The sequence below is a fragment of the Phenylobacterium sp. genome, assembly GCF_035569475.1.
GTDB lineage: Bacteria > Pseudomonadota > Alphaproteobacteria > Caulobacterales > Caulobacteraceae > Phenylobacterium.
Genome location: NZ_DATMNA010000088.1, coordinates 1 through 41916 on the forward strand (window position 1 = coordinate 1; position 41916 = coordinate 41916).

Annotated in this window: 38 protein-coding genes; 24 read left to right on the forward strand and 14 right to left on the reverse strand. The window is 69.7% G+C overall.

The annotated features are described in order from the left end of the window. From VNW53_RS13495 to VNW53_RS13515, 5 genes are all read left to right on the forward strand, one after another. On the forward strand, positions 1-452 hold a 452-nt coding region (locus VNW53_RS13495), incomplete at its 5' end, for a DUF2497 domain-containing protein (protein ID WP_325556195.1). A 169-nt stretch (positions 453-621) separates the two neighbouring features. Then, entirely contained in the window at positions 622-3303 is a 2682-nt protein-coding gene (locus tag VNW53_RS13500) for a valine--tRNA ligase (RefSeq protein WP_325556197.1), read from the forward strand. 61 nt (positions 3304-3364) lie between these two features. Next, positions 3365-3595, forward strand: coding sequence for a colicin E3/pyocin S6 family cytotoxin (locus VNW53_RS19900; RefSeq protein WP_325556198.1), 231 nt, complete (start codon positions 3365-3367; stop codon positions 3593-3595). Continuing rightward, positions 3588-3920, forward strand: a complete 333-nt coding sequence (locus VNW53_RS13510) for a hypothetical protein (protein ID WP_325556199.1) — start codon at positions 3588-3590, stop codon at positions 3918-3920. The genes VNW53_RS19900 and VNW53_RS13510 overlap by 8 nt, the downstream gene beginning before the upstream one ends. Beyond that, positions 3862-4875: an ImmA/IrrE family metallo-endopeptidase gene (locus VNW53_RS13515; protein WP_325556200.1), complete on the forward strand. Its 1014-nt coding sequence runs from the start codon at positions 3862-3864 to the stop codon at positions 4873-4875. Before VNW53_RS13510 ends, VNW53_RS13515 begins: the two co-directional genes overlap by 59 nt. A 56-nt stretch (positions 4876-4931) precedes the next feature. Here VNW53_RS13515 and VNW53_RS13520 read toward each other — a convergent pair whose 3' ends face one another. Further along, positions 4932-5564 carry a glutathione S-transferase family protein gene (locus VNW53_RS13520; RefSeq protein ID WP_325556201.1) on the reverse strand — a complete coding sequence of 211 codons (633 nt, stop codon included), beginning with the start codon at positions 5562-5564 and terminating at the stop codon, positions 4932-4934. 233 nt (positions 5565-5797) lie between these two features. Between VNW53_RS13520 and VNW53_RS13525 the strand changes: the two genes are divergently transcribed. From VNW53_RS13525 to VNW53_RS13540, 4 genes are all read left to right on the forward strand, one after another. Further along, positions 5798-6679 (forward strand): hypothetical protein, encoded by an 882-nt coding sequence (locus VNW53_RS13525; protein ID WP_325556203.1) that lies wholly within the window; start codon positions 5798-5800, stop codon positions 6677-6679. Positions 6680-6748: 69 nt separating this feature from the next. Further along, positions 6749-8272, forward strand: coding sequence for a S10 family peptidase (locus VNW53_RS13530; RefSeq protein WP_325556204.1), 1524 nt, complete (start codon positions 6749-6751; stop codon positions 8270-8272). Between the two features lie 137 nt (positions 8273-8409). Then, positions 8410-10170, forward strand: a complete 1761-nt coding sequence (locus tag VNW53_RS13535; protein WP_325556205.1) for a class I adenylate-forming enzyme family protein — start codon at positions 8410-8412, stop codon at positions 10168-10170. 8 nt (positions 10171-10178) lie between these two features. Beyond that, positions 10179-10946, forward strand: a complete 768-nt coding sequence (locus VNW53_RS13540) for a TlyA family RNA methyltransferase (RefSeq protein WP_325556206.1) — start codon at positions 10179-10181, stop codon at positions 10944-10946. A gap of 27 nt (positions 10947-10973) precedes the next feature. Here VNW53_RS13540 and VNW53_RS13545 read toward each other — a convergent pair whose 3' ends face one another. After that, positions 10974-11585: a glycine zipper 2TM domain-containing protein gene (locus VNW53_RS13545; protein WP_325556207.1), complete on the reverse strand. Its 612-nt coding sequence runs from the start codon at positions 11583-11585 to the stop codon at positions 10974-10976. 252 nt (positions 11586-11837) lie between these two features. Between VNW53_RS13545 and VNW53_RS13550 the strand changes: the two genes are divergently transcribed. Together VNW53_RS13550 and VNW53_RS13555 are read left to right on the forward strand one after the other, a co-directional pair. Next, positions 11838-13025 (forward strand): RNA methyltransferase, encoded by a 1188-nt coding sequence (locus VNW53_RS13550; protein WP_325556243.1) that lies wholly within the window; start codon positions 11838-11840, stop codon positions 13023-13025. Beyond that, positions 13022-14050 (forward strand): LLM class flavin-dependent oxidoreductase, encoded by a 1029-nt coding sequence (locus tag VNW53_RS13555; RefSeq protein WP_325556209.1) that lies wholly within the window; start codon positions 13022-13024, stop codon positions 14048-14050. The genes VNW53_RS13550 and VNW53_RS13555 overlap by 4 nt, the downstream gene beginning before the upstream one ends. 142 nt (positions 14051-14192) lie before the next feature. On the opposite strand, the gene VNW53_RS13560 is transcribed toward VNW53_RS13555, so the two are convergent. From VNW53_RS13560 to VNW53_RS13570, 3 genes are all read right to left on the reverse strand, one after another. After that, positions 14193-14474 (reverse strand): endonuclease domain-containing protein, encoded by a 282-nt coding sequence (locus VNW53_RS13560; protein WP_325556211.1) that lies wholly within the window; start codon positions 14472-14474, stop codon positions 14193-14195. Positions 14475-14563: 89 nt separating this feature from the next. Further along, positions 14564-15649, reverse strand: coding sequence for a PA0069 family radical SAM protein (locus tag VNW53_RS13565; RefSeq protein ID WP_325556212.1), 1086 nt, complete (start codon positions 15647-15649; stop codon positions 14564-14566). A gap of 41 nt (positions 15650-15690) precedes the next feature. Next, the gene (locus VNW53_RS13570; RefSeq protein WP_325556214.1) at positions 15691-16716 is read right to left on the reverse strand and encodes an SMP-30/gluconolactonase/LRE family protein; all 1026 of its coding nucleotides are present in this window, start codon (positions 16714-16716) and stop codon (positions 15691-15693) included. 98 nt (positions 16717-16814) lie between these two features. Here VNW53_RS13570 and VNW53_RS13575 point away from each other — a divergent pair, with 98 nt between their 5' ends. Beyond that, positions 16815-17255 (forward strand): cell wall biosynthesis glycosyltransferase, encoded by a 441-nt coding sequence (locus VNW53_RS13575; protein ID WP_325556216.1) that lies wholly within the window; start codon positions 16815-16817, stop codon positions 17253-17255. Here VNW53_RS13575 and VNW53_RS13580 read toward each other — a convergent pair. The 3 genes from VNW53_RS13580 to VNW53_RS13590 all read right to left on the reverse strand — a co-directional run bounded on the left by VNW53_RS13580 (position 17190) and on the right by VNW53_RS13590 (position 20901). Beyond that, the gene (locus VNW53_RS13580; RefSeq protein WP_325556218.1) at positions 17190-18812 is read right to left on the reverse strand and encodes a lytic transglycosylase domain-containing protein; all 1623 of its coding nucleotides are present in this window, start codon (positions 18810-18812) and stop codon (positions 17190-17192) included. The two genes, VNW53_RS13575 and VNW53_RS13580, sit on opposite strands and share 66 nt — an antisense overlap. 75 nt (positions 18813-18887) lie before the next feature. After that, positions 18888-19706 carry a uracil-DNA glycosylase gene (locus tag VNW53_RS13585; RefSeq protein ID WP_325556220.1) on the reverse strand — a complete coding sequence of 273 codons (819 nt, stop codon included), beginning with the start codon at positions 19704-19706 and terminating at the stop codon, positions 18888-18890. 58 nt (positions 19707-19764) lie between these two features. After that, a complete protein-coding gene (locus tag VNW53_RS13590) occupies positions 19765-20901 on the reverse strand; it encodes a zinc-binding dehydrogenase (protein ID WP_325556221.1) in 1137 nt (378 codons plus the stop codon). 123 nt (positions 20902-21024) lie between these two features. On the opposite strand from VNW53_RS13590, the gene VNW53_RS13595 reads away from it, so the two are divergent. Continuing rightward, positions 21025-21642, forward strand: a complete 618-nt coding sequence (locus tag VNW53_RS13595) for a DUF938 domain-containing protein (protein ID WP_325556222.1) — start codon at positions 21025-21027, stop codon at positions 21640-21642. Here VNW53_RS13595 and VNW53_RS13600 read toward each other — a convergent pair. Both VNW53_RS13600 and VNW53_RS13605 read right to left on the reverse strand, forming a co-directional pair. Then, the gene (locus VNW53_RS13600) at positions 21639-21803 is read right to left on the reverse strand and encodes a hypothetical protein (protein ID WP_325556223.1); all 165 of its coding nucleotides are present in this window, start codon (positions 21801-21803) and stop codon (positions 21639-21641) included. The genes VNW53_RS13595 and VNW53_RS13600 overlap by 4 nt on opposite strands. 14 nt (positions 21804-21817) lie before the next feature. After that, positions 21818-22246, reverse strand: a complete 429-nt coding sequence (locus VNW53_RS13605) for a hypothetical protein (protein ID WP_325556224.1) — start codon at positions 22244-22246, stop codon at positions 21818-21820. A 112-nt stretch (positions 22247-22358) separates the two neighbouring features. On the opposite strand from VNW53_RS13605, the gene VNW53_RS13610 reads away from it, so the two are divergent. The 4 genes from VNW53_RS13610 (at position 22359) to VNW53_RS13625 (ending at position 27466) form a co-directional block, all read left to right on the forward strand. Beyond that, positions 22359-22841 carry a VOC family protein gene (locus VNW53_RS13610; protein ID WP_325556225.1) on the forward strand — a complete coding sequence of 161 codons (483 nt, stop codon included), beginning with the start codon at positions 22359-22361 and terminating at the stop codon, positions 22839-22841. A gap of 273 nt (positions 22842-23114) precedes the next feature. Continuing rightward, on the forward strand, positions 23115-24788 hold the full coding sequence (locus VNW53_RS13615; protein ID WP_325556227.1) for an electron transfer flavoprotein-ubiquinone oxidoreductase: 1674 nt from the start codon (positions 23115-23117) through the stop codon (positions 24786-24788). 66 nt (positions 24789-24854) lie between these two features. After that, complete coding sequence (locus VNW53_RS13620; RefSeq protein WP_325556229.1) at positions 24855-26576, forward strand: tetratricopeptide repeat protein; 1722 nt, start codon at positions 24855-24857, stop codon at positions 26574-26576. 2 nt (positions 26577-26578) lie between these two features. Continuing rightward, a complete protein-coding gene (locus VNW53_RS13625; protein WP_325556231.1) occupies positions 26579-27466 on the forward strand; it encodes a 4-(cytidine 5'-diphospho)-2-C-methyl-D-erythritol kinase in 888 nt (295 codons plus the stop codon). A 263-nt stretch (positions 27467-27729) separates the two neighbouring features. On the opposite strand, the gene VNW53_RS13630 is transcribed toward VNW53_RS13625, so the two are convergent. Both VNW53_RS13630 and VNW53_RS13635 read right to left on the reverse strand, forming a co-directional pair. Continuing rightward, complete coding sequence (locus tag VNW53_RS13630) at positions 27730-29196, reverse strand: ammonium transporter (RefSeq protein WP_325556232.1); 1467 nt, start codon at positions 29194-29196, stop codon at positions 27730-27732. Between the two features lie 30 nt (positions 29197-29226). After that, positions 29227-29565, reverse strand: coding sequence for a P-II family nitrogen regulator (locus VNW53_RS13635; RefSeq protein ID WP_293372711.1), 339 nt, complete (start codon positions 29563-29565; stop codon positions 29227-29229). 368 nt (positions 29566-29933) lie between these two features. Here VNW53_RS13635 and VNW53_RS13640 point away from each other — a divergent pair, with 368 nt between their 5' ends. The 7 genes from VNW53_RS13640 (at position 29934) to VNW53_RS13670 (ending at position 38075) form a co-directional block, all read left to right on the forward strand. Next, positions 29934-30557, forward strand: a complete 624-nt coding sequence (locus VNW53_RS13640; RefSeq protein ID WP_325556234.1) for a fasciclin domain-containing protein — start codon at positions 29934-29936, stop codon at positions 30555-30557. A 56-nt stretch (positions 30558-30613) separates the two neighbouring features. Next, entirely contained in the window at positions 30614-30928 is a 315-nt protein-coding gene (locus VNW53_RS13645; RefSeq protein ID WP_325556235.1) for a hypothetical protein, read from the forward strand. Positions 30929-31070: 142 nt separating this feature from the next. Beyond that, the gene (locus VNW53_RS13650) at positions 31071-31952 is read left to right on the forward strand and encodes a glycine--tRNA ligase subunit alpha (RefSeq protein ID WP_325556236.1); all 882 of its coding nucleotides are present in this window, start codon (positions 31071-31073) and stop codon (positions 31950-31952) included. Further along, positions 31952-32452 carry an endonuclease domain-containing protein gene (locus VNW53_RS13655; protein ID WP_325556237.1) on the forward strand — a complete coding sequence of 167 codons (501 nt, stop codon included), beginning with the start codon at positions 31952-31954 and terminating at the stop codon, positions 32450-32452. The genes VNW53_RS13650 and VNW53_RS13655 overlap by 1 nt, the downstream gene beginning before the upstream one ends. A 2-nt stretch (positions 32453-32454) precedes the next feature. Then, positions 32455-34587, forward strand: a complete 2133-nt coding sequence (glyS, locus tag VNW53_RS13660; protein WP_325556238.1) for a glycine--tRNA ligase subunit beta — start codon at positions 32455-32457, stop codon at positions 34585-34587. A gap of 25 nt (positions 34588-34612) precedes the next feature. After that, on the forward strand, positions 34613-37309 hold the full coding sequence (gene ppdK, locus VNW53_RS13665) for a pyruvate, phosphate dikinase (protein WP_325556239.1): 2697 nt from the start codon (positions 34613-34615) through the stop codon (positions 37307-37309). Between the two features lie 73 nt (positions 37310-37382). Then, positions 37383-38075, forward strand: a complete 693-nt coding sequence (locus VNW53_RS13670; protein WP_325556240.1) for a DUF899 family protein — start codon at positions 37383-37385, stop codon at positions 38073-38075. Here the strand turns inward: VNW53_RS13670 and VNW53_RS13675 are convergent. After that, complete coding sequence (locus VNW53_RS13675) at positions 38063-40672, reverse strand: M1 family metallopeptidase (protein ID WP_325556241.1); 2610 nt, start codon at positions 40670-40672, stop codon at positions 38063-38065. The two genes, VNW53_RS13670 and VNW53_RS13675, sit on opposite strands and share 13 nt — an antisense overlap. 5 nt (positions 40673-40677) lie before the next feature. Next, positions 40678-41916, reverse strand: a 1239-nt coding sequence (locus tag VNW53_RS13680; protein ID WP_325556242.1) for an N-acyl-D-amino-acid deacylase family protein, incomplete at its 5' end; no start/stop codon positions are given.

Consider the following 41916-nt stretch of genomic DNA (forward strand, 5'->3'; position numbering starts at 1 on the left):
CCGTTCCGGAAGCCGAGGCGCCTGTGGCCGCCGCCCAGCCGGAGCCCGAGCCCCTGCCTGAACCCGCCGCACCCGAGCCGGAACCTGTCGCCGCCGCGGAGCCCGAGCCGCAACCGCCGGTCGAGGAGGAGGAGGAGGCCCTGGAATTGACCGAGAAGGTGGAGACCCACGGCGATCTCGACGTGTTCACCGCGCCCGCCGCCGAGCCCGTCGCCGCGGCGCCCGCCGTCGAGAACCTGGTCAGCGATCACGCCGCCAGCGCCGCCGCCTCGGCCTTCGGCCAGCTTTCGGCGGCCATCGGCATGCCTCGCAGCGACCGCACCCTGGAGGACGTGGTCCGCGAACTGCTGCGTCCGCTCCTCCAGCAATGGCTCGACGACAACCTGCCGGCCATCGTCCAGCAGTCCGTCGAAGCGGAAGTCGAGCGCATCGCCCGCGGGCGAGCACGCTAGCAAAACGCCGCTCATTCCCGCGAAAGCGGGGACCCGGGTGTTTTTGTGTTAGCTGAGTCCTTAGCTCGCCGCCGGCGCCAGTCCGATCGCTGAAACGGAAAAAGCCTGGGTCCCCGCTTTCGCGGGGATGAGCGGACCTATAATTGAACCCGCCAGCCAGAATTCCGAGATGCTTGAAAAGACCTTCGACCCCAAATCCGCCGAGCCGCGCCTCTATGCCGCCTGGGAGGCCTCGGGCGACTTCGCGCCGACCGATGATCCGGCCGCCGAGCCGTTCTCCATCGTCATCCCGCCGCCCAACGTCACCGGCTCGCTGCATATCGGGCACGCGCTCAACAACACCCTGCAGGACGTGCTGATCCGCTTCGAACGGATGCGGGGCAAGGCCGCGCTCTGGCTGCCCGGCACCGACCACGCCGGCATCGCCACCCAGATGGTGGTGGAGCGCCAGCTCGCCGAGGCCGGCAATCAGAGCCGCCGGGACCTGGGCCGCGAAGAGTTCGTCGCCAAGGTCTGGGAGTGGAAAGCCAAGTCCGGCGGGACGATCACCAACCAACTCAAGCGCCTGGGCGCGAGCTGCGACTGGAGCCGCGAGCGGTTCACCCTGGACGAGGGCCTGTCGGCGGCGGTCCGCAAGGTCTTTGTGGCCCTTTACAAGGAAAAGCTCATCTACCGCGACAAGCGGCTGGTGAACTGGGACCCGCACTTCCAGACCGCCATCTCCGACCTGGAGGTCGAGCAGCGCGAGGTCGACGGCCACTACTGGCACTTCGCCTATCCGCTGGAGGACGGCTCCGGGGAGATCGTGGTCGCCACCACGCGGCCGGAGACCATGCTGGGCGACACCGCCGTCGCCGTGCACCCGGGCGACGAACGCTACAGGGCCCTGATCGGCCGCGCCGTGCGCCTGCCGATTGTGAACCGCCCCGTGCCGATCATCGCCGACGACTACGCCGATCCGGAAAAGGGCTCCGGCGCGGTGAAGATCACCCCGGCGCACGACTTCAACGACTTCATGGTCGGCAAGCGCAACAACCTGCCGATGATCAACATTTTCGACGACTTCGCGAGGATCAGCGACAACGCGCCCGCCGAGTACCGCGGCCTCGACCGCTTCGCGGCGCGCAAGAAGGTGGTCGAGGCGTTTGAGGCGCTGGGCCTGCTGCGCGGGGTCGAAAAGACCCGCCACATGGTGCCGCACGGCGACCGCTCCGGCGTGGTCGTCGAGCCCTATCTGACCGACCAGTGGTACGTGAACGCCGAGGTGCTGGCGAAGCCCGCGATCAGGGCCATCGAGCAGGGCGACACCGTCTTCGTCCCCAAGGCCTGGGAGAAGACCTACTTCGAGTGGATGCGGAACATCCAGCCCTGGTGCATCTCGCGTCAGCTCTGGTGGGGCCACCGCATCCCGGCCTGGTTCGGCCCAGGTGGGAAGATCTTCGTCGCCGAGACCGAGGCCGAGGCCAAGGCGCAGGCGCTGGAGCACTACGGACGCGAAGAGCCGCTGCGCCAGGACGAGGACGTGCTCGACACCTGGTTCTCCTCGGCGTTGTGGCCGTTCTCGACCCTGGGCTGGCCGGAGAAGACCGAGGACCTCGCCCGGTTCTACCCGACCCACACCCTGATCACCGGCTTCGACATCATCTTCTTCTGGGTCGCCCGGATGATGATGCAGGGCCTGCACTTCATGGACGAGGTCCCCTTCAAGCGCATCTTCATCAACGCCCTGGTCCGCGACGCCGAAGGCAAGAAGATGAGCAAGTCCAAGGGGAACGTCATGGATCCCCTGGAGCTGGTCGACGACTATGGCGCCGACGCGCTGCGCTTCACGCTCACCGCGATGTCGGGGCAGGCGAGGGACATCAAGCTCTCCCGCGAGCGGATCGAAGGCTACCGCAACTTCGGCACCAAGCTCTGGAACGCCACGCGCTTTACCCAGATGAACGGCGCCGCCCGCGCCGAAGGCTTCGATCCCGCGAAGGTCACGCTCCCTCTGAACCGCTGGATCGTCGGCGAGACCACGCGGACGGCCAAGGCGGTGACCGCAGCGCTCGACACCTGCGGCTTCGACGCCGCCGCCGACGGCCTCTACCGCTTCGTCTGGCGCCAGTACTGCGACTGGTACGTGGAGCTGGCCAAGCCGGTGTTGGGCAAGCCCGACGAGCCATCCGCCGACGAGGCCGCCCGCGACGAGACCCGCGCGACCGCCGCCTGGGTGCTGGACGTGATCCTGAAGCTGCTGCACCCGGTCATGCCGTTTCTGACCGAGGAGCTATGGGCGCAGACGCAAACCCTCGGCGCGCCCCGCGACCACAAGGGCTTCCTGATGACCGCGCCCTGGCCGCAGCTTCCGGACAGCCTGATCGACCCGGCCGCCGACGCCGTCATCGGCCTGATCGTCGAGACCATCGCCGAGGGCCGCTCGGTCCGCGCCGAGCTGAACGTGCCCAACTCTGCGCGTCCGCCGCTGCTGGTGGTCGACGCCACGTCGGCGCAGCGAAGCGTGCTGCAGGACGCCGCCCCGCTGATCCGGCAGATGTTGCGGGTGGCCGACGTGCAGATCGTCGATGCGCCGCCCGTGGGCGCGATCCCCTACGTGGTGGAAGGTGCGACGCTGGCCCTGCCGGTCGCGGAGTTCATCGACGTGGCCGCCGAGCGCGCCCGCCTGGGCAAGGAGGTCGGCGCGCTCACGGCCGACATCGACCGCACCGCCAAGAAGCTGGCCAACGCCGACTTCGTCGCCCGCGCGCCGGAGGAGGTGGTCGAGGAGAACCGCGAACGCCTGGCCGACGCGGAAGCCGCGAAGGCCAAGCTGGAGGCGGCGCTCAGCCGCCTCACCGCGGTGGTCTGACGACCGTTTGCGCGAATCGCGCCTTGTGAGGCACTTTCTGACGTCAAGTTAGGATCGAGGTGTGCCCAAATCTATACCGACCCCGTCGATCCTCGACGAGTTGGAATCCCTGGGTGCGCCATATGGGCGACGGCGATGGCGTAGCCATGGCGGTAGGCGATTGTACGAATGGGACAGCCTCCATGGAGAGGTCGAAGTGTACAATGGGCGAGGAGAGCATCTCGGTGCGCTTGATCCGGTAACTGGTGATCCGGTGAAGAATGCTGTGCCGGGGAGGACGATAGATGTCTGAACGACACGAAGCGCCGTTTCTACGGTTGGCAACGCTGGGCGAGGTGCTTCTAGAAGAGATCGATGACTTTGTTAGCGCGTGGCATCGGGAACGACCCGACACTACGTTAGCCGCCTATCTTGGCATGACAGATGACGAGTACGCGCTTTGGCTAGTTGAGCCGGATATGCTCTCTCATATCGTTCGCGCTCGACATCTCGGCGAACCATTGCCTGAGATGGTCAACGACAATTACGCCGAACTCCGTATCGCCGCGAGGTCCGCGGATGCAGCACAAACTGCACGCCTGGGACGCTGGCTTCGACAGCGCGGCTATATTGATTGAGCAGCGACCCGAGGTCGCCCTCGCAAGGCGGCTCATAGCGCTTCGAGGCCTATCTCCGCCAATCGACGTCGAGGCATTGGTGAGAGAATACGCCGAGCTTCACATAATTGATATCCCCTTTGATTTCGATGGATTCTGCATAAACCTAAAAGTTCCCAAGCGAATACCTAAGGTCATAGTCAATTCGCGACGTAGCGCGCTGCGTCTACGTTTCACACTCGCCCACGAGTTGGGACATCTACTTATTCCGTGGCACGTCGGAACGGTCGTCGACGAGATCGATATCGGCGGTTACGAGGCCGATTACGAATACGTCCTGTGGGAAGCAGAGGCGAATAGGTTTGCTTCCGAGCTTCTCATGCCTGCTGATTGGGTCGCATCAATCACTCACAGCTCGGCAAGTCCACCCCAGGCTCTCGATCAGATATGTTCGACGGCGCGCGTATCCCGGGCAGCCGGGATATTGAAGCTAATGCAGTTTCTCTCCCCGGGGTATGTATTTGCTCGTGTCGAAGCTGGGGTTTTTGTTGAGTCGAGTAGGTCTCAGGGTACGATTTCCGACACCGTTAGAAGCGGCACACCTGCGATCGAAGATCCTTATCCTTACGCCACTGATCGCTGGTCACTTGGGGCCTACAGGTGGTGGCGGTTCGGCTCGATCTCGATGCCGAGGGCGTCGGACCCTACCCGCAAGTGGCAGGAAGTCCTGAGTGAGATTCTGCATGACGTTGAGCCCGATCCAATCGCTGCGAAGAAGCTTCAAGGCAGCATCAACGGCATCGTTTCGTCGGCCAATAGCGCTGCGCGCTTTGACAGAGACGCGGATAGAATCTACGGCCATGCGCTCCAACGGTTCCACGCGCATGCTAGAACTAACGCGGCGATGGCTGCTGTGTTGGAGCATCCCCTTCGCGACGATTTTCTAGCTCTGCGCGTGGCAGCGTTTCTGCGTTAGCGCTTTGCCATAGGGTTCGTCTCACCCCCTGAGCGTAGTAAGCGAGCCTCAGCCGCTCAGGCCGCGTCGCGGAAATCGCCCATCTGGGCGGCGAGCGCCCGCTGGAACGCCGGTCGCGCCGTGCAGCGCTCGACATAGGCCTTCAGGCGCTCGTCGACGATCAGTTCGGGCTCGATGCGCAGCACCGTGGCCATCATCAGGTCGCCGGCGGTGAAGCGGTCGCCATCCAGATAGGGCTTGTCGCCGAGCGCCTTGGCGAGCGACCCCAGCCGGTGCAGGGCGAAGTCCGTGGCGCTCTGGCGGCGCAGCTTCGCCCATTCCTGGCCTTCGTAGAACATCAGCACGGCGACGTTCATCACATGCGGCTCGACGGAGTTGAGCGCGGCGATGAGCCACTGGACGGCGCGCGCCTTGGCGGCGGGGTCCTTGGGCAGGAGCGTCTCGCTGCGTTCGCCGATGTGCAGCACGATCGCGCCGCTCTCGAAGATGGCTTGGCCGTCCTCCTCCAGGATCGGCACCTGGCCGAAGGGCTGCAGCGCGCGGTACTCGGGCTTGTCCTGGTCGCCCGGCTCCAGGAGGCGCGTGCGGTAGGGGACGCCGGCTTCCTCCAGCGCCCAGCGTGCGCGCAGGTCGCGCACCTGGCCCTGGGCGAACGGCGGAACCCAGCGGAAAGCGGAAATGGTGATCATGCGATTGTCTCCTGGTAATCGCGCCGACGGCTCGCTGTGCGAGGCCACGGCGATGGCGGCCCTACCAGCAAGACGCGTCAAGCTTCCACGATCCGACACCACGCACCGGGAAATCCCCGAGCCTCGCCCGCGACGCGTGACCGGAGACCCGGCGCCCGCAATTCCGAGCCACGATCGCAACCAAATCCGACGGCATGGTTTCGAAGGTCGAGGGACATTGGTGAGTGGCGGTCATGACCGTGGAAGAATTCGACGAGCGCGGCCTGTCGCGGTCGCGCCCCGGGTTTCGGACCTACGCCGACGACGCGCCGCGCTTTGCCGACGAGTTCGATGCGGCGGACTATGCCGAGCCGGACTGGTACGACCCGTTCGAGGCTGAGGCGCCGGCCGCCATCGCCAAGGAGCCGGCGCCGGCTACGCGCCGGGTGGGCCCGGCCCTGCTCCTGTCCGGCGGCGTGCTTTTCGCCGCGCTGGCGGTGGGCGCCGCGGTGCGCTGGCCCGAGCTGTCCGCCATCTGGACGCGGCATGACGCACCCCCTCCGGCGGCGGGCGCGACGCAACTGGCCATCCAGCTTCGGCAGGAGGCGCCCGCGCAGGCCCCACGGCCGGTCGCCGCCGACCCTTCGTTTCCGAGTGCGCAAGCCACCCCGGTCAACGCGCTGCCGATCGCGCCACGCGCTGAACTGGGCGACCCCGCGCCGCCGCGGCCCTTGCCGTCGCCTGTCGCCGCCCAGAGCCCGAGAGCCTTCGTGGCGGACCCCCCGCCCGTGGTCGCGCGGCCTGCGCCCGCGGCGCCGCCGCCGATCATCCAGCCTGCCTTGGGTCGCCCGGTCATCCCCCACGTGCCAGGCGCGCTCGACTGCGCCAATGTCGTTTCGCCCGCCCAGGACGCCGTCTGTCATGACCCCGGGCTGATGGCGGCTGAGCGGCGGATGGCCCGGGCCTATGCCGAGGCCCTGGCCGCCGGCGCCCCGGAAGGCCGGCTCCGGCGTGACCAGGTCGACTGGCTCAACATGCGCGAGGACGCCGCCCTGGAGTCCAGGCAGGCGGTCGAAAGCATCTACCGCCAGCGGATCCGCGACCTTGAGGCCGAGGCGGACGCGTCCCCGCCATAACCCCGCCGGGTTTAGCTTGCAGAGGCGCCGATCTTGGCCATCTTGGCGCGGTCGGTAGGGGATTTCTGCATGCGCAAGCTGATGATCGTGGCCGCGGCCGCCGCAGCCTTTTCGTTCGGGTTCTCAAGCGCCGCTAGCGCTTGGGCCGACGACGCGCCCGCCAAGGCCGACGCGGCCAAGAAGGATGGCGACAAGGACAAGATCGAACTGCCGCCGTTCCCGGCCGACGCCTCGGTCAAGCAGGTGACTCACGTCGCCGGCAAGACGCTCAACTACACCGCCACGGTGGGCTCGCTGCCGGTCCGTGACGAGAAGGGCAAGAAGATCGCCGAGGTGGTCTTCACCGCCTACACCCTGGACGGGCCGAAGGATCCCAGCCGGCCGGTCACCTTCGCCTTCAACGGTGGCCCGGGCGCGGCCTCGGTCTACCTCAACCTGGGCGCCATCGGGCCCAAGCGCGTGCAGTTCGGCGCCCAGGGCGACAGTCCCTCCGACCCCGCCGTGCTGGTGGACAATCCCGGCACCTGGCTCGACGTCACCGACATGGTGTTCATCGACCCCGTGGGCACCGGCTTCTCGCGGTCCCTGGTCGACAAGGACGAGAGCAAGAAGCGCTTCTACTCGATCAAGCCGGACATCGAGTACCTGTCGCGCATCGTCTACGACTGGCTGCTCAAGAACGGCCGGATGGCCTCGCCGAAGTACATCACCGGCGAGAGCTACGGCGGCTACCGCGTGCCGCGCATCACCTACTTCCTGCAGACCCGCCTGGGCGTCGGGATCAGCGGCATGGTGATGGTCTCGCCCTATCTCGAGCCGCCCATGGACCAGGCGCCCAACTTCTCGCCCATGACCTGGGTGACGACCCTGCCGTCCATGGCCGCCGCCAACTATGAGCGGCAGGGCAAGTCCTTGTCGCCGGGCCTGATGCGGGAGGTCGAGGACTACGCGCGCGGCGAGTTCGCCTCCGACCTGATGAAGGGCCGGCGCGATCCGGCGGCGGTGGACCGGCTGGTCTCCAGGGTCACCGCCTACACCGGCCTCGACCCGACGTTCGTGAAACGCTCCGGCGGGCGCATCGAGATCGGCGCCTTCCTGCGCGAGCTCTACCGCGACCAGGGCAAGATCGGCAGCGTCTACGATAGCAACGTGACCCAGGACGATCCCTTCCCCTGGGCGCCCAACGGCCGCCGCAACGACCCGATCCTCGACGCCATCATCGCGCCGACCACCAGCGCCATGGTCGACTTCGACACCCGCATCGTCGGCTGGAAGGTCGACGGGCGCTTCAACGCGCTCAGCTACGAGGTCGGCAGCGACTGGGAGCCGGGCGTCGAGCTCACCGAGGCCACCACCGACCTGCGCCAGGCCATCGCGGCGGACGCCAAGATGAAGGTGCTGATCGCCCACGGCTACGACGACCTGAGCTGCCCCTATTTCGTCTCCAGGCTGGTGATCGACCAGATGCCGATCGCCGGCGATCCGGGGCGGGTGCGGCTGGCGCTCTATCCGGGCGGCCACATGTTCTACTCGCGCCCCGCCAGCCAGGCGGCGTTCCGGAACGACGTATTGGCCGTGTTCGGAGCGAAGTAGCGGTTCCTTTCTCTCGCTGCGGGAAGGGCAGATCACGAACGCCGGTCGACGTTTGCCTCGCCGGCTGGGTTATGGTTGTTCACCTGGGACACGCGAGGGCCGCCCAAGACGCCCCGCCAGCTTAGGGAAACCACCAGATGTCCGATCCCACCCTGCCGCCCGGTTGGCCCGCCATGTCGATCCAGCAGGCGCACGTCCTGATCGGCCAGCCCGGCGCCGTCACCGAGGTGGCGGAGATCGACATCCGCGGCGTGAAGACCAAGGTCTGGAAGAACCTGCCGCCCTCGCTGCGCTCCGTGGTGGAGGCCTCCCGCGCCCACGGGGAACGGATCTTCCTGGTCTACGAGGACGAGCGGGTCAGCTTCGAGGCCTTCCACCGCGCGGTCGCCGCGCTCGCGGCCGAGCTGGCGGGCCAGGGCGTGGTCAAGGGCGACCGGGTCGCCGTGATCATGCGCAACATCCCCGAGTGGGTGGTGGCCTTCTACGCCGCCGCGGCGCTGGGCGCGGTGGTGACGCCGTTGAACGCCTGGTGGACCGGGCCGGAACTCGAATACGGCCTGACCGATTCCGGGACCAAGGTCGCCCTGATGGACGCCGAACGCTACGAGCGCCTGACGGAGCACCTGCCCAACTGCCCCGACCTGGCGCGGGTCTACGTCTGCCGCGCCCGCGAGGAGATCGCCCATCCGCTGGTCACCAAGCTGGAGGACGTGATCGGCGCGCCCGGGGTCTATGGCGAGCTGGCCGACGGGCCGCTGCCGCCGGCTGAGGTCGGCCCGGACGACGACGCCACCATCTTCTACACCTCCGGCACGACCGGCAGGCCGAAGGGGGCGCTGGCCACCCAGCGCGGCGTCAATTCCAACATCTTCACCGCCGCCGCCGCCGGCGCGCGCGCCTTCCTGCGCCGCGGCGAGGCGCCGCCGGCGCCGGACCCGACGGGCCCGCAGCGCTCGTCGCTGATCTCGGTGCCGTTCTTCCACGTCACGGGCTGCATGGCGGTCCTGAACCCGAGCCTGTTCGCCGGCGCCAAGCTGGTGATGATGCACAAGTGGGACGTGATCCGCGCCTTCGAGCTGATCGAGCGCGAGAAGATTCAACAGGCCGGCGGCGTGCCGACCATCGCCTGGCAGCTCATCGAGCACCCGGCGCGCGCCAACTACGACCTGTCGTCCCTGGAGTCGGTGGCCTATGGCGGCGCACCCTCGGCGCCGGAGCTGGTGCGGCGCCTGCGCGAGACCTTCCCCAAGTCGCAGCCCGGCCAGGGCTGGGGCATGACCGAGACCTGCGCCACGGTCACCTCCAACGCCTCGGAGGACTATATCAACCGCCCCGATAGCTGCGGCCCGGCCGCAGCGGTCTGCGAACTGGAGATCCGCGACGCAGCCGACGGCGTCACCGTCCTGCCGGCCAGCCAGGTGGGCGAGCTGTGGGCCAAGGGGCCGATGGTGGTGAAGGGCTACTGGAACAAGCCCGAGGCCAGCGCCCAGACCTTCGTCGACGGCTGGGTGCGCACCGGCGACCTGGCCAAGCTCGACGAGGAGGGCTTCTGCTACATCATCGACCGGGCCAAGGACATGCTGATCCGCGGCGGCGAGAACATCTACTGCGTCGAGGTCGAGAACGCCCTCTATGACCACCCGGCGGTGATGGACGCGGCGGTGGTCGGCATCCCGCACCGGACGCTGGGCGAGGAACCCGGGGCGGTGGTCACCCTGAAGCCCGGGATGCAGGCCACCGAGGACGAGCTGCGCGCCCATGTGGCCGAGCGGATCGCGGCCTTCAAGGTGCCGGTGGTCATCAAGTTCTGGCATGAAGTGCTGCCGCGCAACGCCAACGGCAAGATCCTCAAGAACGAGCTGAAGAAGCTGTTCGAGGACGAGAAGGCCCAGGCCTAGGGGCGCCCGTGAAGACCCGCGCCGACCTTCTGCTGGTCGCGCGCGGCCTGTTCGAGAGCCGCGCCAAGGCTCGCGCCGCCATCGAGGCCGGCGGGGTCTTGGCCGACGGGCGACCGGTGCTGAAGCCCTCCGAGCTGCTGAGCGACGCGGCGGTGCTGCACGCGACGCCGGCCCACCCGTGGGTCGGGCGCGGGGCGCTGAAGCTGGAGCATGCGCTCGGGCTGTGGCCGGTCGCGGTCGAGGGGCGCGTGGTGCTGGACGTCGGCGCGTCGACCGGCGGCTTCACCGAGGTCTGCCTGGCGGCCGGGGCGCGACGGGTCTACGCGGTGGACGTGGGTCGCGGCCAGCTGCACCCCAGCCTCGCCGACGATCCGCGGGTGGTCCGGCTGGAGGGCGTCGACGCGCGCGCCCTGACCGTCGCGGAGATCACGGAGCCGCCACAGCTTGTGGTCTGCGACGTGAGCTTCATCGGCCTCGCCAAGGCCCTGCCGGCGGCCCTGGCGCTGGCGGCGGGCGGGGCGGACCTGGTGGCCCTGGTCAAGCCGCAGTTCGAGGTGGGACCGGAGCGCGTCGGCAAGGGCGGGCTGGTGAAGGACGAGGCGGCGCGCGCCGAAGCCCTGGCCGCGGTCGCGGGCTTCCTGGACGCCTCGGGCTGGACGGTCCGCGAGACGGCCGACAGCCCGGTCGAGGGCGGCGACGGGAACCGCGAATACCTGCTCTGGGCGCGCAAGGCCGAAAAAGGGCCGCCCGCGGCAATGCGGACGGCCCTGGAGTAGCCCAGCCACGGCTGGCGGCAGATAACTCTAGTCGACGACGTGATAGCGGCCGCGGTAGTCCGGGCAGACGTGGACGAAGCGGCGGTCGACGCGGCCGTCGGGGAAGTAGATCGGGCTCTCGGCGACGGTGCAGCCGTCGGGGCCGACACGCTCCTCGACAACCCGGTAGCGCACGCCGTGGCGGCCATAGACCCAGACCGCCTCGCGCGGCGCGTACTCGACCGGCGGCGGGGCCTCGTAGTAGGCCCCGTAGGCCGGCGGCGGTGGCGGCGGCGCGGCCTCATAAACCGGGGGCGGCGGAGGCGGCGGGGCATATTCGGCGACGGGCGGCGGCGGAGGGCCGTCGGTGCAGGCGGCGGTGCTGTGGCCGACCGCCGCGCCGGCGATCGCGCCGACCACGCCGCCGAGCAGCGAGCCGTCGCGGCGGTGGCCGCTGGCCGCGAACTGGGAGCCCAGCACCGCGCCGCCGGCCCCGCCGAGCAGGGCGCCGGTGACGCCGCGGTTGTTGGCGTCGCGGCGGCAGGGATCGTAGTTGTACCCGGGCGCCGGCTGGGCGGAGGCCGCGGCCGCCGCGCCCAGGGCCACGAGGCCGACCGTTGCGGCGACGCAGCCCTTGGCGAAGGTCGAAGACTTGGTCATGGGTATCCCCTCTCTCGAATCTTTGCAGCGGCCTTTTGGGCGGCTTCGAGGACCCTTCTTGCCCAGCTAAGCTGAACGGATTTTGAGCGGGCCGTTCATCTTCGTTCATCTTGCTTATCGCCATCGCGCGAGGCCCTTGTTCCGACCATGAGACAGCCCCCGCGCCGCCATCGCCCCCAAGGCCGCCCCGTGCGCTCCGCCGGGCCGCCGGTCGAACTGACCATCGAGGGCCTCGGCGGGGAGGGCGACGGCATGGCCGCGGGGCCGGCCTTCGTGCCCTTCACCCTGCCGGGCGAGCGGGTGCTGGCGACGGGAAGCGGCGAGCGGCGGGAGTTGGTCGAGGTGCTGGAGGCCAGCCCCGAGCGGACCGCGCCGGTGTGTCCGCACTTCGGGACCTGCGGCGGCTGCGCCCTGCAGCACTGGGACCACGCGCCGTACCTGGCCTGGAAGGTGGAGCGCCTCGCCGGAACCCTGGCCCGCCAGCAGATCGACACGGAGGTCCTGCCGCCCTTCGCCGCCCAGCCCGGCACGCGCCGGCGGGTAGCGCTGCACGCGCGGCGTGGGAGCCGCGAGGCCGCGCGGCTGGGCTACAAGGCGCGCAAATCGTGGGACCTGGTGGACATCGCGATCTGCCCGATCAGCGACCCCGCCATTGCTGCGGCGATCCCGGCGCTGAAGCGCCTGGCCGCGCCGCTGTTCGAACACCCGAAGTCGGCGCCCACCCTGCACGTCACGGCGACCGCCAGCGGGCTGGACATCGACATCTCCGGCGTGGAGCGCAAGTCGGGTGGGCTGTCCGCCGACGCCCGGGTGCAACTGGCCGACCGCGCGGCCGAGGCCGACTTCGCCCGCGTGACCCTCGACGGCGAAGTGGCCTACCAGGCGCGTAGCCCGCAGGTGCGGCTGGGCCCCGCCACAGTCGCCCTGCCGCCCGGCGCCTTCCTGCAGGCCACCGCCCAGGCTGAGGCGGCCATGGCCGACTTCGTGGCCGGGCAGGCGGCGGGCGCCGCGCGCATCGCCGATCTCTATTGCGGGGTCGGCACCTTCACCTTCCGCCTGGCCGCGATCGCCCCCGTCCACGCCGCCGACTCCGCGCCGGACGCCATCCGCGCGCTCAGCGCCGCCCTGGCCACCGCACCGGGGCTGAAGGGCGTCACCGCCGAGGCCCGCGACCTGGTCCGCCGCCCGGTCCTGGCCGAGGAGCTGAGGAAGACCGACCTGGCGGTCTTCGACCCACCCCGCGCCGGGGCCGCCGAACAGGTCGCCGAGCTGGCGCGCTCCGGCCTGGCGCGGGTGATCGCCGTCTCCTGCAACCCGGCCACCTTCGCCCGCGATGCGAGGACCCTGATCGACGCCGGCTTCACCCTGGACCGCGTCCTGCCGGTGGATCAGTTCCTCTGGTCGCCGCACATAGAGCTTGTGGGAGTGTTCTCCCGATGAAGGGTCCCCATATGGGCCGCATGGTTCCTCTGTCCGTTCTCGACCTGTCGCCGATCCTGCAAGGCGGCGACGTCGCCCAATCCCTCGTCAACAGCCTCGACCTGGCGCGCAACGCCGAGCGGCTGGGCTATCGCCGCTACTGGCTGGCCGAGCACCACAACATGCCCGGGATCGCCAGCGCGGCGACCTCGGTGGTCATCGGCCATGTGGCGGCCGGAACCCAGACGATCCGGGTGGGCGCCGGCGGGATCATGCTGCCCAACCACGCGCCGCTGGTGATCGCCGAGCAGTTCGGCACCCTCGAAGCCCTGTTCCCGGGCCGGATCGACCTGGGGCTCGGCCGCGCGCCGGGGTCCGATCAGCTCACCGCCCACGCCTTGCGGCGCACCTTGGCCGGCGACGTCGACCGTTTCCCGCAGGATGTGGTCGAGCTGATGGGCTATTTCGAAGACGCGGCGCCCAACCAGGCGGTCCGGGCGGTGCCCGGCGCGGGCGCGAAGGTCCCGGTCTGGATCCTGGGGTCCAGCCTCTTCGGCGCCTCCCTGGCCGCCGCGCTCGGGCTGCCTTTCGCTTTCGCCTCCCACTTCGCCCCGGCGCAGATGGAACAGGCGATGGACATCTATCGCCAGCGGTTCACGCCCTCGGCGCACCTCGACAAGCCCTACGTCATGCTCGGGTTGAACGTGGTGGCCGCCGAGACGGACGCCGAGGCCAGGCGGCTGTTCACCTCCCTGCAGCAGGCCTTCCTGAACCTGCGGACCGGGCGGCCCAGCCCCCTACCGCCGCCGGCGGACGACATCGAGGCGCGCTTCGCCGCCGCCGGCCTGACGCCCGACATGCAGGGCGCGCTCGCCACCGCCGTGGTAGGCGATCCACAGACCGTTCGCCGCGGGCTCGAAGCCTTCGTCGCCAAGCACCGGCCCGACGAGATCATGGTCACCGCCCAGATCTTCGACCATGCGGCCCGCGTCCGCTCCTTCGAGATCGCCGCCGCCGCCCGCGACGAACTCGCCAAGGCCGCGTAGCCGCACCCGGCGCGTCAATCGATGCGGCGTCTTGAAACCTCCCCCGTGTCAACGGGGGAGAGGGACCACGAAGTGGTGGAGGGGGCGCTGCGGTCGCAGGCGAGTTGAAGAAGGCCCATGGCCACGCCGTGCGTGTCCTCGATCACCGCGGACGCCGAGCAGCGCACGACCGCAGATAACCATCTCGCCGTGCATCCGCTCGCGGCCGGTCGCCGAAACCGTGCGAGCCGCCGTCAATCTCAACGCACAGCCGCGCCTTGGCGCAGAAGAAGTCCAAGACGTAGGGGCCCGTCGGATACTGACGCCGGAAGACCGGCTTGCCGTGTTCCCGTCCCCGCAAAGCCTTCCAGAGCATCACTTCCGGCAGCGACATGCGCCTGCGAAGCTGGCGCGCTCGTTTCACGGCGTTGCTGGCGACTCTCATGGCGTGGCAGCGCCCCCTCCACCGCTTCGCGGTCCCCCTCCCCCATGAATGGGGGCGGTTTTGGGCTCACTCATCCTCGCTCTCTTTGGCTATCCGAACAGGTCGATCTGGTCCCCCGCCTTGGGCGGAACCCGGAACAGGCCCAGGTCCAACGGCGGAAGCTTTCCGGAGATGCCCAGGCGCTGCTTCGCCACGGCGAAGCGCCGGGACATCAGGTCGGCGAGCGGGCCCTGGCCCTTCATCCGCTGGCCCCACTGGCTGTCGTAGGTCTTGCCGCCGCGCATCTGGCGCACCAGGGACATCACCCGGCTGGCGCGGTCGGGGTGGTCGGTGGCCAGCCATTCCTGGAAGAGGTCGGCGATCTCCATCGGCAGCCGCAGGGCCACATAGCCTGCGCCGCGCGCGCCGGCGGCGGCGGCGCGTTCCAGCACCGCCTCCATCTCGTGGTCGTTGAGGCCGGGGATCGAGGGCGCGAACATCACCACCGTGGGCACGCCCGCCTCGCTCAGGCGCCGCACGGCGTCCAGTCGCTTTTCCGGGGTGGCGGCGCGCGGCTCCATGGAGCGCGCCAGCTTGCGGTCCAGGGTGGTGATGGAGATCGCCACCCGCACCAGGTTCCTTTCCGCCATGGGGGCCAGCAGGTCCAGGTCGCGCAGGATCAGGCCGGACTTGGAAATGACCGAGAACGGGTGGTTGAAGCGGGAAAGGACCTCGATGATCTGCCGTGTGACCCGCAGCCGCCGCTCCTGGGGCTGATAGGGATCGGTGTTGCCACCGATGTGGATCGTCTCGGGGACATAGGTCGGCCGAGACAGCTCCCGCTCCAGCAGGCGCGCGGCCTCCGGCTTGAAGAACAGCTTGGATTCGAAGTCGAGGCCGGGCGACAGCCCCATGTAGGCGTGGGCCGGCCGCGCATAGCAGTAGATGCAGCCGTGCTCGCAGCCTCGGTAGGGATTGATCGAGGCGGAGAAGCCGATGTCCGGGCTGTCGTTGCGGGTGATGATCACCTTCGCCTTCTCGGGCGAGACGGTGGTCGTCAGTTGCTCGGGCTCGGCATCGTCCGGCGTCCAGCCGTCGTCGAAGGCCTCGCGGGCCTCGGTCTCATAGCGGCCGCTGGCGTTGGTGCGGGCGCCGCGGCCGCGGACGGCGGTGATCTGCTGGGTGAAGGTGCTCACCCATCGACGCTAGGCCTCTGGATGGAACAAAACAAGAACAATCATGCGGAATAGGCCGGCTTCAAACCGGGGTAGGGCCAGCGCACTTCGACGATCCGGCTGAGGCCCGAGGAGGTGACCCAGGTGTCGCGCATGTCGCCGCCGCCAAAGGCCAGGTTGGTGGTCATCGGGTCGTCAAACTGGATGAACTCGGTCCCGCCCGCCCTGTCAAAAATGCTGATCCCGCCCGCGATCAGGGTGCAGACGCAGACCTTGCCATCGGCCAGCACCTTCAGGCTGTCGGCCACGGAGCGCTCGCGCAGGTTGGCGTGGGCGGCGTTGGGATAGGAGGTGCTGGGCCCCAATTCGCCCGGGCCCTTGATGTCGAAGGTCCAGAGTTGGCGGCCCTCGCTCACGTGGAGCTGCTTGCCGTCCGGCGACAGGCCGATGCCGTTGGGCGCGTTCATGCCACCCTTGGCCTGCCGGATGCCCCGGCCGTCGGCGCGGGCGTAGTAGATCCCGGCGTCGCCCCTCACCTTGCCGTAGTCGCTGATCCACATGCCGCCGTGGCGGTCGAAGACCAGGTCGTCCGGGGCCACCAGCCGCTTGCCGTCGCAGCTATCGTAGAGGGTGACGGCCTTGCCGGTCTTCACGTCGATGCGCTGGATCGAGCCGCCGGTATGGTCGGGCGGGACCGGGCCCGGATAGTTGAAGGCGCCGCGCCTGTTGAAGCTGAACCGGCCGCCGTCGTTGGCGACGTAGAGCGCCTTGTCCGGGCCGATCGCCAGGCCGTTGGGGCCGCCGTCGAGTTGTGCGACCAGGGTGACGGTCCCATCGGGCTTCAGCCGGCTGACCTGTTTGGCCTCGATCTGCACGAACAGGACCGAGCCGTCCTGCATCACGACCGGCGCCTCGGGGAAATGCAGGCCGCCGGCCACCGTGGTCATGGCAAGAGTCGGTGGCGGAAAGGTGGGCGGCGGCGGGATGGGCCGCGGCGCGGGCGCCGCCGGCGCGGCCGGCTCCTGGGCGAAGGCGAGCCCGGGCAAGGCCAGTAGCGGCGCGGCGGCGAGCAGAGTGCGGCGATCCATCGATTTCCCCCGGGTCTCTTATTTTGCGGCCAGCGTCGGACATCCGACGCCATCTGTCGACGGTTGACCTTCGCCGCCAACGCAGGGCTTGTGGCGCCATGCTGAGCGTGATCGTCGAGACGGCCGACGCCGGAGACCGGTTGCCGGCGCTGCTGGCCGCCCTGACCTCGGCCGCCGTGGAGGGTCTGGTGCGCGAGGTGCTGATCGCCGGCGGCGAGCCGCCCGAGCTGCTGGCGGTGCTGCGCGAGGAAACCGGGGCGGAGCTGGCGGACGACCTGGCGTCGGCGCTGCGGGCGGCGCGGTCGGACCGGCTGCTGGTGGCGCCGGCCAAGATCCGGCTGAAGCCCGGCTGGCTGGCGCTGTTGGCCAAGCACCTGCGCGGCGGGGGCGGCGACGCCTTGCTGATGGGCGAGGGCGGTTTCTTCGGCGAGAAGCCCTACGGCGTGCTGATCGGCCGGAACGCCGCCCTGGCCCTAGCGCATCCCGACCTGAAGCGACTGCGCGGCCAGTTGGGTCGGGGCGCGGTCCGGCTGGCTTAGGTCGGCCCGTTCGTCGATCGCCCGCTGGCCGGAGGCCAGGGCGTCCAGGCTGGGCGAGGCCTGGCCCCACATCTTGCGATAGGTCCAGTAGCCGGCCAGGACCCGCTGCACATAGGTCCGCGTCTCCTGGGCGGGCAGGCATTCCATCAGCAGCAGGCCGTCGGCCTCGGGGCCGAGCATCTGGGCGGTGCGGGTCACCGGCGTGGGGCCCGCGTTGTAGGCGGCCACCGCGCGGATCAGGTCGTGGCCGACGCCCTTGTCCAGGAGCCAGCTAAAATAGTCCTGCCCGACCCGCAGGTTGAAGGCCGGATCCAGCAGCGGCGTCGGATCGCGCTTCAGCTTGTCGTCGCCGGCGGCGATGGCGGCGGAGGCGGGCATGACCTGCATCAGGCCGGTCGCGCCGACCGGGGAGATCGCCTGAGCGTTGAAGCGGCTTTCCTGGCGCACCAGGGCGTAGACCAGGGCCTTGTCCAGGGTGAAGCCGGAGATCGGCTGGAGCTCGGGCGCCGGATAGTCGAGGTCGGCGCTGCGCGGCGGGCTGGGCCGGTCGGCGAGCGAGGTTCCCATGGCCAGCGTCAGGGCCTTCCAGCGTTCCTGGTCGGCGCCGGTGCGCGCCAGGGCCATGCCGGCGCGCAGCTCCTGGATCGCATCCGAGCCGCGGCCGATCTGCGCCAGGGCCGCCGCGCGGTGGGCGCGCGGGTCGGTGGCCACGAAGCGGGCGAGATCGACGCTGGACTGGGCGGAGGCCGGGACCGTGTAGGCGGCCAGCAGCAGCCGGGCCAGCGGGTCGTCGGTCGAGGCGACGCTGGCCTGGTCGGCGAGCTTGAGCTGACGGGCGGCCAGCATGCCGTAGAAGGTCTCGCCGTAGCGTGCGGCGACGCGCAGATGCTGGGCCGCGCCGCTGGCGTCGTTCTGCGCCTGGGCCGAGCGGGCGGCCCAGAAGGCGGCGGCCGATTGCAGCCAGGCGTCGCATTCGCCGTCGCGGGCGAGGTCGGCGAAGCTGGCGCGGGCCTTGTCGTAGTCCTTCAGCCGGTAGGCCGAGAGCCCGGCGATCCAGCGGTCGCCCGAGGCCGTGGCCAGGGTCAGCGCGCGCTTCAGGTCGCCGGCGTAGAAGGCCTCCCGGCCGCGCCGCGCCTTGTCGGACAGTACCGGGTTGGCGATCTGGCGCCCGTCGCCCATGGCCATGGGCCGCGGGCCCGCATCGGCGGTCGGATCGGTCTTGCGCTTGGCCGCCAGGGCGAAGATGCGGTCGGCCACCGGCAGGTCGCGGAACTTGCCGAGCCAGGCGCTCAATTCGTCGAAGGCCGCCACATGGGCGGTCGGGTGCATCAGCTCGTGGAAGCTCAGATAGCCCTCGAGGGAACGATCCTTGACCGCCGCGCTTTGCATCTGGGCGTCGATGAAGTCGCCGCGCTCGGTCGCGTCGAAGGCGGCCGCATAGGCGCGGGCGTCGTCGCTCGACAGCGCCGTCGGCGATTCAGCCGCGGCCGCGCCGGCGATGGAGGCGGAGCAGGCAAGGCTAAGAGCCCCGGCCCGCAGGCGCTTCTTCAGCGTCATGCCGTCTCTTCCGCGCTTGCCCGTTGTCGCCTGGGCGGTGCGCAGTCCTCTTCTCGAAGTCCCCGGCGCTAAGGGTTATTCGGGACGGTCCGGACGATCAAGCCTTTCCGTCAGCGTCATAAGGTCCACCCAGGCGCGTTTCTTGGCCGCCGGCTGGCGCAGCAGGAAGGCCGGATGCAGGGTCGGGAGCGCCGGTAGCTCGATCGCGCCGTCCGCCGAACGCCATTCGTGCCAACGCCCGCGCATGGACAGGATCCCCTCGTCCTTCTTCAACATGGCCTTGGCCGAGGCCCCGCCGACCAGCAGCAGCATCTTCGGTTTCACCAGGGCGATGGCGCGCTCGACGAAGGGGGCGCAGACCGCCTGCTCGGCGGGCGTGGGCGTGCGATTGCCGGGCGGCCGCCAGAAGACGGTGTTGGTGATCATCACCCGCCCGGTCAGGCCGGCGGCGGCGAGCATCTTGTCGAGAAGCTGGCCGGCGCGGCCGACGAAAGGCTGGCCCTGGCGGTCCTCGTCCTGTCCCGGCCCTTCGCCGATGACCATCAGCGGGGCGGCCGGATCGCCGCGCCAGACCACGGCCTGGGTTGCGCCGCCCTCGAACTTCAGCGGGCACCCGTCGAAGCCGGCGATGGCCGCCGCGAGCGCCTCCAGGCTGTCGGCCCCTGCGGCCAGCGCCTCGGCCTGCGCGACCGCGGCGGAGACGTCCGGCTGGGCTGGGCGAGCCGGCGAGGCCGCCGGCGCGGCGACCGGGGCCTTCCGCGCCGCGGGCTGCGGCGGCGCGATCCGGCCGGCGGCGATGCGGTCGACCGGCTCGTCCAGCAGCATGCCGTCCACGCCCGCGTCCGCCCAGAAGGCCAGCAGGGATTCGGCGATGGGGTCGGCCGCGGCGCTCACACCCCCAGTCTTGGCGGCCCGGCGTGGATTTGTCCAAGCCTTGCGGCGCCGCGGTCGGCTAGAGGCCCTTGTTGGGATTGATCAGGTATTTCTCGCCGGTGGTCTTCCGGTTGTAGGCGGCGACCACCTTGGGATCGAGGGCCTCGGCCAGGCCGATCTCAGCGGTGTAGTGGCTGGCGAAGGTGGTCTTCAGTTCGTCGGCGACCCGCTGGCGCAGCTTCTGGGCCTCGGCCGGCGGGGTCTTCGTCAGGAAATAGGTGAGCAGCCAGCCGCCGATGCCCCAGGCCATGCCGAAGCTGCGGACCAGCTCGGTCGGGCCGGTGTCGAGGCCGCCGTAGATGTAGACCTGCTTGTGCGTCGACGAGCCGTAGCGGCTGTAGACCGTGGCCTTGCGGTTGATCGCCGTCTCCATGCAGCCAAGGATCTGGCCGGCGAGCTTGCCGCCGCCGATGGCGTCGAAGGCGAGCGTCGCGCCGGTGTCGGCCAGGGCGTCGGTGAGTTCGGCCAGGAAGTCGGGCGAGGTCGAGTCGACCACATGGGTCGCGCCGATGTCGGTGAGGATGTGGGCCTGGGCGCGGCTGCGCACGATGTTGACCAGCGGCACGCCGTCCTTAAGGCAGATCTTGTTCAGCATCTGGCCGAGGTTGGAGGCGGCGGCGGTATGGACGAGCCCGGTGTGTCCCTCGCGCTTCATGGTCTCGACCATACCGAGCGCGGTCAGCGGATTGACGAAGCAGGAGGCGCCGTCGGCCGCGGTCGCGCCGGCGGGCAGGGGCAGGACGTCGGCGGCCTTCAGCGCACGGTACTGGGCGTACATGGCCCCGCCGATGCCGGCCACGGTCCTGCCGAGCAGGGCCTGGGCGGCGGGGTCGGAGCCGGCGGCCACCACCACGCCCGCGCCTTCGTTGCCGACCGGCATGGATTGGTCCACCCGGCCCGCCATGGCGCGCATCAGCGCTTGCGGCACGGTGGCGGTGAGCGTCGGGCCGGCGCCGGCCCTGGCCGTGGAGAGGTCGGCCGCGCCCAGCAGCAGGCCGAGGTCCGACGGATTGAGCGGCGAGGCCTCGACGCGAACCAGCACCTCGTCCGGCGCGGGATCGGGAACGTCCACCTTGGCCAGCGAGAGCTCCAACTGCCCGTCGCTTTTGATCAGCGAGCGCAGTTGCAGGCCGGAGCCCGGGTTGTCGTAGGCCATGGTCGTGTCCCCGCCATCGTTGAAGCGGCCGCACAAGACCGCTTTGCGAAGGCGGGGGCAATACAGAAGCCGTGATCGCGCGATTAGCAGCGCTGGCCGGCGTTCCGGTCTAGGCTGCCGGCCATGAACGACATCGTCCCCGACGGCGCGCGGACCTCGCCCGCCACGGCGCGCAACCGCCAGCCGATCCTGGAGGTTCTGCGGCCTCGGTTGCCCGCGGGGGCCCGCGTGCTTGAGGTGGCGAGCGGGGCCGGGGAACACGCCGTGTTCCTGGCGTCGGCCCTGCCGGGCGTGAGCTGGCGGCCCACCGATCGCGATGCCGAGGCCCTGGCCAGCATCGCAGCCTGGCGCGAGGCCGCAGGCCTGGCGAACCTCGCGGCCCCGATCCGCCTGGACGCCGCGGACCCGGTGTCTTGGCCGGCCGGCCCGATCGAGGCGGTGGTCTGCATCAACATGGTCCACATCTCGCCCTGGGCGGCGACGCAGGGCCTGATGGCCGGCGCCGCGCAGGTGCTGGCGCCGGGGGGCCGGCTGTTCCTCTACGGCCCCTATCTGGAGGCCGGGGTCCAGACGGCGTCCAGTAACCTGGCCTTCGACGCCAGCCTGAAGAGCCGCGATCCGGCCTGGGGCCTGCGCGACCTGGCCGACGTCAAGGCGCTGGCGGCGGCGAACGGCCTGAGGTTCGGCGAGCGCATCGCCATGCCGGCCAACAACCTGATCGTGGTGTTCGAGAAAGCCTAGGGCTTCAGGTCGGGGCGCGAGGCCAGGAAGGCGGCCTTTTCCGCCGGGGTCAGAACCTTGGCCTTCTTCTGGCGCGAGACCTTGGGCGTCGGCGGGGCGTAGACGCCGGTCGGCGGCGAACCGCCCTTGAGGTCGGAGAGGCGCTTGGGCGGCGGCTTCATGCGGTTCGAGCGTCCTAGCGTTTGCGGAAGCGTTTGGCCTCGGCCGCGAGCGACGCGCCCCAGGGGTCGGGCCGGTCGTCGTCCGGCAGGAAGGGCAGGGAGCCCGCCACGCCGCGGATGGCGAGCCAGAGCTGCTGGTTGAAATGGCCCAGCACGCGGAGCGGCCGGCGCTTGTCGTCCGTGACGTCCCACCCCTCGGCCTCGAAGGCCGCGACCTGGGCCGGGATCGGCAGGCGCTCGGGTCGGTCCCAGCCGGCCGGGCGCGGCCAGTCCTGCGCCTGGTCGGCGGTCAGGCCGAGGGTCTTGACCGAGCATTCGTCGATCTCGGGATGTTCGGCGCGGGCCTCCGGCTCGGCGAAGTCGCGCCTCAGGATCGCGCGGTACTCCAGGTCGGAGACGCCCGGCAGGTCGATCAGGCGGCGCAGCGCGGGCGGGCGGTCCATGGGGCTGGACTATCCCGGTTTGCGGGTCCTGGGTTGGAAAAAGCGCCGGCCGCTGTCGGAACGGCGCCTTGCGCGACGTCCTTTGGACGCAAGAATGCTCGAGGAGGACCATATGCCCAAGATCCACCCGTTCCTGTGGTTCGACACCCAGGCCGAGGCGGCGGCGGAATTCTACGTCTCGGTGTTCCCCAATTCGAAGATCCTGAACGTGGTCCGGAACCCCGGCGCGGCGCCCGGGCCGGCGGGTGGGGTGCTGACCGTCGATTTCGAGATCGATGGCCAGCGGGTCACGGCGCTCAACGGCGGGCCGGTCTACAGCCTTTCGCCCGCGTTCTCGTTCGTCATCGACTGCAAGGACCAGGCGGAGGTGGACCACTACTGGGACAAGCTGCTCGAAGGCGGCCTTGCGAACCAATGCGGTTGGCTCAGCGACCGCTTCGGCCTCTCCTGGCAGGTGGTCCCGAAGCAGCTCTTCGAGACCATCGGCGGCCCTGACGCGGCCGGCCGCGAGCGGGCGATGAACGCCATGATGCAGATGGTCAAACTCGACGTCGCCAAACTGGAGGCGGCCTACGCCGGCCGCGACGCCGCCTAGTGGAAGAACGTGAGGTCGACGGCCTTGCCCATCGCCCGGTAGCCGGCGTCGTTGGCGTGCGGCCAGGCGCCGGACGGCCAGGCCGCGGAGAAGGTCGCCGCGCGGTCGCCGGCCGCCGGGACCGCGCCGTCCGCCCCGTCGAAGCGGTCGACGCGAGCGCGAAGAGCAGGGCCGGCATACGCATCGGCGTTTCCCCCTTTGGCGGTTCATGCTTGACCGCCGCTAGGTGACCTTCCGATAAGTCCCTCGGCGGATCAACGGAGCACCCGGGGCATGAGCGAAGCTGTCGAACGCGAGGCGATGGAATATGACGTCGTCATCGTGGGCGCGGGGCCGTCGGGCCTGTCGGCCGCGATCCGGCTGAAGCAACTGGCGGCGGCGGCCGGCGGCGAGATCACCGTCGCGGTGCTCGAAAAGGGCTCCGAGGTCGGGGCGCACATCCTGTCCGGCGCGGTGATCGACCCCAAGGGAATCAACGAGCTGTTCCCGGACTGGAAGGCGATGGGCGCGCCCCTGGAGACGCCGGTCAACGACGACCGTTGGCTGCTGTTGGGGCCGCAGGGCTCGCTGCAGCTCCCGACCTTCGCCATGCCGCCTCTGGTCCACAATCACGGGACCTACATCGCCTCGCTGGGCAATGTCTGTCGCTGGCTGGCCCAGCAGGCCGAGACCCTGGGCGTCGAAATCTATCCAGGAATGGCCGCCTCCGAGGCGGTGTTCGATGAGACGGGCGCGCTGAAGGGCGTGGTCGCCGGCGTGTTCGGCGTCCAGAAGGACGGCAGCCACGGGCCCGACTATCAGCCGGGCATCGAACTGCACGGCAAATACGTCTTCATCGGCGAGGGGGTCCGCGGCTCGCTCTCCAAACAGCTGCGCGCCAAGTTCAGCCTGGGCGAAGGGGCCGATCCCGAGAAATACGGCATCGGGCTGAAAGAGCTGTGGCAGGTGCCGGACGAGGTTTTCCGCCCGGGCCTGGTGCAGCACGCCGCGGGTTGGCCGCTGGACGACAAGACCGGCGGCGGCGGCTTCCTCTACCACTTCGGCGACCACTACGTCGCGGTCGGCTATGTGGTGCACCTGAACTACAAGAATCCCTGGCTTTCGCCGTTCGACGAATTCCAGCGCTACAAGACCCACCCCGACATCGCCAAGCACCTCCAGGGCGGCAAGCGCATCTCCTATGGCGCGCGGGCCATCTCCGAGGGCGGCGTGCAGTCGGTGCCGCGCCTCTATTTCCCCGGTGGCGTGCTGCTGGGTGACAGCGCAGGCTTCGTGAACGTGCCGCGCATCAAGGGCAGCCACAACGCCATGAAGAGCGGGATGATGGCCGCCGAGGCGGCCTACGCCGCCATACAGGCGGGCCGCCAGCGCGACGATCTCGTGGAATACGAGGAGGCCTACCAGAGGTCCTGGGTGCGCAAGGAGCTGAACCTCGTCCGCAACGCCAAGCCGATCCTGTCGAAGTTTGGCACCGGCCTGGGCGGCGTGCTCAGCATGATCGACATGTGGTGCACCAGCCTGCTGGGCGGTTTCTCGATCTTCGGGACCATGCACCACGAGAAGAGCGACGCCGACTCCACAGGCCTGGCCAAGGACTACAAGCCCATCGTCTATCCGAAGCCGGACGGGGTCTTCTCCTTCGACAAGCTCTCCAGCGTCTTCCTGTCGAACACCAACCACGACGAGAACCAGCCGGCGCACCTGAAGCTCAGCGACCCGGCGGTTCCGATCGCGATCAACCTGCCGAAATATGGCGAGCCGGCGCGGCTCTACTGCCCGGCGGGGGTCTATGAGGTGCTGTACGACGACAAGGGCGAGAACCCGAAGTTCCAGATCAATTTCCAGAACTGCGTCCACTGCAAGACCTGCGACATCAAGGATCCGTCGCAGAACATCAACTGGACGACGCCCCAGGGCGGCGACGGCCCGAACTATCCGAACATGTGACCATGCGTTCGGTTTGCGACAGCACGGCGCCTTGCCGCAGCCATCCTTAGGGTCGATGGTTTCCCCATGCGCCTAGCCCAGTTGCTCACCGCCGCCGCTCCCCTGGTCCTCATGGCCGCCTGCGCCACCGCGCCCGGCGGACCCAGGTCGGCGGCGGCCGCCGCCTCGCCCGCCGCCGCGGCCGAGCAGGTCGCCTCCGCCTCCTCTTACGGCAAGTTCCTGGCCGGCGAGCAGGCGCTGAACAACGGCCGCTCGGCCGAGGCCGCGAAGTTCTTCGACCAGGCGCGGCTGGAGAGCGGCGACAGCATGATCGCCGAGCGGGCCTTCACCGCCGCCCTGCTGGCCGGCGACATCCAGAAGGCCTCCACCCTGGCCCCCGGCGGCGACCAGGCCAGCGAGGCCTCCAAGCGGCTCGGAAAGCTGGTGGTGGGCGTCGAGGCGCTGGCCGATGGCAAGGGCAAGGAAGCGGTCGCCCTGCTCAACGATCCCGGCATCGGCTTCCCGCACAAGCCGGCAGCGGTCCTGCTGACGCCCTGGGCGGCGGCGCAGGCCGGCGACACCGAAGGCTCGGTCGCGCGGCCGCAGGTGCGCGGCGACCGGCTGGTGGACTATTTCGGCCAGCTCGCCCAGGGCGCGCTGTTCGAGCGCGCCAAGCGCTATGATGAGGCGGAGACCGACTTCAAGGCGGCGGTCTCGGTGGAACAGCCGACGGAGATGGCGGTCCTGGCCTATGGCGGGTTCCTGGAGCGGCGCGGCCGCCGGGTCGACGCCCTGGCGCTCTACGGCGACCACCTGGCCCGCGAGCCGGACTCGATCGCGGTGAAGGCCGCCCAGGCCCGCGCCTCGGCGGGCAAGGCCGTGCCGCCCATGCCGACGATCCGCGAAGGTGCGGCCCAGGCCCTGCTGGCGCCGGCGGCCACCATGATCGCCGCCAAGCAGACCCAGTTGGCGCTCATCTACCTGCGGCTGGTGCTGCGGCTCGATCCGGCCCGCGACGAGGCCTGGGTGATGGTCGGCGACCTGATGCAGGGCTCCGGCGACACGGAGTCCGCGCGGGCGGCCTACGGGCATCCCAAGCCGGGCTCGATGGAGTATTCGACCGCCCAGGCCAAGCTCGCCTGGACGTACCAGGGCGCCGACGACAAGGTGACGGCGCTGAAGCTGGCTCGCGCGGCCGCAGCCTCCGGCGACACCGACGCGCGGGTGACCCTGGCCGACCTGCTGCGCTCCGACGAGCAATATGCCGAAGCCGCCAAGGTGCTGGACGGGCTGATCGCCCAGACCAAGACGCCGGACTGGCGGCTGCTCTATTCGCGCGGCGTGACCAACGAGCGGCTGAACCGCTGGCCGGAGGCGCAGGCCGACCTGCAGGCGGCGCTCACGGCGCGGCCGGACGAGCCGGAGCTCCTGAACTATCTCGGCTATTCCTGGATCGACCGCGGCGAGCACCTGAAGGAGGCGCTGGCCATGGTCCAGAAGGCCGTCGCCGCCGATCCGCGCTCCGGCGCCATGGTCGACAGCCTGGGCTGGGCCTACTACCGCATGGGCGACTACAAGCAGGCGACGGAGAAGCTGGAGCAGGCGGTCGAGCTCGACGCCGGCGATCCGGAGATCAACAACCACCTGGGCGACGCCTACTGGAAGGTGGGCCGCCGCGACGAGGCGCAGTTCCAGTGGCGGCGCGTGCTGACCCTGAAGCCGGACGACAAGATCAAGGCCAGCGCCGAAGCCAAACTCGCCTCGGGCCTGGGCCCTGACGGGCCGGCCCCCAAGCTCGCCGACAAGTAGCCATGGCCCGCGTGGCGTTCGCGCCGGCCAAGGTGAACCTGTACCTGCACGTCGGCGCGCCGGCCGATGGCTACCATCCGATCTGCAGCCTGATGGCCTTCGCAGACGTCGGCGACGCGGTGTCGACCTTCGACGCCGAGGCCCTGACGCTGGCGGTCGGCGGCCCCTTCGCGCGCGACCTGGGCGCGGACGGCGACAACCTGGTGCTGCGGGCCGCCAAGGCGCTGATCGCCGAGGGCAGGCGGCCGTTGCCGCCGGTCGGCATCAGCCTGGACAAGCGTCTGCCGGTGGCCTCGGGCCTGGGCGGTGGCTCCAGCGACGCGGGCGCGACGCTGCGCCTGTTGCGGGAGACCTTCGGCCTTGCGGTGGACAATGCGCGGCTGGAGGCGCTGGCCGCCGCGCTCGGCTCGGACGGCGCGGCCTGCCTGTGGGGCGCGCCGGCGATCGCGCAGGGCAGGGGAGAGCGGCTCAGCGCCGCCCCCGGCCTGCCGGCCCTGGACGCCGTGCTGGTCAACCCGCGGGTGCCGGTCTCCACCGCCGAGGTCTACCGGCGCTACGACGCGTCGGGCCGCTTCGGCGACGTCACGCCGCCGGCCGCGCCGGACGCCTTCGAGGACGCCACGGAACTGGCCGCCTGGCTGGCCGGCCTGCGCAACGACCTGGAGGCTCCGGCGATCGCCACGGCGCCCGCGGTCGGGGCCGTGCTCGAAACCCTGGCGAACGAGCCCGAGGCCCTGCTGGCCCGGGTGTCCGGGTCGGGCGGGACCTGCTTCGCGCTTTGCGCCAGCGACATCGAGGCCGAGAGCCTGGCGGAGCGCCTGGAGGCGATGTCGCCCTCCTGGTGGGTCCAGCGCTGCCGCCTCGGCGGGCCGTGGCCGGATCCGGCATAGTGTCTGTCCACGAACCACACGAACGGGTCTGGGTCTGAAAGCCCCGTGCAGCGGGCGCCTTCCAAATAGAACCACGGATCACACGGATGGGCGCCGGCGCTATCCGTGGAAATCCGTGCGATCCGTGCTTGAAGATGACTGAGCCTCCGCTGCCGCGGAGTCTCAGGAACCAGCGCGTTCGTGTGGTTCGTGGATTCCCCTGAACGAAAACGGGGGCCCCGAAGGACCCCCGTTCCGTACTCCCAGTCTCCTCGGGCCGTGCGTCAGCCGTGCACGATCTCGCCGTGGAGGTTGATGTCGAGACCCTCGACCTCGACCTCTTCGGAGACCCGCAGGCCGATCGTGTACTTGATCACCAGCAGGATCACGAAGGTCACGGCCCCGCAGTAGAGGAAGGTCGCGCCGACGTCGTAGAACTGCAGCACCATCTGGTGGCCGTTGCCCTCCAGCAGGCCGCCCTTCGGCGCGCCCGTGGGGTTGATCAGCTTGCTGGCGAAAACGCCGGTCAGCAGGGCGCCCAGGGCCCCGCCGACGCCGTGCACGCCCCAGCAGTCCAGGGCGTCGTCGTAGCCGATCATCTTCTTCACGTGGACCGCGGAGATGTAGCAGACCACCCCGGCCGCGAGGCCGATGATCAGCGCACCCATCGGGTTGACGAAGCCGGAGGCGGGCGTGATCGCCACCAGGCCCGCCACCGCGCCCGAGACCATGCCCAGGACCGACGGCTTCTTGGAGATGATCCACTCGGCGAACATCCAGGCGAGCGCCGCGGCGGCCGTGGCGATCTGGGTCGCGGCGGCGGCCATGCCGGCGTTGACGTTGGAGGTCACCGCGGAGCCGGCGTTGAAACCGAACCAGCCGACCCACAGGAGCGAGGCGCCGATCACGCTGTAGGCCAGGTTGTGCGGCGCCATGTTCTCGACGCCCAGGCCCTTGCGCTTGCCGAGCATCAGGGCCGCCACGAGGCCCGCGGTGCCGGCGTTCAGGTGCACCACGGTGCCGCCGGCGTAGTCCAGCGCGCCCATGGTCCCCAGCCAGCCGCCGCCCCACACCCAGTGGGCGATCGGGCAGTAGACGAACAGCAGCCAGGCGCCCATGAAGGTCAGGAAGGCGGAGAACTTCATGCGGTCGGCCAGGGCCCCGGCGATCAGCGCCGGAGTGATGATCGCGAAGGTCATCTGGAAGAACATGTAGACGGACTCGGGGATCGTCGGCGCCAGGGTGCTGGTCGCGTTGAGCCCCATCGGGCCGAGCAGCAGGTACTTCACCCCGCCGATGAAGGCGTTGTTCTTGCCCCCGTCGGTGAAGGCGACCGAGTAGCCGATGATCATCCAAAGGACGGTGATCAGCGCCGTGGCGGCGAAGCTCTGGGCGAGCGTCGCCAGGATGTTCTTCTTGCGCACCATGCCGGCGTAGAAGAGCGCCAGACCCGGGATGGTCATCATCAGGACCAACACCGAGGAGGTGAGCATCCAGGCCGTGTCGCCGGTGTCGATCTTCGGCGGGGCCGGGGTTGCGGCGGGCGCGGCGGCGGCCGGAGCCGCTGCGGCGGCGGCAGGCGCCGCGGCCGTGGCGTCAGGCGCCGGAGTTGCGGCCGGGGCCGCCGCGGCGGGCGCCGGAGCGGCCGGGGCGGCGGCGGTCTGTGCAATCGCGGAGCCCGCGAGCGGACCCCCGATCACGGCGGCGGCGAGCGCGAGCCCCGCCAGCCTTTTCAATCCGATAAGCTTCATGGCTGTCATGTCCCCTTGAATTTTTGACCGCTAGAGCGCCGCGGCGCCGGTCTCGCCGGTCCGGATGCGCACGGCGTCCTCGACATTGAGGACGAAGATCTTGCCGTCGCCGATCTTGCCGGTGGCGGCGGCGGCCTTGACCGCCTCGACCGCCTTGCCGACGGCGGCGTCGTCGACCACCGCCTCGAGCTTCACCTTGGGCAGGAAATTCACCTGGTATTCCGCACCCCGGTAAATCTCGGTCTGCCCTTTCTGCCGGCCGTAGCCTTTGACTTCCGAAACCGTCAGGCCTTCGACGCCGGCGCCCACGAGCGCTTCGCGCACGTCGTCCAGCTTGAAGGGTTTGACGATCGCCATGATCAGTTTCATCCGCTCGCTCCCGCGCGGTCCTTGAGGCTGGACCGGCCGTCTGTGTTGACTTTGGCGCCGCCGCGAATTGTCCCCATCCCCGTCTCGCGCCGGTGGTCAGACGCTATCGGCGCGAGGCGCGGCCGCGGCCCGATGGGACGGGCAAGCTGAGCAAGAAGGCGGCCGCCGCCCGGTTTCTGAGCGGCCCTGGCGGCGGGCGCCCGAAATTTGGGCGATTGAGCCGTCCAGCGGGTTTGTTCTAGGCTGCGAACCTCACGTTCACGAACCCGTGACCTGGAAATCTAGGCTCCGCCGCACGTAGGACACGGCGACCCCTCATGGTACGTGCGCGTTTCCCAAGGGCTTTTCGAAATCAAACCGAGGACCTGATGCCGATCTATCGTTTGCTGACCGCGGCCGCGGCCGTTTCCCTGATCGCCGGCGCCGCCATGGCGCAGGCTCCGGCGCCCGCCGCGCCTCCGGCCGCCGCGACGGCCAAGCTGGTCCCGGCCGGCGACCTCAGCTCGACGCTGCGGGCCTCGCCCAATTTCACGGTCTTCGTGAAGGCGCTCGACGCGACCAACCTGTCGAGCCTCTTGAAGTCGAGCCCGGGCCTGACGGTGTTCGCTCCGACCGACGCGGCTTTCCCACAGTCCAGGCTCGACAGCCTGATGGCCGACAAGCCGGGCCTGCAGAAGTTCCTGCTGCACTACATCATCAACGCCAAGATCGACTCCTCGAAGATCAAGGGCGCACACGGCGGCCTGCCGTCCGGCGCGGGCGACAAGATCGTCGTCGACGGCACCGCCACGGACGGGACGCTGAAGGCGGACAACGCCACCATCATCCAGGCCGACGTGATGGCGTCGAACGGGGTCATCCACGTGGTGGACGCCCTGATGGTCGCGGGCTCCGTGCCGGAGGCCCTGCCCGAGCCGCCGCCGGAGGCTGCGCCCGCCGCCGCGCCGGATCCGACGCCTGCGGCCAAGCCGGCCACGAAGAAGAAGAAATGAACCTTCACCGGCGTGGGGGCTTTTAGGTGCTGACGAAGGCAACCGGAGACCACGCCATGAAGATCGCCACCCTGATCACCGCCGTCGCCGCGACCGCCCTCATCGGCGGCGCGGCGTACGCGCAGCAGACCACGACCACCACGACGACGACGGCCTCCGCGCCGCCGGTCAGCGCCACCACCTCCACCGACGCCGCCTCCACCGGCGCCGCCGTATCGACCTCGGTGACGACCACCGATCCGGCCACCGGCGCCTCGGTGACCAACACCCTGACCACCAACGGCCCGGTCCCGGACACCGCGGCCAACCGCGCCAAGTACGGCCAGCCGATGTCGCACGCCGGCAAGCGCACCGCACCCAAGGGCAACTGAGGCCCAGGCGTCTGAATTCCGCGCCCCCTTTCGGGGCCGGTGCGGGTTGAAGCCAAGGTCGGCGGGCCCTATGGTCCGCCGACTTTTTTTTGCGCCTGCGAACAAGCCCCGACAGCCCCAGTCCCCCGACAGTTCTGCTCCCATGCCCGACAAGCCGCTTTCGTTTCAGGATCTGATCCTGAAGCTGCACGAATATTGGGGCGCGCAAGGCTGCGTGATCCTGCAGGCCTATGACGTCGAGGTGGGGGCAGGGACCCTGAACCCGGCCACGGTGCTGCGCGCCCTGGGGCCCAAGCCCTGGAAGGTCGCCTATGTGCAGCCCTCGCGCCGCCCGGCCGACGGCCGCTATGGCGAGAACCCCAACCGGCTGCGCCAGCACCACCAGTACCAGGTGATCCTGAAGCCCAATCCTGCCAACCTGCAGGAACTCTACCTGGGCTCGCTGGAGGCGATCGGCATCGACCCCAGGGTCCACGACATCCGCTTCGTCGAGGACGACTGGGAGAACCCCACCGTGGGCGCCTGGGGCCTCGGCTGGGAGGTGTGGTGCGACGGGATGGAGATCACCCAGTACACCTACTTCCAGCAGGTGGGCGGGCTCGACGTCTTCCCGGCGGCGGGCGAGCTGACCATCGGCCTGGAGCGGCTCAGCCTCTATCTGCAGAACGTCGATAGCGTCTACGACCTGCGCTACAACGACGAGTTCACCTATGGCGAGGTGTTCCTGGCCAATGAGCAGCAGTTCTCGGCCTTCGAGCTCGAAGTCGCCGACGTCGAGGTCTTCAAGCGCCAGTTCGAGGACATGGAGCGGCAGGTGCCGCGCATCCTGGGCGCGCGCGGCCGCCAGGGCGAGCAACTGGTGCTGCCGGCCTACGACCACGTGCTGAAGGCCAGTCACCTGTTCAACATCATGGACGCCCGCGGCGCGATCGCCGTGGCCGAACGCCAGAGCTACATCGGCCGAATCCGCGACCTCTGTAAGATGTGCGCCGAGGTCTATGTGGCCCAGCAGGGCGGCGCGTGATGTTCGAACGCGCCGGACAGTCGCGGGCGACGACCGCTCGCGCGCGTGGTTTGAAGCACCGCATGACCTCGACGGAGCAGAAGCTCTGGCTGGAGCTGCGGAAGCTGGACGTGAATTTCCGGCGGCAGGCTCCGATTGGTCGCTACTTCGCAGATTTTGCCTGCCATGCTCAGCGGCTTGTCATCGAGATTGATGGTGGCGTGCATGAGCGGCTGGCCGACGTCCAGCTGAGGGATGTCGAACGCCAGCGTTGGCTCGAAGGCGAGGGTTACCGTGTGGTGCGCTTCACGGATCGCCAAGTGCGCGGCGACGTATATGGCCGCGCCGAAGCCGTGAAAGCCCTCCTCCTCCTCGATGGAGGAGGGTTGGGTGGTGGTGCGCGCAGAGAGTTGGGTGTGGAAACTCAGGTCGGCGCCGGCGCCCTGCAGAGCGTTTCCTTCACCTCAGCAGCCACACCACCATCCCCGACCCTTCCTCCATCGAGGAGGAAGGGAGCGTAACCATGCCTCAACTTCTCCTCGAACTTTTTAGCGAAGAAATCCCCGCGCGCATGCAGGCCGGCGCTGCGCGCGACCTGGAGCGCCTGGCGCGGGAGAAGCTGGCGGCCGAGGGGCTGTTGCCGGAGGCGCTGAAGACCTTCGCGGGGCCGCGGCGGCTGACCCTGGTGGCCGAGGGGCTGGCGGCGTCGCAGCCCGACCGCCACGAGGAGCGCAAAGGCCCCCGCGTGGGCGCGCCGGACCAGGCGATCGACGGCTTCCTGCGCTCCACCGGCCTTACCCGCGACCAGCTCACCGAGCGCGACGGCGTCTATTTCGCCCACCTGCACAAGGCCGGGCGCCCGACGGCTGAGATCATCGCCGAGATGGTCGACGGCATCGTCCGCGGCTTTCCCTGGCCCAAGTCGATGGTCTCCGGGACCTCGAAGCTGCGCTGGGTGCGGCCGCTGCAGCGCATTCTGTGCGTGTTCGACGGCCAGGTCGTGCCGTTCGAGATCGACGGCCATGTGGCGGGCGACCTGACCGAGGGCCACCGGTTCATGGGCTCGGGCCAGGCCTTCCACGTCCGCGACTTCGACGCCTACGCCGACGGCCTGGCGCGGAACTTCGTCGTGCTTGACCCGGAGGAGCGCAAGGAGCGCATCCTGGACGCCGCGCGCACCCTCTGTTTCGCGCGCAATTTCGAGCTGGTCGAGGACGAGGGCCTGCTGGACGAGGTCTCAGGGCTCGCCGAATGGCCGACGCCCGTGATGGGCGACATGGACCCGGCGTTCCTGGACCTGCCGCCGGAGGTGATCCGCACCTCGATGCGCGTGCACCAGCGGTTCTTCGCGGTGCGCGATCCTATGACCGGATTCCTGGTCCCGCACTTCATCACGGTCGCGAATATCGAGGCCACGGACGGCGGCAAGCTGATCGCCAGCGGCAATGCGCGGGTGCTGTCGGCGCGGCTGTCGGACGCCCGGTTCTTCTGGAACGAGGACCTGAGGGTCCGCCTGGAGGACCGCCTCGAAAAGCTGAAGGGCGTCACCTTCCACGCCAAGCTCGGGACCATGTACGAGCGGATCGAGCGGATCGTGGCCCTGGCCGGCGAGCTGGCCCCGTTCGTCCGCGACGACGAAGCCACCAAGGCCCTGGCTCAGCAGGCTGCTCTGCTCTGCAAGGCCGACCTGACCAGCGGCATGGTGGGCGAGTTCCCCGAACTTCAGGGGATCATGGGCGGCTACTACGCCGAGAAGCAGGGCCTGGAGCCGGAGATCGTCGATGCGATCCGCTGGCACTACAAGCCGCAGGGCCCGAACGACGACGTGCCGGTGCAGGCCGTGGCCGCCACGGTCGCGCTCGCCGACAAGCTCGACACCCTGGTCAGCTTCTTCGCCATCGACGAAAAGCCCACCGGCAGCCGAGACCCCTACGCGCTGCGCCGCGCGGCGCTCGGCGTGATCCGCATCCTGCTGGGGACGCGGGCACGGCTTGGCCTGCGCCAGGCGATTCACGTTGTCTACGAACAGGTCCGTCTTCAGAATCTACAATCTGGCCGAGCTCTGGGCGAAATTGGCCAAGGTGATCCGACCAAAGAGCCCATCGGCCCTCAAATCCAGCTTCAGATGCTAGAGCCGGTCCAGAGGGATTTATCTCAATTCCTCGCTGACCGCCTGAAGGTCCTCCTGCGCGAGCAGGGTGAGCGGCATGACCTGGTGGACGCGGTCTTCGCGCTCGGCGACGACGATATTGTCCGGATCGTCTCCAAGGTGAACGCGCTCTCCGGCTTCCTCGGGACCGAGGACGGCAAGAACCTGCTGGCCGGCTACAAACGCGCGGTGAACATCCTCAAGGCCGAGGAGAAGAAGGGGCCGTTGCCCAGCGGCGAGCCCAACGCCTCGGCGCCGGGCGAGGAGGGCGCCTTGACCAACGCCGTCGGCCACATGCAGGTCGAGGTCGGCAAGGCGCTGGACAAGGAAGACTACGCCGCCGCCATGGGCGAGCTCGCCAAGCTGCGCGAGCCGGTGGACGCCTTCTTTGACAAGGTCTTAGTGAACTCCGATGTAGCTGCGGAACGGGAAAACCGGCTGCGGCTTCTGGTGAAGGTGCGTGACGCGATGGGCCGCGTGGCGGACTTCAGCCAGATCACCGGGTAGCCAGAGTAGACGACGAGGGACTGCAATGCCGGCCGAGACGATGACCAAGACGCGCTGGGTCTACGCCTTTGGCGGTGGGCGCGCGGATGGCGACGCCTCGATGAAGAACCTCCTGGGCGGCAAGGGCGCGAACCTGGCCGAGATGTCGTCGCTCGGCCTGCCGGTTCCCCCGGGCTTCACCATCACCACCGAGGCCTGCGTCCACTACTACGCCAACGACAGGCGTTATCCCGCCGAGCTGGAAGCCCAGGTGGCCACGGCGCTGAAGATCGTCGAGCAACAGACCGGCAAGGCCTTCGGCGACCCGGCCAACCCGCTGCTGGTCTCGGTGCGATCCGGCGCGCGCGCGTCCATGCCCGGCATGATGGACACGGTGCTGAACCTGGGCCTCAACGACCAGACGGTCGAGGGCCTGGCCAAGCTCGCCGGCGACCGCCGCTTCGCCTTCGACAGCTACCGCCGCTTCATCCAGATGTACTCGAACGTGGTCCTCGACCTGGATCACCACATGTTCGAGGAAATCCTTGATGAGCATAAGGAAAGGCTCGACGTCACCATCGACACCGCGCTCTCCGCCGACGATTGGGAGGCGGTGGTCCGCGATTACAAGAAGGCCGTCGAGGGCGAGCTCGGCGAGGCCTTTCCGCAGGACCCGCAGGCCCAGCTCTGGGGCGCGGTCAGCGCCGTCTTCGCGAGCTGGATGAACGACCGGGCGAAGTTCTACCGCCGGATGCACGACATCCCGGAAAGCTGGGGCACGGCGGTCAATGTCCAGTCCATGGTGTTCGGCAACATGGGCGAGACCTCGGCCACGGGCGTCGCCTTCACCCGCAACCCCTCCACCGGCGAGAACCGGCTCTACGGCGAATATCTGATCAACGCCCAGGGCGAGGACGTGGTGGCCGGTATCCGTACGCCCCAGGCCCTGACCAAGATCGCCCGCGAGGAAATGGGCGAGAAGAACCCCTCCATGGAGGAGGCGCTGCCCGAGGTCTTCGTGCAGTTCAAGGCGGTCGTCGAGAAGCTCGAGACCCACTACCGCGACATGCAGGACATCGAGTTCACGGTCGAAAAGGGCCGGCTCTACATGCTGCAGACGCGCAACGGCAAGCGCACCGCCAAGGCCGCGCTGAAGGTGGCCGTGGACCTGGCGTCCGAAGGCCTGATCACCCGGGAAGAGGCGGTGATGCGGGTCGAGCCCGCCAGCCTCGATCAACTGCTGCACCCCACCATCGACCCCTCGTCCAACCGCGAGGTGATCGCCACCGGCCTGCCGGCCTCGCCGGGCGCCGCCACCGGCAAGATCGTCTTCACCGCCGCCGAGGCCGAGTTGCAGGGCGGCTCGGTGGGCGCGGTCATCCTGGTGCGCGAGGAGACGTCGCCGGAGGACATCCGCGGCATGGACGCCGCGCGCGGCATCGTCACCGCGCGGGGCGGCATGACCAGCCACGCCGCCGTGGTGGCCCGCGGCATGGGCCGGCCTTGCGTCTCCGGCGCGGGCGAGATCCAGATCGACGCGAAGTCCGGCGAACTGCGCACGCGCGGGCGGGTGTTCCGCGCCGGCGACATCATCACCATCGACGGCTCGACCGGCGAGGTGCTGTCGGGCGTGGTCAAGATGATCGAGCCGGAACTTTCCGGCGACTTCGCCACCCTGATGAGCTGGGCCGACGGCGTGCGGCGCCTGAAGGTCCGCGCCAACGCCGAGACCGCCGTCGACGCCCGGACCGCGCGCCAGTTCGGGGCCGAGGGCATCGGCCTGTGCCGCACCGAGCACATGTTCTTCGACCCCGCGCGGATCGCCGCCGTGCGCGAGATGATCCTCGCCGACGACGAGGCGGGCCGCCGCGCCGCGCTCGCCAAGATCCTGCCCATGCAGCGCGACGATTTCGTCGAGCTGTTCGGGATCATGGAGGGCCTGCCGGTCACCATCCGCCTGCTGGACCCGCCGCTGCACGAATTCCTTCCGCATACGGAGGAGGACGTGGCCGCCGTCGCCGAGGCCACGGGCTTCGACGCCGCAAAGCTGATGCGCCGCGCCCAGGAGCTGCACGAGGTGAACCCCATGCTGGGTCACCGCGGTTGCCGCCTCGGCGTCTCCTATCCCGAAATCTACGAGATGCAGGTCCGCGCCATCATCGAGGCCGCCTGCGAGGTGGCCGCCGCGGGCCGTCCGGCTCCCATCCCGGAGATCATGCATCCCCTGGTGGCCAAGGGCGAGGAGATGAAGTTCCTCCGTGAGCTGACGGACCGCACGGCCAGGGCGGTGATCGCCGAGAAAGGCCGCGAGATCGAGTACCTGGTCGGCACCATGGTGGAGCTGCCGCGCGCGGCGATCCGCGCCGGCGACCTGGCCGCGCACGCCGAGTTCTTCTCCTTCGGCACCAACGACCTGACCCAGACCACCTTCGGCATCAGCCGCGACGACTCAGGCCGGTTCCTCAACGCCTATATCGACAAGGGGATCTTCGAGAAGGATCCCTTCGTCAGTCTCGACCAGGAGGGCGTCGGCGACCTGATCCGCATCGCCGCCGAGCGCGGCCGGGCGGTGAAGCCCAACATCAAGCTCGGCATCTGCGGCGAGCACGGCGGCGACCCGGCCTCTATCCAGTTCTGCGAAAGCGTCGGCCTGGACTACGTCTCTTGCTCGGCCTACCGCGTGCCCATCGCCCGGCTGGCCGCCGCCCAGGCCGCCATCGGCGAGCGCGAAAAGGACCGCTGACCCTCGCGGGCGACGGAGGCCGGAGCGAGGACTATAGTCACCGCCCTCAGCCGCTGATCGCCGGAGGATGGCCATGTCTGAAGTCGCCGAACGCACGCTCCACGACAGGCGCTTCCCGAACGAGAGCGCCGAGTACCGCGCCGCACGCGAGCGGCTGCTGGAGGCCGAGATCGACCTGCGGCGCCAAACCGAGGCGGTCGCCGCCCAGCGCCGCGCCCTGCCGCCCGGCGGGGCGATCCCGCAGGACTATGTGTTCGAGGCTGCCGAGGGGCCGGTGAAGCTCTCCGAGCTGTTTGGCGACAAGGACACCTTGCTGCTCTACGGCTTCATGCTCGGGCCGAACATGGACCACGCCTGCCCGTCCTGCACCGCCTTCATCGACGCCCTGGACGGCGAGATGCGCCACATCCGCCAGCAGGTGGCGATCGCGGCGGTCGCCCGCTCGCCGCTGGCGCGGTTCCAGGCCCATGCCGCCAGCCGCGGCTGGCGCGACACCCGGCTGCTGTCCTCGGCCGCCAACAGCTTCCATCGCGACTATCACGCCGAGACGCCGGAAGGGTCGCAGCGGCCGATGATGAACGTCTTCGCGCGCCGGGATGGACAAATCCGCCACGCCTGGGGCAGCGAACTCGCCTACGCTCCGGCCGATCCCGGCCAGGATCCGCGCCACATCGATGCGATCTGGCCGCTCTGGGCCGCGCTCGACCTCACTCCGCAGGGCCGCGGCGATTTCCGGCCGAAGCTCACCTACGACTACCGCCCGTGATTGTTGATCCAGGCGTCGACCTGCGGCAGGCGGCGGGCCTGGATGTCGGCGTTGTTGCGGATGCGGGCCAGGGCCACCTGCACCTGGCCCTGGGCGTCGGGTGGGATGTTCTTAGCGGCGAAGGCGCGTAGCTCGTCGGCCAGCCTCGGGTCGTTCGAGCCCTCGGCGATGCGCGGCACGAAGGTCGATCGGCCGAGCGTGTCCAGGGTGCGGGTGATCGCCGGCAGATTGGCGATGGTGAAGCGCCAGGCCAGTTGCGGATGCAGCGCGGAGACCTCACGCACCAGGGTCGGCGCCAGGTTGGAGGGGGCCTCGTCGGTGATCGAGAGCGCCAGCACCTGGTCGGCCAGGGCCTCGTCCTCCACGGCCGCGAGGTCCACGTACAGGTCGTTGCGCTCCAGCGGGTCGCGCGCCGCGCGCGCCAGGGCGCGGATCGCCTGGAAGGTCGGCGGGTCTGCCGCCCGGGCCGCGCCCACCAGCACCCAGCGCCGTTCGTCGGCCGAGAGCTTGCCCAGGTCGTCCCGTGCGGCCGCGAAACGCCGCCGGGCTTCGGCCGCCACCTTGGGATCGCCGAGCTGGCTCAGCGCCAGCAGCAGGGTCTCGCGCAGCAGGGCGTCGGCCGCCGGCTCCCCCACGCGGGCGTCGAAGCTCAGGCGGGTGAGCGCCGGCGCGAGCACCCCGGAGGCCCAGGCGCGGTAGGCCGCGCGGCTGGGGCCCGCGGCGTAGTAGCCGTCCAGCCCCGCCAGGGTGCGCGCCTGGCCGCGCCAGACCACCGGGTCGGCGTCGGCAGGCAGGGCGGTGGTGAGGCGCAGGTAGTTGTCGACCGGCGCCTGGCCAGCCATGCCCAGGGCGAGGCCATCCTGCAGCAGGCCGAGCTGGTCGGCGGGGCCCATATGACCGAACGCCTCGGCCAGGCGCGCGAAGGCCGGCCCGTCGTAGATCACCCGGTAGTAGCCGAGCTGGCCGGCGTTCACGATGTCGCCCATCGACCCCGCCTGCGGCGAGGTGCGCGAGAGGAACCGGTCCTTCACCGGCCCGCCGCTCGCCGACTGCAGCCGCACCGGCGCGCGCCAGGACAGGACGCGTGCGTCCATGGCCGCCAGGTCCAGGCGGCTGGCGGCGATATTGACGCCCTGGACCACCACGTCGTCGGTGAGCCGGGTCTCGGTGAGGACGATCCCCGCGGAGCTGGAGGCTACGTGCACCAGGGGCACGCCGGGCTGGGCCGTGAAGTCCCGGGCCACCGCCGACACCGGCTTGCCGGCCGCCGCGTCGATGGCGCGCCACAGGTCGTCGCTGGTGGCGTTGCCGTAGGCGTGCTCGGCCAGATAGGCCCGCACGCCGGCCCGCCAGGCGTCGGGGCCGGCGTAGGCCTCGAGCATCCGGATCACCGCCTCGCCCTTCTTGTAGGTGATGGCGTCGAAGGCCTGCTCGGCCTGGGCGACGGTGGCCACCCGCTGGACGATGGGATGGGTTCCGGTCCGCGAGTCCAGCAGCATCGCCTCGTCCTTGTCGGTCTGCGCCGACAGGAGGGAGCGCCATTCCGGATGGAAATGGTCGGTGGCCTTGGCGGCCATCCAGGAGGCGAAGCCCTCGTTGAGCCACAGGTCGTCCCACCAGGCCATGGTCACCAGGTCGCCGGACCACAGGTGGGCCATCTCGTGCGCGATGGTCCGGTAGATCCCCTCGCGGTCGCCCGCGCTGGAGAACCGGGGGTCGAAGACGACGTTGGTCTGGCTGAAGAGGATGGCGCCCCAGTTCTCCATGGAGCCTGAGACGTCGCCCGGCGCGGCCACCAGGTCGAGCTTGGGCAGGGGGTACTTCTGGCCGAAGTAGTCGTTGAAGAAGGGCAGGAGCTGGGCGGCGGTGTCGAGGGCGTAGGCGGCCTGGGCGGCCTGGCCCTTGCGCACCACGACGCTGACCGTGACGCCGTCCACCTCGCGGCTGACCCGCTCCATGTCGCCGACCCCGAAGAACAGCAGGTAGCTGCTCATCTTGGGCGTGGGCTTGAACGTCACCTTCTTCAGGCCGGCCCCCAGGGGCTCGCTGGCCGCCTCCGGCATGTTGGAGACCGCCATCTGGCCCTGCGGGACGACGGCGCTGAGGGTGAACACCGCCTTCTTGGACGGCTCGTCGAAGACCGGCATGAAGCGGCGCGCGTCGGCCGGCTCGAACTGGGTGGTCAGCATCCGGCCGCCCGCATAGTCCACGTGGAAGAAGCCGGTCGCGCTGCCGACGATCTTGCCGGAATAGTCGAGGGTCAGTTGATGGCGGCCCGGCCTCAGCGCATGGCCGGCAGAGAAGGCGGCGGTCTGGTTTTTGGGATCGATGGCGGCCGCGGCGGGCGCGCCGTCGATCTGTGCCTTGTCGATATCGAGGTTCAGCGCGTTCAGCACCACGCGGTCCGTGCCGCGGCTGACGTCGATCTCGATGGTCTCGTGGCCGGCGAAGGTCAGCGCCTTGGCGTCCGGGGTGACCGTCAGGTCGTAGGCGATCGGCTCGACGCCCACCGGCAACTGGGTCGGGACCGGGGTCGCCGCGAGGGCGGCCGCCGGCGCGGCGGCAAGGGCGGCGAGGAGCGCGATCGGGCCGCGCACGGCGCCTACCAGCTCCAGGCCTGGGCCGAGGCGCGGCAGCCGCCGTCCTTCCAGCCCTTCCAGCCGCGCCCGCGCACCACGCGTCCGGCCGGGGCGCCCGTGGCCTCGCTGTCCTTCAGCACCTGGGCGCCGTTCACCCAGACGTCGGTGACGCCGGTGGCGTACTGCTGCGGCTTCACGAAGGTGGCGTGGTCGGTGACGGCGGCCGGATCGAAGATCACCACGTCGGCGAAATAGCCGGTCTTCAGCATCCCCCGGTCGTGCAGGCCCAGGTTATGGGCCGGCAGGGCGGCGAGCCGACGCACCGCCTCGGGCAGGGTCAGGAGCTTCTCGTCGCGGGCGTACTTGCCCAGCACGCGCACGAAGTTGCCGTAGGCGCGCGGGTGGGTCGAGGACAGCAGGAAGACGCCCTCCGGCGCCTGGGCCGAGGCATCGGAGCCGAAGCTGACCCAGGGCAGCTTCATCTGCCTGGCGACATTGGCCTCGCTCATCGAGGAATAGACCACCTGGACGCGGGAGCCGTCGGCGATGATCAGGTCGATGATGGTGTCCTCAGGGCTCGTCCCGCGCGCCCTGGCGACTTCCGCCAGGGTCTTGCCGGTGAGCGGCTTCAGCGCCGGGTTCTTGAAGCCCACCAGCAGCGTGCCCTCCGCGCCGCCGGCCTGGCGGAAGGAGTTCTCCCAGTCCTTCGGATGCTCCTCGCGCATCTCGGCGATCACCTTGGCCCGGGTGGCGGGGTCCTTGAGCCGGGCGATCCAGGCTTCCACGCCGCCCGCCTGCACCCAGGTGGGCATGGCCGCGTCGAAGCCGGTGGAGGAGGCGGCATAGGTGTACATGTCGGCGGTGATGCGCTGGCCGCGCGCGCGGGCGGCCTCGATCCTGCCGATGAAATCGTCCTCCTTGGCCCAGTTGTCCTTGCCGGCGGTCTTCATGTGGAAGACCTCGGCCGGCGCGCCCGAGCGGCGGGAGATCTCGATCAGCTCGTCGGTGGCCTCGAAGATATGGTCGCCCTCCGAGCGCATGTGGCTGATGTAGATGCCGCCGCAGCGGCCGGCCTCGGTGACGAGGGCGGCCAGTTCGTCGGTCTTGGCGAAGGTCCCGGGGGCGTAGATCAGGGCGGAGCCCACACCCATGGCGCCGTCTTCCATGGCCCGGTCGACGATCCCGCGCATCTGCTCGAGCTGGGCCGGCGTGGGCTGGACATTGTCCTCGCCCAGCACGTTCACCCGCACGGTGGCCGCGCC

What these genes read in the sequence shown, in the direction of transcription:
- VNW53_RS13670 (WP_325556240.1), top strand. Translation starts at nt 37,383, where the DNA reads ATGTCTGAAGTCGCCGAACGCACGCTCCACGACAGGCGCTTCCCGAAC.
- VNW53_RS13610 (WP_325556225.1), top strand. Translation starts at nt 22,359, where the DNA reads ATGCCCAAGATCCACCCGTTCCTGTGGTTCGACACCCAGGCCGAGGCG.
- VNW53_RS13630 (WP_325556232.1), bottom strand. Translation starts at nt 29,196, where the DNA reads ATGAAGCTTATCGGATTGAAAAGGCTGGCGGGGCTCGCGCTCGCCGCC.
- VNW53_RS13560 (WP_325556211.1), bottom strand. Translation starts at nt 14,474, where the DNA reads ATGAGAGTCGCCAGCAACGCCGTGAAACGAGCGCGCCAGCTTCGCAGG.
- VNW53_RS13600 (WP_325556223.1), bottom strand. Translation starts at nt 21,803, where the DNA reads ATGAAGCCGCCGCCCAAGCGCCTCTCCGACCTCAAGGGCGGTTCGCCG.
- VNW53_RS13620 (WP_325556229.1), top strand. Translation starts at nt 24,855, where the DNA reads ATGCGCCTAGCCCAGTTGCTCACCGCCGCCGCTCCCCTGGTCCTCATG.
- VNW53_RS13570 (WP_325556214.1), bottom strand. Translation starts at nt 16,716, where the DNA reads ATGGATCGCCGCACTCTGCTCGCCGCCGCGCCGCTACTGGCCTTGCCC.
- VNW53_RS13500 (WP_325556197.1), top strand. Translation starts at nt 622, where the DNA reads ATGCTTGAAAAGACCTTCGACCCCAAATCCGCCGAGCCGCGCCTCTAT.
- VNW53_RS13590 (WP_325556221.1), bottom strand. Translation starts at nt 20,901, where the DNA reads ATGGCCTACGACAACCCGGGCTCCGGCCTGCAACTGCGCTCGCTGATC.
- VNW53_RS13510 (WP_325556199.1), top strand. Translation starts at nt 3,588, where the DNA reads ATGTCTGAACGACACGAAGCGCCGTTTCTACGGTTGGCAACGCTGGGC.
- ppdK (WP_325556239.1), top strand. Translation starts at nt 34,613, where the DNA reads ATGCCGGCCGAGACGATGACCAAGACGCGCTGGGTCTACGCCTTTGGC.
- VNW53_RS13645 (WP_325556235.1), top strand. Translation starts at nt 30,614, where the DNA reads ATGAAGATCGCCACCCTGATCACCGCCGTCGCCGCGACCGCCCTCATC.
- VNW53_RS13595 (WP_325556222.1), top strand. Translation starts at nt 21,025, where the DNA reads ATGAACGACATCGTCCCCGACGGCGCGCGGACCTCGCCCGCCACGGCG.
- VNW53_RS13520 (WP_325556201.1), bottom strand. Translation starts at nt 5,564, where the DNA reads ATGATCACCATTTCCGCTTTCCGCTGGGTTCCGCCGTTCGCCCAGGGC.
- VNW53_RS13655 (WP_325556237.1), top strand. Translation starts at nt 31,952, where the DNA reads ATGTTCGAACGCGCCGGACAGTCGCGGGCGACGACCGCTCGCGCGCGT.
- VNW53_RS13530 (WP_325556204.1), top strand. Translation starts at nt 6,749, where the DNA reads ATGCGCAAGCTGATGATCGTGGCCGCGGCCGCCGCAGCCTTTTCGTTC.
- VNW53_RS13525 (WP_325556203.1), top strand. Translation starts at nt 5,798, where the DNA reads ATGACCGTGGAAGAATTCGACGAGCGCGGCCTGTCGCGGTCGCGCCCC.
- VNW53_RS13580 (WP_325556218.1), bottom strand. Translation starts at nt 18,812, where the DNA reads ATGACGCTGAAGAAGCGCCTGCGGGCCGGGGCTCTTAGCCTTGCCTGC.
- VNW53_RS13550 (WP_325556243.1), top strand. Translation starts at nt 11,838, where the DNA reads ATGGCCGCGGGGCCGGCCTTCGTGCCCTTCACCCTGCCGGGCGAGCGG.
- VNW53_RS13575 (WP_325556216.1), top strand. Translation starts at nt 16,815, where the DNA reads ATGCTGAGCGTGATCGTCGAGACGGCCGACGCCGGAGACCGGTTGCCG.
- VNW53_RS13640 (WP_325556234.1), top strand. Translation starts at nt 29,934, where the DNA reads ATGCCGATCTATCGTTTGCTGACCGCGGCCGCGGCCGTTTCCCTGATC.
- VNW53_RS13545 (WP_325556207.1), bottom strand. Translation starts at nt 11,585, where the DNA reads ATGACCAAGTCTTCGACCTTCGCCAAGGGCTGCGTCGCCGCAACGGTC.
- VNW53_RS13535 (WP_325556205.1), top strand. Translation starts at nt 8,410, where the DNA reads ATGTCCGATCCCACCCTGCCGCCCGGTTGGCCCGCCATGTCGATCCAG.
- VNW53_RS13515 (WP_325556200.1), top strand. Translation starts at nt 3,862, where the DNA reads ATGCAGCACAAACTGCACGCCTGGGACGCTGGCTTCGACAGCGCGGCT.
- VNW53_RS13555 (WP_325556209.1), top strand. Translation starts at nt 13,022, where the DNA reads ATGAAGGGTCCCCATATGGGCCGCATGGTTCCTCTGTCCGTTCTCGAC.
- VNW53_RS13625 (WP_325556231.1), top strand. Translation starts at nt 26,579, where the DNA reads ATGGCCCGCGTGGCGTTCGCGCCGGCCAAGGTGAACCTGTACCTGCAC.
- glyS (WP_325556238.1), top strand. Translation starts at nt 32,455, where the DNA reads ATGCCTCAACTTCTCCTCGAACTTTTTAGCGAAGAAATCCCCGCGCGC.
- VNW53_RS13605 (WP_325556224.1), bottom strand. Translation starts at nt 22,246, where the DNA reads ATGGACCGCCCGCCCGCGCTGCGCCGCCTGATCGACCTGCCGGGCGTC.
- VNW53_RS13615 (WP_325556227.1), top strand. Translation starts at nt 23,115, where the DNA reads ATGAGCGAAGCTGTCGAACGCGAGGCGATGGAATATGACGTCGTCATC.
- VNW53_RS13635 (WP_293372711.1), bottom strand. Translation starts at nt 29,565, where the DNA reads ATGAAACTGATCATGGCGATCGTCAAACCCTTCAAGCTGGACGACGTG.
- VNW53_RS13650 (WP_325556236.1), top strand. Translation starts at nt 31,071, where the DNA reads ATGCCCGACAAGCCGCTTTCGTTTCAGGATCTGATCCTGAAGCTGCAC.